A 48,666-nucleotide genomic window follows, 5' to 3' on the forward strand; every position below is an offset into this window, starting at 1 on the left:
ACGCTGCACCTCGTTTTCACTGTGCGCAACAATCGCCTCAGGTCACAAAATCGTCTCGTCGATAGCCTTGTAGAAAAAGCAGCGCCGTCAAGTCGCCGTGATTGATCCGGACATCGCATTTTTCCTGCACCGACGGCTTTGCATGCAGCGCAACGCCGGTGCCCGCGCGGCCAAGCATCCCCAGATCGTTGGCACCATCACCCACGGCTAGAACCTGCGCCTCGGTCAGCCTCAAGCGCTGGGTGATCTGCACCAATGCCTCGACCTTGGCCTGTTTGCCCAGGATCGGACGCGCCACCTTCCCAGTCAGCTTGCCGTCTGCCACGATAAGCGTATTCGCCCTGTTCTCATCAAAGCCGAGTGCCGCAGCGACGCGGCCAGTGAAGGCCGTGAACCCACCCGAGACAAGCGCCGCATAGGCGCCATGTGCCTTCATCGTGTTCACCAACTCGTAACCGCCGGGCATATAGGTGATCCGTTCATCAAGAACCCGTTCGACCACGGTTTCAGGCAGGTCCTTCAGAAGGCCGACACGTTCGATCAATGCGGCTTCAAAATCCAGCTCACCATTCATCGCACGGGCAGTGATGTCAGCGACATGTGCGCCGACGCCCGCCTCGGCGGCCAGTTCATCAATGCATTCCTGCCGGATCATGGTGCTGTCCATATCCGCGAGTAACATTTTTTTGCGCCGGTTTTCGGCAGGCTGCACAACCAGATCGACGCAGGCCTGCTGCAAGTCGGCCCACACATCCCATTGATTGTCAGGTGCTTGAGGAATGGCAAACTCTGCCGCCTCATCAATCGCGAGCCACCTGATATCACCACCGCCCCAGGCATTGCGCAGGCTTTCGACCAGCGCAGCATCCAGCGTGCGTTCTGTGGGCGTGGTTAAGAGGGTGACGATGAACATGCGCGGTTTCCTATTGGCGTCGCGGGTGTCGCAAAAATACTATCGCATGCCGGTCTAGTGACATTTTGCCGGTTGTGAAAGCCGAAAGCCGCCGCTATTCCCAACCGTGGGACACCCCTCCCCAACGAGGGGCGCATATCTGTGAGGATAGACATCAATGGCACTGACCAAACCGGCTGCGCGGCCGGCTAATCCGCGTTTTTCATCTGGCCCTTGCGCCAAACCCCCCGTATGGAAACTCGATGCATTGAGCGACGCCGCCCTCGGTCGGTCGCATCGCGCAGTTGTCGGTAAGGCAAAGCTGGCCGAGGCCATCGATCTGACCCGTGAGGTGCTGGGTGTGCCTGCGGATTATCGCATCGGGATCGTTCCGGCCTCTGACACCGGCGCATTTGAGATGGCGATGTGGTCGCTACTGGGCGAACGCCCCGCCGAGATGGTAGCCTGGGAAAGCTTTGGCGCGGGCTGGGTCACGGATGTGGTCAAGCAGCTCAAGATCGAGGCGACCGTGCATAATGCGGAATACGGCGAAATCGTCGATATGGCCGCGCTGAACTACGATAATGATGTCTGCTTTACGTGGAATGGGACGACATCTGGCGTACGCGTGCCTTCGGGCGACGTGATCTCTGCCGACCGCGCCGGGCTGACGCTCTGCGACGCGACATCGGCTGCCTTCGCCCAGGACTTGCCTTGGGACAAACTGGATGTAACGACCTTCTCCTGGCAAAAGGTGATGGGTGGAGAGGCGGCCCATGGCATGCTGATCCTGAGCCCCCGCGCCGTGGAGCGGCTGGAAAGCTACACGCCCGCCTGGCCTCTGCCCAAGATCTTCCGTCTGACCAAAGGCGGCAAACTGATCGAAGGGATATTCCAAGGCGCCACGATCAACACACCATCAATGCTGGCGGTCGAGGATTATCTGGTTGCCCTGAAATGGGGCCGATCGATTGGCGGGCTTGATGCGCTGATCCACCGGGCGGATGCCAATGCGCGGGCGATCTGGAACTTCTGCGCCGACAAGCCATGGATCGAGAACCTCGCCGTTGACAAGGCGACGCGGTCGAATACCTCGGTTTGCCTGAAGTTCACCGATGACCGGATCACCGATGGCGCCGCCTTCGCCAAAGCGGTTGCGAAACGGCTGGAGGCGGAAGAGATCGCGCTGGACATCGGCGCTTATCGCGATGCACCCGCAGGTCTGCGGATCTGGTGTGGCGCGACGGTCGAAACATCCGACATCGAAGCGATGCTGCCCTGGCTCGAATGGGCATTCGAGACCGAAATCGCAGCACTCTGACCTGAATTTTCCAGAAAATTCGGTCCGCAACAAATTTCTAGAAATTTGTTTCCCCCGGGCCAAACACAAAGGACATAAACGATATGGCTCCTAAAGTACTGATCTCTGACAAACTCTCGCCCGCCGCTGTCCAGATCTTCAAGGATCGCGGCGTTGAGGTGGATTTCGAACCCGATCTGGGCAAGGACAAGGACCGTCTGCTTGAGGTTATCGGCCAATATGACGGCCTTGCCATCCGCTCGGCCACCAAGGCCACGGAGAAGATAATCGCCGCCGCCGACAATCTGAAAGTGATCGGGCGCGCCGGGATCGGTGTTGACAATGTCGACATCCCTGCCGCATCCAAGAAGGGGATCATCGTGATGAACACACCGTTCGGTAACTCAATCACGACGGCTGAACACGCGATTTCCATGATGATGGCCGTTGCCCGACAAATCCCTGAGGCGAATGCCTCGACCCATGCCGGCAAATGGGAAAAGTCGCGCTTTATGGGTGTTGAGCTCACCAACAAGACGCTCGGCGTGATTGGCGCGGGCAATATCGGCTCCATCGTCATCGACCGGGCGCAAGGCTTGAAAATGAAGGTCGTAGCTTATGATCCATTCCTCTCTGAAGAGCGCGCGCTGGAAATCGGCGTCGAGAAGCTGGAACTGGACGAACTGCTGGCCCGCTCTGACTTCATCACCATGCATGTGCCACTGACCGATCAGACCAGGAATATCTTGTCGGCTGAGAACATCGCTAAACTGAAGAAAGGCGTGCGGATCGTGAACTGCGCGCGCGGCGGCCTCGTGGATGAAGAAGCACTCGCTGAAGCGCTCAAATCGGGCCATGTCGCCGGTGCCGCCTTTGACGTCTTCGCCGTTGAACCCGCTACCGAAAGCCCTCTATTCAATCTGCCAAACGTCGTCGTCACACCCCACCTTGGCGCCGCCACAACCGAGGCGCAGGAAAACGTGGCATTGCAAGTGGCCGAACAGATGTCGGATTACCTGCTCACGGGTGCTGTGCAGAACGCGCTCAACATGCCGTCAGTCACCGCTGAAGAGGCCAAGGTCATGGGCCCCTGGATCAAGCTGACCGGCCATCTTGGCAATTTCATCGGCCAAATGACGGATGAGCCGATCAAGGCGATCAACATCCTCTTTGATGGTGAAGCCTCCGAGATGAACCTCAAGGCCCTGACTGCGGCGACCATCGCTGGCATCATGACGAAGGCGAACCCCGACACGAACATGGTCAGCGCACCCGTCATCGCGAAAGAGCGCGGCATCAAGGTTTCAACAACCAAGCAGGACCAATCAGGTGCGTTCGAAGGCTACGTGAAAGTGACCGTCGTGACCGAAAAGCGTGAGCGTTCGATTGCAGGCACCGTCTTCAGCGATGGCAAGCCCCGTTTCATCCAGATCAAGGGCATCAACATCGATGCCGAAGTGGGCGCGCATATGCTTTATACGACCAACGAAGACGTGCCCGGCATTATTGGTGCACTGGGCACGACGATGGGGCAGAATGACGTGAACATAGCGAACTTTACCCTTGGCCGGTCGGCGGCTCATGGAGAAGCCATCGCGCTGCTTTACGTGGACGAACCGGTGCCCGCTCCGGCAATCGCGGCGCTGGAAGCAACGGGCCTGTTCCAGCAGGTCAAGCCGTTGACGTTCAACGTTTAAATGACCGAACCCGTCTACGCCATCGGTGATGTTCATGGTCAAAAGATCATGCTGGATCGAGCGCTCGCGCTGATCCACGCTGATGGCGGGGCGGATGCGCAGATTGTTTTTCTGGGCGACTACGTTGATCGCGGCCCCGAAAGTCAGGGTGTCATTGAAACACTGATCGCCGGACAGGATGCTGGCCGCCCGTGGACATACCTGATGGGCAATCATGACCGAATGTTTGCGCAATTTGTCCGCGACGGAACAGAGCATGACCCGCGCATCCGGTCGGGGATCAGCTGGCTCAACCGGCGCCTGGGCGGAGAGGCGACACTGCGTTCGTACCACATCTGCGGAGTTATGCATTTTGTTACAAAGAAGCGTGGTGGGGGCGAGCAACTCGCGCACTTTGAAGGTGATGCGGGTTGGATTGACCTCCACGAACTCGCAGCTTTGGCGCGCAAAGCAGTTCCTGCATCGCATCTTGATTTCATCGAAAACCTGCCACTCACGTACCAAACCGACGACCTGATCTTTGTCCATGCGGGTCTGCGCATGGAGCTGCCTTTGGAATGGCAGGACCCGGAGGATCTTTTGTGGATCAGGGACGGGTTTCTGGAAAGCCAGATCGATTACGGCAGGCTGATTGTGCATGGTCACACAGCTTTGGATCACCCACAGCATTACGGCAATCGGGTCAATCTTGACGGCGGTGCGGGATACGGAAACCCGTTGATCCCTGCAGTTTTCGAAGGGCGTGAATGCTGGCTTCTCACCGATCAAGGACGGATGCCGCTTACGCGGTGATCATAGGTGCAATCACGTACCTCTAGTCTCGGCGGATCACCCCTGTCACCGCAGCCGCCCCAATCGCCGTAACAATCCAGCCCAGCGCGATCAGCCACCAGCGCACCCACCAGAGGGTTTGCCCCCACGGCCCGCGTGTGGTTGAGGGGGCCCATGACGCCTCTTGTCCCAATGCAACGATAGGGACGACCAGATCGACCGCGTAAGAAAGCGCGTGAAATGTCTCATAATCCCGGCCCGGCGTCAGCACCGGCACACCTTCGGGCGCCAGCATGTATTTGTCTGACCAGACCTGCGCGGGGTTCTGGATACGCTCATCGGTAGCCAGCGCCTGCCACCCTTCCGACATCAGGACCGGACCCATCGTCGGCGCGAAGTCCCCTGCCTCCCAGGCGCGGTCCGCCAGAAACCAGCCGATGGCCACCAACACCAACAGCATGTAAAAGCTCCGCTCTGGCTTGTGCCCATAGCCAACAACCAAACCAAAGACCTTATCTGCCAACAGGCTGCCTGCGTTGCGCCACCAGACGCGGGTCTGGAACCAGCGCTGTTCATCACGAAACTGCTTCAATGCAAGGGCCAACGTCGTCGGCGCCAGATCGGGCGCGACTTTGGCCCGGTCCAGCAACTGAAGCCGCGCAAGGTTTTCGTCATTGGGCCTGCGCGCCTCAAGCGATGCCAGCGCCTCTGCCCGCGCATCAAGTGCCTCCAGGCTCGCCTGAAACAGCGAGGTGCGCCATTCCGCCTCGCGCCGCCACCGCGCGCGTGAGGCTTTGCGCTGTTCTTTTTCCTTTGCGACCATAATGGCGCGTGCATCGGACCTATGCCCGGTCTCGCGCAAGAGCTTGGCCAATTGCTCGTAAGGCTGCGGATAAAATTCGCGCCGCGAAATCGCGCCCTTTTTCAACCAGGCCAGTCTGTCGGGCACGTTGATGCTGCCATGCAGGACGTCATAGATGAACCCGCTGAGATAAAGCTTGTCACAATGCGCCCAGCTTTCCGGATCGTCCCAGAGATCACCCACATGAGCGGAAGTCAGGTCAACGCCGCCAGCCACCCCTTTGATGCGCCGCCAGATAAACCCCTCACGCACGATGAGGCGCTGCGCATTCAGCGCCTGCCCTTCCGGATTACGCATCGTGGCATGGGTGCAATCAAGCACGCCGCCAACTTCAGCGCCCAGAAAGCTGACCTCGCCCTCTGTCGTTGCATGACGCAGGAAAGCATCGCCGCGCACCTGAATGCTTTGCGCGTTCAACGCATGACCTTCGGGGTTGTGAAAACTCGACCCGATGCAGACCAACTGCCCGCCGATCCGAGAGCCAAGGAAACTGACCTGCCCCGTCGCGGTCGTCCCTTCCAAAAGGACGCTGCTTACAACGGTCAGACCCTGTGCTTTCAGTGACGAATGACCTTCATGGCGCAGGGTCGCCTGGGTGCAGGACAGGTGGCCTTTGATCTCGCCCCCCGAAAGCGAGATTTTCCCATCCACTCGGCTGCCATTCAGGGTGACATTCCCGCTGATCTGTAACCGCGCGGCATTCAACCCATCCATCAAGGTGCAGCCCACGATCGCGACGCCATCGGCCGACAATTGCACCATCTGCGGCTTTTCGGCGAGGTAACAATTGTAAAGATCGATTGGACCGCGTGCGGTGGTGAAGTTCAGATCAAGTGATCCACCAATCCACGCGCCGTTCACCGTGATCCCGGATGGCTGCGTGCGGAAATCCTTGCAACCGCCCAATATCAAATACCGCAAGAGCGCTGCACGGATCAGCACCGCCGGGGCCTTGAGATTGGGCACCGTGCGACTGATCTGCGCGGTCTCGCCGGTTTCAGCAGCGTCGAGGAGGATCAATTCCGCAGGCGTCAACAGCCCGTTGTCCCGCAATTGCACCACCTGGCTCCACTGAGTGATCAAATGCAGGTCGTCATAAGTCATGGCGACACGCTAGGGTGGTGACGACAAGGCCGCAATGGGCCTTACCGGGACAAATTCGATCTGTGGCGGCGATAACAACCTCTCGGCTGGTGCCGTGCAGGTTCAGCCTTCTTCAAGCCGCGCGAAAGTGTTGCCGCTGGGCACAAAGTCCAGACAATCGGACCCTTCGCAGATCATTCCCGCAATCGGTATTTCGACCAGATGACCATTGAGTTCGATGATATAGACGTCTTGTCGAAACCCGACGAAGGTCCCCGTCAAGCGCACGGTATTATCAAAGGAGGTCAACCGGATCTGATCAGCGCTAACAGCAGCAGGTATCAGAAGAACAGCTGCGCAAATCCCGTAGAATAACATCTTCAACATTCAAAATCCTCATAACTCTTGGGCTGAAAGAATACGCCCAAATTTCACACAACAGGGGATGCCTAGCACGTTGCCAAGCTGACGTCGCGGCAAAGCAGACGAAAACCTGTCATTTTGCGACAGATTTCCGACATGTGCGACACTTCGGTCTGCCGCTGCGCCAACGCCACCAAACCTTTGTGACAGTCGTTGATGGGGCTGGTATGAAACTTGTTTCAGCCTGCTAGCCCGCATATCCAGATGGCAATGCCGGCAAACTTCCCTACCCTTTCCAAGCTTCTGGCTCATGGATATGACGATGTGATCGACGTGCGCTCACCCGCTGAGTTTGCGGAAGATCATATCCCCGGCGCGATCAACCTGCCCGCGCTTGACAACGATCAACGGGCTGAGGTCGGCACGGTATACAAACAAGTCAGCCCGTTCGACGCCCGCAAAATCGGTGCTGGCATGGTGATCCGCAATGTGGCGAGCCATATCGAAGGTCCGCTCGCCGACAAGGATGGTGGTTGGCGCCCGCTGCTTTACTGCTGGCGAGGCGGACAACGCTCCGGCGTTTTTGGCTCGCTTCTCAAAGAGATCGGCTGGCGGGCCGAGACGATTGCCGGTGGGTATCAGAGCTTTCGGCGGCTTGTGCATCATACGCTTTACGATCATCCCTTGCCACAAAAGTTCGTACTCTTGGATGGATATACCGGCACAGCCAAGACCGCGTTATTGCCTTATCTCGCGGCGCGCGGCGTTCAGATCATTGATCTTGAAGAGCTGGCACAGCATCGCGGATCGCTTTTGGGGGCCATGCCCGGCGGACAACCTGCGCAAAAGGGCTTTGAGACGGCGCTGGCTGTGGCGCTTCACAGCCTTGACCCGGACGAGCAGGTCATCGTTGAGGCCGAGAGCAGCAAGATTGGCAAACTCGTCCTGCCGCCAAGCCTCTGGCAGGCGATGCAGGTCGCCCCGCGGATTGTCGTTGATGCCCCTCGCGCCGAAAGGGCTGCGTATCTTGCACAAGCCTATGCCGACGTTCTTGCGGATTCCGAAAGGCTCGCGCAACGGCTGGCACCGCTGCGCCGGGTGCGCGGCCATTCCGTCGTCGATCATTGGATCAAACTGTCGGCGGAAGGTGCGGTGGTCGATCTGTCGGCGGCGCTGATCACCGATCATTACGATCCGGCCTATGACAAGTCACGCCATCGTCCCCAGGACGGAACAACCGAGCGGATCATGTCGGATCACCTCGGCAACGATGGTCTGGAAAGAACCGCCGACGCAATCGTCAAAGCACTGAGACGCATCACTTTGCAATAAGGGTGTCGGCGGCCTGAATTCAGGCTTCCAGACCTGCTTCATAGCGTCTTTTTGACCCTAAAACCGCTTGACCTTTCGGGTCCTGACAGGTTGAACAGCCCCCAGACTTTTCGATGCGGCTATGGGCGGTTTCAGATGGACGACCAGAACAAGAATCTCATCCTCGCGACCTTGCTCAGCTTTATGGTGATCATGGCGTGGACGCTGTTGTTCCCGCCAGAGGAACTGCCGATCGATCCCGCTACCGAAGCCGCCGTCAGCGCCGAGGATCCAACGCTTCCTGCAGTTGATCCTGTCACCCCGACAGCGACGGCCCCAACCGAAACGACAGAGGCACCATCTGAGGCACCGCGCGTCGCGATTGAGACCGGTGAGTTCCAAGGGTCACTGTCCCTGCTCGGCGGGCGAATTGATGATCTGGCACTGACCCAATACCGCGAAACCATCGACGAGGACGCCGAAATCGTGCGGCTCTTGCGGCCCGTTGGTGAACCCGGTGCTTACTTCGCGTCCTTCGGCTGGACCGGGATTGAGGGGATCGATGCAAGTGCTGTCCCCGGCCCCGATACACTCTGGTCGCTCGAAAGCGGTCAGACTCTGACACCCGAAAGCCCTGTCACGCTGGTCTGGGACAATGGTGCAGGACAGATTTTCCGCAATGTCGTTTCGGTCGATGATGAGTTCATGTTCACCTTCGCACAAAGCGTTGAGAATACTGGTGCAACACCTGTCTCCGCCCGCCCATACGGCCTGCTGCGGCGGCACGGGCAGCCGGATGATCTGAAGAACTTCTTCATCCTGCACGAAGGCCTTGTGCGGATGACCGACGGGGAGTTGGAAGAAACCGGCTATGACAACATCACCGAATATGAGGTCGACCCGCGCGAACGCACACAGGCCGAGCGTCTGGATGTGCAGAATTCCGGCTGGATTGGCTACACCGACCACTATTGGATGACGACCCTGATCCCCGAGCAGAACGCGCCTTTCCGCTCGACGTCGAAGTATTTCGACAGTCGTGACCTGTTCCAGGCCGAGGCCGTGATGCCAGTTGAGACCATCGCCGCGGGCGCGACAGCCACCGTCACCACACGCCTTTTTGCCGGGGCGAAGGAATGGGAAGCGATCCGCAATTATCAAAACGACGGCGGCGTCGCGGGTTTCCTCGACAGCATCGACTGGGGCTGGTTCTTTTTCCTGACCAAGCCGATCTTTGCGCTACTGCACTACCTCAACATCGTGATCGGCAATATGGGCTGGTCGATCCTCGCGCTGACCGTGATCCTGAAGATCATCGTGCTGCCGCTGGCCTATAAGTCCTACGTCTCCATGGCGCGGATGAAAGAGCTGCAGCCAGAGATGGAGAAGCTGAAAGAGCGTGTGGGCGATGATCGTCAGGCGATGCAGCAGGGCATGATGAAGCTTTATCAGGAAAACAAGGTGAACCCTGCGGCGGGCTGTTTGCCGATCCTTCTGCAGATCCCGATCTTCTTTTCGCTCTACAAGGTGATCTTCGTCACCATCGAGTTGCGCCATGCGCCGTGGTTCGGCTGGATCAGAGACCTCAGCGCGCCTGACCCGTCATCCTTCATCAACCTCTTTGGCCTGTTGCCATGGGCCGCACCCACGCCGGGTTCCATTCTGGCGTTGCTTGCCATCGGTATCCTGCCGATCCTGCTGGGCGTTTCGATGTGGCTGCAGCAAAAGCTAAACCCGGCCCCAACCGACCCCACGCAAAAGGCGATCTTTGCGTGGATGCCATGGGTCTTCATGTTCATGCTGGGGTCTTTCGCGTCTGGCCTTGTCCTTTACTGGATTGCCAACAACATCATCACCTTCATCCAGCAATACGCGATCATGCGCAGCCATGGCGCCAAGCCCGATGTCTTCGGCAACATCAAGGAAGGCATGCGCCGCAAGAAACCTGTGGAAGCCGACAAGAAAGAGGGCGAGTAGATGATCACTGTCGCCGGTCTGTGGCGGCATCCGATCAAAAGCCACGGGCGTGAACAGATTGACAGCGTGACGCTGGTTGAGGGACAGACCATGCCTTGGGACAGGCATTGGGCGGTCAGCAATGATCGGTCAAAGTTCGATCCAACCAATCCGGCCTGGATCAGCTGCCGCAACTTCATGATCGGGGTGACGACGCCGGGTCTGGCGGGCATCTGGGCCAAGCTTGATGAAGCATCGGCCACGCTCACCCTGAGCCATGTCGATCTGGGCGAGATCACGTTTCACCCTGACAACCCAGCCGATGCAGCCCGCTTTCTGACCTGGGTAAAGCCGGTTTGTGATCCGGACGGTCTGCAACCTGCCAGCATCGCGCGCGTCCCCGGGCGCGGCATGACAGATACCGCCGAACCCACCGTCTCCATCATGACCCATGCAAGCCACAAGAGCGTCGCGGGGCGCTTGGGCCGCCCGCTTGAGATCGAACGCTGGCGCGGCAATATCTGGCTCGACGGCGCGGCCCCGTGGGAAGAATTCGAGTGGATCGGCAAGACTGTCGGTATCGGCGCGGCAGAACTGCAGGTCGTGGAACCGATCAAGCGCTGCAAGCATACGATGGCGAACCCCCAGACCGGTCATAGGGATACTGACACGCTCGGTGTCCTGCAGGACGGCTGGGGACATGAGAATTTCGGCGTCAATGCCATCGTGAGAAAGACGGGGCAGGTCACACTGCAAGACAGGGTCGAGGTGCTCTAAGGATGGAACTGCGCTTCCCCGAGGTCGAGACGCCGGATGATCATGCGCTGGAAAAAGGGCGTCTACTCTTTGCGGGTGAAACTGAGTTCCTCAAAGGCGTCGTCGCCATGGATGGCCTGCCTGCTCCTGACCGGGTCGAGATCTGCTTTGCCGGACGCTCCAATGTGGGCAAATCCTCTCTCATCAACGCGCTCACCGGGCGCAAGGGCCTCGCGCGCGCATCAAACACGCCTGGGCGCACGCAAGAGATCAACTTCTTCACCGCAGGGGACATCTATGTAGTCGACCTACCTGGCTACGGCTTTGCGAATGCGCCCGTTGCCGTGGTCGAGAAATGGCAGCGCCTCCTGAGGCAATATCTGCAAGGGCGGCAAACGCTGCGCAGGGTTTTCGTGCTGATTGACGCGCGTCACGGGGCAAAGGCCGTCGATGAAGAGATCATGACGCTCTTGGACAAATCCGCCGTGACGTTTCAGGTTGTCATGACCAAGATCGACAAGGTCAAAGGCAAAGCGCTCGACGAAGCGCTCAGCAAGACACGCGCGGCCCTAGCCAAACACCCTGCGGCCTTCCCCGAACTGATCCTGACATCTTCGGAAAATGGCGATGGGGTCGCGACCTTGCGCGCCGTGATCGCGGGGATCGGATGAAGAAAAGGACCGACGCCATGAACCGGGATTGGATCGCCACAGCGGCAACGCTCAGCCAGGCGCTGCCCTATATGCAGCGTTATGCGGGTGCGACGGTTGTCATCAAACTCGGCGGGCACGCCATGGGCAGCGATGAGGCCATGGCGAGCTTTGCCCGCGACATCGTGCTGATGCGGCAGGTCGGCTTGAACCCGGTGATCGTGCATGGCGGCGGCCCGATGATTAACGAGATGCTGGCGAAGCTTGAGATCAAATCGGACTTCGTGAACGGCAAGCGGGTCACCGACGCGGCGACCATGGATGTGGTTGAAATGGTCCTGTCGGGCAAGGTGAACAACCGCCTCGTGCAGGCGATCAGTGCGGAGGGCGGCAAGGCCGTGGGCCTCTCCGGCAAAGACGCCAACCTGATGATCTGCGAAGAAACCGACCCAGACCTGGGCTTTGTCGGCACGCCCGTTGCCGTCGACCCCACGATCATCCGCGACCTGCATGCGGCCCACGCGATCCCCGTGATCGCGCCTTTGGGCATGGGCCGCGCGGGTGAGACTTTCAACGTCAACGGCGATACGGCTGCGGGCGCCATCGCCGGGGCACTGAAGGCGGATCGCCTGCTTTTGCTGACGGATGTCGCGGGCGTGAAAGACAAGGACGGCAATGTCCTCACCGAAATCGCCCCCGGCAAAGTAACCGACCTCATTGCCGATGGCACGATTGCAGGCGGCATGATCCCCAAAACAGAAACCGCGCTTGCTGCTATGGCCGAGGGCGTGCGCGCCGTTGTTATTCTGGATGGCCGCGCACCCAATGCCTGCCTCTTAGAGCTTTTCACCGATCACGGGGCCGGGTCACTAATCCGCGAACCGCGCAACTGATTTTTCTGCGCCTCTTGCCTTGGTCGTGATAGGCTTTCGACATTCGGTTGAGGAGTTGGTCATGAAATCACTTTTGCATGCCGCCGTCGGCGTCACCTTTCTCGCCACATCCGCCCACGCCATCGACCCCTGCATGGTCGGCGTGTGGGAGGCGGATGGCGCGGACATCGCTGCCCTCATGGCCACCCAGATGGGCGGTAACGCGACCCATCTCGGCGGCAATGCCAGTCTTGAAATCACTGAAACCGGCGTCATGACCCTCCTGGTGAACGATCTGGTCATCGAGGTGCAGATGCCCGATGTGCCCGCCATTGCCGTTACCGTTTCGGGCTATTCCCAAGGTGCGATGAATGCCGATGACGGGGCAACTTACGTGGCAAATGCGCCGGAATACGACCTGATCGGGTCGGCGGATGTGATGGGCACGCGGATGGACGTCCCCGTTACATCCGATACGGGTCCTTGGGGCCAGTCGACCGGCACCTATGGCTGCAGCGACGATGGTTTGACCTTTGAGGCTGACATGCCCGGCTCAATTCCACCTTCCTGGACGCGGGTTCGCTAGGCTTTGGAGATGAACCTCGACGACGCATTGCGACTGCATGGGCTTCGTTGTTTGGGCGATTGCCCGGACGGGGCGGACACGATCACACTCATCGGCCCGGACGAGCCGCGATTTTGGGGGGTTTTTACCGAAAGCGCGGAGTATCAGGACGGTGCGCCAAATCCGCTTGACCGGTGGTCACGGCGGGTTTTGACCGGGGTCGCTGAAGAAATGGACGAGGAGCCGCTTTTTCCCTTTGGCGGTCCACCCTATGCGCCCTTCTTCACCTGGGCGGTGCAGTCAGGGCGCTTCTGGGCCTCGCCCATCGGATTTCTGGTCCATGACGAGGTGGGATTGTTTGTCAGCTTCCGCGGGGCGCTGCGGCATAGGGGCGTAGCGGCGCCGCCTTCCATCGAGAAACCATGTACGACATGCCCTCAACCCTGCGCCACCGCTTGCCCGGTTGGCGCGTTTGAAGATGGCTACGACGTGGCCGCGTGCAAGGCGCATGTGATGTCCGCGGCGGGTGTTGATTGCCGGACAGGTGGATGCCTCGCGCGGCGCGCCTGCCCGGTGGGCCAAGGCCTGCGCCTGCCCGCCCAAGCCGCGTTTCATATGGAGGCTTTCCTGTGACCAAACGCCTAACCCTGATCCGCCACGCGAAATCCAGCTGGAGCAACCCCTTTGCTGACGATCATGCCCGTGTGCTGAACAAGCGCGGTCGAGCCTCAGCCACCGCGATTGGCGGATGGCTCGCCGAGAAGGGATATCTGCCCGACATGATCCTATGCTCTGACGCGCAGCGCACGCGGGAAACGGCGGATCTGCTCATCCCGGAAATCGACCACGCGCCCAAACTGCGCCTCTCGAGCAGGCTCTATCACGCGAGCCCAGAGACCATTTTGGAGGTCATCCACCGTGAACCGTCGGAAAATGTTGCGGTCATCGGCCACAACCCCGGCATCGGCATGCTCGCCCATGCGCTCGTGACGACGCCGCCGGACCACCACCGGTTCAGCGACTATCCCACTTGCGCGACGACTGTAATCGACTTTGCCGATGACATCGCAAGGCGCAAAGGCACCTGCGTCGATTTCATCGTGCCACGTGACCTGATTGGGACCACGGGAAGCGACATCGATTAGAACAACAGTGAGGGCTGCGCTCGACCCTGGGCCGCAGGCCGTCTTGCAAAAGGTCCAGTGGAGCTTTTCAGGCCGGAGGGTGCGACAGCACAGGGTGCATCGCAGACGCGTCCTCCCGGCGGGAGGGTCGGGCGCAGCCCGGGCCCAGGGCCCGGTCCTTGGGTAGACAGACCCCTTAGTGCCCCAAAATCTGGCTCAGGAACAATTGCGTCCGGTCGGATTTCGGGTTGTTGAAGAACTCTTCCGGCTCATTCTGCTCCACGATCTGGCCTTGATCCATAAAGATCACGCGGTTCGCCACCTGACGGGCAAAGCCCATCTCGTGCGTGACGCAGAGCATGGTCATGCCCTCTGCCGCAAGCTCGATCATGGTGTCCAGCACTTCCTTGATCATCTCAGGATCGAGCGCCGATGTCGGTTCGTCAAAGAGCATGATGCGCGGACGCATGCACAAGCTGCGCGCAATCGCCACGCGCTGTTGCTGACCGCCCGACAACTGCCCGGGATATTTATGCGCCTGATCCGGGATCTTCACCTTTTCAAGGAAATGCATCGCGGTTTCCTCGGCCTCTTTCTTGGGCGTCTTGCGCACCCAGATCGGGGCCAGCGTGCAGTTTTCGAGGATCGACAAATGCGGGAACAGGTTGAAGTGTTGAAAACACATCCCAACCTCGGACCGGATCTTGTCGATGTTCTTCAGATCCGATGACAGGACAGTGCCGTCGACGGTGATCTTACCCTGCTGGTGTTCTTCCAGCGCGTTGATACAGCGGATCAATGTCGACTTACCAGACCCAGAGGGGCCACAAATGACGATCCGCTCACCACGATAGACGCTCAGGTCAATATCGCGCAGGACGTGGAAGGCACCGTACCATTTGTTCATGCCTTCGATAGTGATCGCCAGCTCGTCGGAGACTTTCATCTGCGAGGTGTCGACCTCTTGTTCAAGAATTGCTTCGGCCATGATCAGCCTCCCTTAGCGATGGTCGGTTGCGAGCCTGCGCTCCAACCATTGTGAGTATTGTGAAATGCCGTAGCAGACGACGAAGAACAGGACGGAGGCTGCCATGAAGAGCTCCCAATAGACGCCGTTCCAGTCAGTCGATGACAGGATCGGACCACGGATCATGCCGACCAGATCGAACATCGAAATGACCGAGACGAGTGTGGTGTCTTTGAAAAGGCCCACGGCCACGTTCACGATGCCGGGGATCGAGATCTTTAATGCCTGAGGCAGGATGATCAGCCGCATCGCTTGCGGGTAGTCCAGTCCAAGACTATCTGCAGCCTCGTATTGCCCCTTGGGCAAGGCGGCCAGACCGCCCCTGATGACCTCGGCGATGTAAGCGGCTGAGAACATCGTGATCATGATGATCACCCGCAGGATCAAGTCAAACGTCGTACCCGGCGGCAGGAAGTAAGCGAGAACCACGTTTGCCACGAACAGCAAGGTAATCAGCGGCACGCCCCGGATGAATTCAATGAATATCACGCAGATGAACTTGATGATCGGCATGTCCGACTGACGGCCTAACGCCAACACAATCCCGATGGGCAGCGATAGCGACACACAGGTCACGCCCAGGATCATGTTGAGCATAAAGCCCCCCATGTTGCGCGACTGAACAGCCTCAAGGAAGGGCTGCGCCGGAGCGATCGCTTCGGTGATGTACCCGCCAACAACCCATGTGATGATCGCGGCAACGACCCCGCCGAAAAAGCCCATGGCAAAACTGTCTTTGACGAAGCGCTCATAGACGAAGTAACCCACGATAAAGCCAGCCAGCGCAAAGAGTGGCGCAAAGATCGTCCCACCCCAGATCAGCCAGTAGGCGATAAATGGGTAGAGCCCGGTAAAGATCAAAAGCTTGCGGGGCAGATCAAAGAACATCACCGGAGCGGCTGCAAAGAAGAGCAGGATGAACGCAATCGTGGGACGCCAGTAATGCTCCACCGGGTAGCTGAAACCAAAGAGAAGCTGGTTCCAACGCTCTGACAAAACAGAGAAGCAAGCGCCAGTCGCCCCCTGCAACGCCTCGCGACATTCGGCGAGCGAGTTGGTGTTCCAGATGCCGTTGGCGATCCAGGGGAACACAAAGACGACCAGTTGATAGATGACGTAAAGCGATACCAGCGTCAGAATCCCGTTCGGCACGCTGGAAAACAGGTTCTCGCGCATCCATTTGACGATCCCCGCCTGACTGGCCGGTGGGGGTAGCTGCGGAAGGGTCTCGGTGCGGACAAAAGCGACTGTATCTTGTGGCATATCAGCGCTCCTTCAGCTTCACGGAATTGTTGTAGACGTTCATCACCGCTGAAATCAGGAGCGAAATCGTCAGATAGAACAACATCAGAAGCAGGATCGCCTCAATCGCGCGGCCGGTCTGGTTCAGGGTGATCCCGCCCAAAGTGGCCGTGACATCCATGTACCCAACCGCGATGGCCAGCGAGGAGTTCTTGGTAATGTTGAGGTATTGCGAGATCAGCGGCGGGATGATCACACGCAAGGCCTGCGGCAGGATCACGAGGTTCATGATCCGCCCCGGGCGCAGGCCGAGCGAAGCCGCGGCTTCAGTCTGCCCTTTCGAGATCGCCTGGATACCCGCCCGCACGTTTTCGGCGATGAAGGCCCCGGTATAGATCGCCAGCGCAAACCAGAGTGCGATCAGTGAACCGCGAAGCTGAATGCCGCCTTGGAAGTTGAAGCCTTGCAGCGAGGGATATTCCAGCGTGATCGGGCGCCCAAGGATGAAGTAGAACAGCAATGTCGGTACGAAGAACATCGCGACGGATGGCCAGAAGGTCGGTAGAAGCTGCCCGGTCGCGTAAAGCTTTTTGGTGGCATAGCGCCGATAGGCGAAGATGCCGATGATCGACAGGATGAACACGGCAACCACGATTAGACCGCCGCTGTCCAGAACCGGCTTTGGCACATAAACCCCGCGATTGGTGAACGCGAAGGCGTCAAACAGCATGGTCGCAGCCGGATCATCACCGCGGAACGCCCTTGGCGCGGGCATGCTGACGGTCATGATCGAGAAGATGATGATGATCCAGATCAGAACGGGCACGTTGCGGAACATCTCCACATACATCGCCATCAGTTTTGAGACGACCCAGTTGTTCGAGAGCCGCAGAACGCCCGCAATCACCCCAAAGATGGTCGCCGTCACACAGGCCAGAAACGCAACGATCAGCGTGTTCAGAACCCCGACGGTCGAAGCACGCAGATGCGATGACTGGCTATCGTATTCAATGGGGCGTTGATTGATATCATAGCCTGCCGGATCGCGCAGGAAATCAAACGATATATTCAACCCCGCCGCTTCCAGATTGCTTCTTAGGTTCGCGAACAGATACGCGATCGCAGCAATCAGCACAATGAGCGCGATAAACTGGAATGTGTAGGATCGATACCGCGTGTCGTTGATCAGCATCGACAGGCGGAACGCCCCCTGCGGCGGGTCGGTAATCGACGTCATATGTTATCCCCGTTAACCCGGTGTCACTTTTATCAGGCTGCTTTTGCGCAGCTCTCTTGCACCGATTTTTGGTCGTCTTTGGTGAAAGGGCGCGGTGTTGACCGCGCCCTTTGGTATTTCCGATTTCCTTAACGGAAAGGTGGAGAGTAGATCAGACCACCTTCGGTCCACTGCGCGTTCAGGCCGCGTGCCAGACCGATTGGTGTGTTCTCACCAATGTTCTTCTCAAAAAGCTCGCCATAGTTACCGCCAGCGGCGATGGCATTGGCGGCCCAGTCAGCTTCGAGACCCAGCATCGCGCCCAGTTCACCTTCAGTACCCAGAAGGCGGTTCACTTCGGGGTTGTCTGTTGGTGCAGCGGCCAGGTCGGCCACGTTGGCAGATGTCACACCCAGCTCTTCTGCCGTGATCAGCGCGTTCAGCGTCCAGCGCACCACATCACCCCAATCGTTGTCGCCGTGGCGCACAAGTGGGCCAAGCGGCTCTTTGGAGACGATTTCTGGCAGCAGGACGTGATCTGCAGGGTTTTCGAACGACGCACGTGTCGCAGCAAGACCAGAGGCGTCTGTCGTGTAGACGTCGCAAGCACCGGCAAGGTACTGTTGCTGTGCCTCAGCATTGGTTTCGATTGGCACTGGTTCATAGCTGATGTTGTTAGAGCGGAAGAAGTCCGCCAGGTTCAGCTCGGTCGTTGTACCGGTCTGGATGCAGACGGTTGCGCCATCAAGATCCTTGGCCGAAGATACGCCCAGATCACGTGGCACCATGAAGCCCTGACCGTCATAGTAGTTGATGCCGGTGAATTCGAATTTCAGATCAACGTCACGGCTGAATGTCCATGTGGTGTTACGTGCCAGCATGTCGATTTCACCCGAGGCAAGCGCAGTAAAGCGTGTCTTACCCGTTGTCGGAACGAATTCCACAGCTGTCGGATCACCAAAGACCGCCGCAGCAACAGCGCGGCACACACCAACGTCGAAGCCAGTCCATACACCGTTCGCATCCGGCGATGCGAAGCCGACAAGACCAGTAGTAACGCCGCAATTCAGCGAGCCACGAGCCTTGATATCATCAAGCGTTGCCGCTGAAGCCAGACTGGCAGCCATGCCAGCAACAGTCAGCGCGCCGAAGAATACGGTTGTTTTCATTTTTACCTCTTCCTGAGTTTCCATCTCAACATAAGATGGCCAATTTTTATCCCGTCCCGATAGACGTTCATGATGAATGAGACCGGTCCTCCCGCCTCAATGGACTAAAGTTTGGGCATATTGGAATAGAGGTCAAGGGCGAGTCGCGCAATTCTCTGTGCAAATGCCCTCGAAACAGGCGGTTTTGTCGCGGATTGCTGAGAAACGCACTGTTTCACTTACGCAAGCGAAAGCGCGTAGAAGCGGGCGGCATCAAAAAAGGCTGCGCGCTTGGTCGCCTCGGCCTTTGTGGCCTCCTCGTCCTCGCCCCATTGCGCGATCTGCCAATGCTCATCAATACGCGAAAGGGCCCATGCATCTTCAACCGAAACGGCGTTCTTTGTTACGGCGAGGGCGAGGATGAGAGAGCCGGAGAGGCTGACCAGATCGTGCGCCGCCCCCAGCGCGAAATCGTCGAAAGCGTCAAGTTCCGCGCGCAGCTTTGCCAGCGCATCAGAGGTCTGTGGCACATGCATGACCCCTTCGCCCACAAACAGTCGGGCGCCGAGTGTATTGGCGGCCCAATCCAGCATCGGATCCCACCCTTCCGCCTGTTTCTGGATCAACGCATCAGGCCCCGCAGCGCGGTAACACAAAAGGTCGCTATCGCCATACTCGGCCAAGAGTGCCGCCACCTCGGCCCGTTGCACACGCACCTTGTCGATGGCCGCATTGGCACCGCGTGTCACGGGCATTGTGCCAGGGTCCAACACCTCTTCCTGCGCGTCCCATTCCGCAGCAATCGCTCCGGCCATGGCCGGGGTGGGCACGATCAGATCAGCTTTGGCAGGTGTTTTGACCGATTTTGTATCGAGCAGCACGGTGTAGCCGCCTGCACATTCCGCGGCTTGCACCGTTTTCCAGAAGCGTTTCGGTTTCCAGTCGCTCATCCTTGGGGTCCTATCAGATCGTCAATGGCCTGCGGCAACGCCGCGAAAGCGTGGATCAATCGGTCAGCCTGCAAATGTTCGACCGGGTGATAACCCCAGCTCACCCCAATCGTCTTGATTCCCGCTGCGCGGGCCATATCCATGTCAAATGTCGTATCACCCACCATGACCGCCCGGTCAGGCGATACACCGGTTTCTGACAGGATCGTGTTGATCATCGATGGGCTCGGTTTTGAGGGGTGATCATCAGCCGTCTGGCGGCTGGCGAAATACCCCTCCAGCCCATGGCCTTCGGTCAGTTTATCCAGGCCGCGCGTGGATTTGCCGGTAGCCACCGCCATAAGCGTCCAGTCTTGCGCGCGAAGCTGATCCAGAACCTCCCGCGCGCCAGGGAAAAACGGCGAGTTTGCATTGCTGCCTTGCGTTTGGCGGATATGGAAATAGGCATCCCGGTAGCCTTGGGTAAGTGCTGCATGCGTGGCGGCATCGGCCTCGGGCGAGAGCTGCGGAAAGATCGTCTCAAGCGACATGCCCACATAGCTGAGCGCCGTCGCCCGTTCCGGCACCGGCAGGCCAACCTGCTTATAGGCATGCGTGAACGCCTCAAAGATCATCACCTGGCTGTCGACCAGCGTGCCATCGACATCGAAGATGACCAGCCGCAACTCACTCATCGGGCATGTTGAATGGATCGACGGGCGCGTGTTCGACCACCCAGCCGACAAAATCCCAGGTGTGCTGCATGTGATCTGGCAAAGGCGCGGTGAGATGCAGCGTCGCCTTGGTCACAGGATGCTCAATCGTCAGGCTGCGGGCGTGCAGATGCATCTTGCGCCCGATCTCTTCACCCATCCCGGCACCCCAGCCATCGCCGAGATTTTCTTGGCCTGAGCCGCCATATTTGCCATCACCGATGATCGGATGCCCGATCTCGGCCATATGCGCGCGCAACTGGTGCGTCCGACCCGTAATGGGGACCAGTGCGCACCACGCCGCGCGGCTGGCAAGCTGATCCATCACCGCATAATCACTGATCGCGCGCTTCGCACCCTCTACGCTGTCGATATCGCGCGGATGCACGCAGCGCATCTTTTCGTTCTCGCCACCGCGCCCGTGCCCCGGTGCCTTGACCAGCCCATATTTGATCGTACCCGCCTTCGGATGCGGCACACCTGCGACGGCGGCCCAGTAGATCTTGCGCGTCTCGCGGTGTTTGAGGTTCTCGATCAACTGCTTGGCCATAAGCCGCGTTCGGGCCAGCAGCAACACCCCAGACGTATCCTTGTCGAGCCGATGCACCAGCCGGGGCTTTTCATCATAGCCAAAGGTCAGCGCCTCCGCCATGCCATCGACATGACGTGTCGTCTTGGAGCCGCCTTGCGTCGCCAGCCCGGGCGGTTTGTTGATCGCGATCATATGATCGTCACGGTAGATCACGCAGGACTGGATCAGCTTTGCATCCGTCTTGCTGACCCCTTGGCGGGCCAAGGCGCGCGCCGCGTCAGCTTCCTCGACCGTTGGTAGCGGCGGGATGCGGACCTTCTGCCCCTCTTCCAACCTCGTGTTCGGTTTGACCCGGCCACCATCCACCCGCAACTCCCCCTTGCGGCACATCTTCTCGATGCGGCCTTGCGTCAGGTGCGGGAACAGGCGGCGTAGATACCGATCCACCCGCTGATCCCCGTCATCCGGGCCAACCATCCGTGTCTGCACGCCGCTCATGCCGCGCCCCCTTTGGCAATCCACAGGCCCGCGGCGCAGGCCAAGAGAGACAACAGAACCGAAGCGAGAACATAGGCGCCCGCCGCACTCATCCGCCCCGCCTCGACCAACCGCAACGTATCGAGCGAGAAGGCCGAAAACGTCGTGAACCCGCCAAGAACACCGGTCATCACAAAAGGTGACCATTGCTGCAGACCGCGCGCGGCGAATACAACCCAGACCACACCGATCAGGAAAGAGCCAACAACATTGACCGTCAAAGTGCCCACCGGAAAGGCCACGATGGCCCCGACGGCATAGCGCCCCACAGCGCCCAATGCGCCCCCAAGCGCCACGGAAATCACAGGTGTCATCATGCGCGTCCCTTGGCGGTTTGCGCGGGCGATGTCAATTCTTCGCCCGCTTGGCGCGCAGCCCCGCGAAATACTCGACCCGCTTTTTCAACTCACGCTCAAAGCCGCGATCAACCGGCGTGTAGTAAACCCCGCGTTTCATGCCTTTGGGGAAGTAGTTCTGACCCGAAAACGCATCCTCTGCATCATGGTCATAGGCGTAGCCCGCGCCGAAGCCCTGTTCTTTCATGAGGTTGGTTGGCGCGTTCAGGATATGGGCTGGCGGCGGCTCTGACCCGGTCTGCTTGGCAGCCTTCATCGCGCCTTTGTAGGCCACATAAGTCGCATTCGATTTGGGGGCGAGCGCGAGATAGACCAAGGCCTGCGCCAGCGCCAACTCTCCCTCGGGCGACCCCAAGCGCTCATAGGTCTCCCACGCCTGCAGACACACCGCCTGCGCCTGCGGATCGGCGAGACCGATATCCTCCACCGCCATGCGGGTTATGCGCCGGGCGAGGAACCGTGGGTCCTCACCACCCGCCAGCATTCGCGCGAACCAATAAAGTGCGGCATCCGGGTCTGATCCGCGCACCGATTTGTGCAGCGCGCTGATCAGGTTGTAGTGCTCATCGCCCGACTTGTCGTATTTGACCGCGCGCTTCATCAGCCGTCTGGTCAGATCATCAGTGGCCAGCTTTGCATCCACCTGCCACGCGCTGACCTGCTCAATCAGGTTCAAGAGCGCGCGGCCATCACCGTCTGCCATCTCAAGCAGCGCCTCACGCGCAGGTCCGTCGAGCGGTAATGCCTTGCCAAGCTCCTTTTCCGCCCGCTGCGCCAGCAATTCGAGGTCTTTCAGATCGAGCCGTTTGAGAACAAAGACCTGCGCCCGGCTGAGCACAGCGGCGTTCAACTCGAAACTCGGGTTCTCGGTCGTGGCCCCGACAAGCAGGATGGTTCCATCCTCCATATGGGGCAGAAACCCGTCCTGCTGCGCCTTGTTGAACCGATGGATTTCGTCAACGAACAGCAGCGTGCCCTTGCTATTCTGCCGCCGCAGCTTGGCCGCTTCGAACACTTTGCGCAGTTCCGGCACACCGGTAAAGATCGCACTGATCTGCACGAAATGCAGGTCGGTCTCATCCGCCAGAAGCCGGGCAATCGTCGTCTTGCCCACGCCTGGCGGGCCCCAGAAGACCAGCGAAGAGAGCGAACCCGAGGCCAGCATCATCCCCAAAGGCGCGTCCGGCCCCAGCACCTGATCCTGCCCGATCACATCCGACAGCTTCGTCGGGCGCAACCGGTCGGCCAAGGGGCGCGGTGCGTCATCGGTCACGGGTGCAGAGTCAAACAGATCAGCCATGGCAAAGCGCAGCTTGACCCAAGCCAGGTGATTTTGGAACCGGGCAAAGGAAGTCTGCTGAAAACAAGTGGTAAGGGATGCCGAGGATCACGCCGCATTAAACCAGTTGTTTAATTAACTCATATGTTTAATACTGACCCTATGACCAGCGACGAATCCCTTGATGCGGCCTTCTCGGCTCTCGCGCACCCGGCTCGCCGCGCCATCCTGCAGCGGCTCGCGCAGGGCACGGCGACGGTGAACACGCTCGCAGAGCCGTTTGAGATGTCGCTCCCAGCCGTATCAAAGCATATCCGCGTGCTGGAAAAGGCAGGGCTGATCAAACGTGAGAAAGACGCACAGTTTCGCCGCTGCACCTTGGATGTGGGCCCAATCGCGGCGATTGCCGATTGGACCGAAACCTACCGACCGATCTGGGACACCAGATTTGACACGATGAGCAAGTTGCTAACTGAATTGAAGGATCAATCATCATGAGTGACGAACAAAAGTGGGTGCGTATCGAACGCGAATTTGATGCACCAATCGATATGGTGTGGAAAATGTGGACCGATCCGGAGATGTTTCGCAAATGGTACGGGCCAAATGGCATGTCCGTCCCGACGGCCGAGATGGATGTGACCATTGGTGGCACACGCAAGGTTTCCATGTTGATGCAGGGCGCGGACCCCGCAAGATCAATGTGGTTCACCGGTGTCTATAAGGAGGTCAACGCGCCGCACCGGCTCGTTTACACCGAAAGCATGTGTGATGCGGACGGCAACATCATATCTCCGCAAGCGATGGGCATGCCCGATAGCTTTCCCGACATTACCGAGGTGATTGTGGAGTTACGCGACATGGGCGGACGGACCCAAATGACCATGGTCCACGTTGGCGTGCCTGAGGGATCACCCGGTGCAGGAGGCTGGACGCAAGCCTTCGACAAGCTCGCCGATTTGGCGGCGTCCGTGGCGCAAGCTGAAGATTAAAGAAGGTTGCTGCGCCGGTACTAGGGACCAGACAAAACAAAAGGGCTGCGCGTTGTCATGCGCAGCCCTTTGAATGAGATTTGGTGCGGATTATTCGTCTGCTTCTGCAGCCTCTTCAGCCTCAAGGCGTGCCTTGTCCGCGGCACCTTTGGCATCGACGTCGCGATCCACGAACTCGATGATCGCCATCGGAGCCATATCACCATAGCGGAAGCCCGCCTTCATGACACGAACATAGCCGCCCTGACGGTCGGCATAGCGTGGGCCAAGAACCTCGAATAGCTTGGCAACGTCCTTGTCTTGCTTCAGCTGTGCGGCAGCCTGACGGCGCGCGTGCAGATCGCCGCGCTTGCCCAGTGTAACCAGCTTTTCAACCACCCGGCGCAATTCCTTGGCCTTAGGCAATGTTGTTTTGATTTGCTCATGTTCGATGAGCGAGCCCGCCATGTTTGCAAAGAGCGCCTTGCGGTGCTCATGGGTGCGGTTCAGGCGGCGGTAGCCTCTTGCGTGACGCATTTTCGTTCTCCTAGATCTTTATGCTTTGTCTGGCAGGGGATGCGTGTCCCCCACTCTCCTTGGGGCAGGATTGCCCTATGTTCCCCACCTGATGTGGGCATTTGCGAACGGGCCCGAAGGCCCGCCCAGATTCTTAGAACTGATCTTCGAATTTCTTCGCCAGATCCTCGATATTGTCTGGCGGCCAATCCTCGACATCCATGCCAAGGTGAAGGCCCATGCCTGACAGCACTTCCTTGATCTCGTTCAAGGACTTGCGGCCAAAGTTCGGTGTGCGCAGCATTTCCGCTTCGGTCTTCTGGATCAGATCGCCAATATACACGATATTGTCGTTCTTCAGGCAGTTTGCAGACCGGACAGACAGTTCCAGCTCATCCACTTTCTTCAAGAGAAGCGGGTTGAACTCCAGACCGTCATCGTCAGCACCGGCAGTCGCACTTTCAGGCTCGTCGAAGTTGACGAAGATCGACAGCTGGTCCTGCAGGATACGGGCGGCATAAGCAACCGCATCATCAGGTGTCAGCGAGCCGTCGGTTTCGACTTTCATGGTCAGCTTGTCATAGTCGAGCACCTGACCTTCGCGGGTCGGCTGCACGTCGTAAGACACTTTCTTAACCGGCGAATAGATCGCGTCGATCGACATCATGCCAATTGGCGCATCTTCAGGCTTGTTCTTGTCGGCCGACACATAGCCCTTACCGGTATTCACGGTCAGTTCCATGTAAAGGTCAGCGCCATCATCAAGGTGGCACAGCACGTGATCCTTGTTGAGGATCTCGATGCCTGCGGTCTCAGAGATATCGGCAGCCGTCACAACGCCAGGGCCCTTCGCCTGAACGCTCAGGCGCTTGGGGCCTTCGACTTCCATGCGGATCGCGACGCCCTTGAGGTTCAGCACGATATCGGTGACGTCTTCACGCACACCGGAGACGCTGGAAAACTCGTGCAGCACGTTGTCGATCTGCACGGCAGTGATGGCCGCGCCCTGCAGCGACGACATCAGAATACGGCGCAGGGCATTGCCCAGCGTCAGACCAAAGCCACGCTCCAGCGGTTCGGCCACAACGGTTGCCTGCCGCATCGGGTCGTTGCCCGGCTTTACCTCTAGTTGAGTTGGTTTGATCAACTCTGCCCAGTTCTTGTGGATCATAGTCCCTCCATTCCTGTTTGCCTCATGATCAAAAGGCAAACGCCCGAGGTTAAAATGACGGTTTGGGGCCGCGCGCAATCACACGGGGCCCCAGCATGCTTTAATGATTAAACGCGGCGGCGCTTGGGTGGACGGCAGCCGTTATGGGCCATCGGGGTCACATCACGGATCGATGTGATGTTGAAGCCGACAGCAGCCAAAGCGCGCAGAGCGCTTTCACGGCCCGACCCTGGCCCCTGCACCTCAACCTCCAGCGTTTTCACGCCGTGATCCTGTGCTTTGCGTCCGGCATCCTCTGCCGCCATCTGGGCTGCATAAGGTGTGGATTTCCGCGAGCCTTTGAAACCCATGGTGCCAGCCGACGACCACGAGATCGCGTTGCCCTGCACGTCAGAGATCAGGATTTTGGTGTTGTTGAAAGAAGAGTTCACATGCGCCACGCCAGCGGCGATGTTTTTAGAGACCTTCTTTTTGGTGCGTTTGGTATCGCGTGCCATGGATCAGCCTCCTTATTTCTTCTTACCGGCAATGGCCTTTGCAGGGCCTTTGCGGGTGCGTGCGTTGGTGGATGTGCGCTGGCCACGGACCGGCAGGTTGCGGCGATGGCGCAAACCACGATAGCAGCCAAGGTCCATCAGGCGCTTGACGTTCATGGTGACTTCACGGCGCAGGTCACCTTCGACGGTGAGGTTCGCGTCGATATATTCACGGATCGACAGCACTTCGGCATCCGACAGGTCATTAACCCGGCGGGCAGTGTCGATTTTGGTTGCTTCGCAGATTTCGGCTGCCTTTGCAGGGCCGATACCGGTGATGTAGGTCAGGGCGATAGGTACCCGCTTGCCGCTGGGTATGTTTACGCCGGCGATACGTGCCACGTGTGCAATTCCTTTTCGTTGCGGGTCCGTAGTTCCAGACCCTTTTTTCACAACGGAAGCCCGGACCATTCGGCGCCGGGCTGCGTCATATCAGGTGGTCTGTGGAAGCGGGGCGCGACCCCTTGCCACAAAATGATTCTCTTTCGAGATGGCGTTACTTAGGAGCGTTGCTGCGGGGCGTCAAGTAGCATCATCCGCAGCCTGTATCATAACTGAATAGTTTCCAAAATGGCGCGCGCCTCATCCTCAATCTGAGGACTGAGCGACCGATCATTTGGCGCCCAGTCGCAAGCATTGTACATGTTGCCCAGCCATTTCGGATAGTCGCAACGCACCTCAATCCAACCAACCAGGTTAGAAATGTCGTCCGGTTCACCTACGCCTTCCAGATACTGTCGCAATGCTTCCAGCCAGATCTGCTTTGCATATTCGGCAACCTCCGCGCCTTCTGGACGATGGTCATGGTGTCGAATGCGCACCAGGCGCAGCAAAGGGTTATCGTGGCGGTACCTGACATCAGCCAAATCGTTCAGGTGCATCAAGTCACTGAGAAAGACCAATTCATCTTGTGCCTCGCAGTCAGCGAGCTGGGTCGCGGCCCAGTCATTCACATCACTCAGGTCGTAGGCACCGATTTCACAGCCAACCAATAGCTGCCATGCTGTGTCCGGTGCCCGATGTTTAAGCGAGCGCGTCCGCAATGCTCTTGGCCACGTCGTCCATGCTGGCCAGACCGTCCACGGATTTCAGATCACCCTTGGCGTAGTAGTACCCTACCAGAGGACTGGTCTGCTTGTAGTATGCCATCAAGCGCGTGCGCAGGCTTTCTTCGTTGTCGTCAGCACGCACGGGCTGCCCTGCCGCCTCGGCCTCTTTCGCGCGACCAACAATCCGTTCCACCAAGACGTCATCTTCGACCTGCAGTTCAATCACCGCATCGAGGTTTTCACCCATATCGACAAGCAAACGACCCAGCGCGTCAGCTTGGGCCAATGTGCGTGGAAAACCATCAAAGATGTAACCGCTGGCCCCATCGTCGGCCTCCAGCTTTTCGCGGATCAGGCCGATCACGATCTCATCGGTCACAAGGTCGCCACGGTCCATGACCTCGGCCACCATCTTGCCCATTTCGGTGCCGCTTGTGCGGGCGGCCCGCAGCATATCACCGGTGCTGAGCTGCACCATGTTCCGCTCAGCCACAAGCCTTTGTGCTTGGGTCCCCTTCCCCGCCCCTGGCGGGCCCAGCAGTATTATATTCATCGACGCGATGGCCCTTTACGTTTTCCATTACGCTTGCCACGCAATTGAGACTTCTCAATCAGGCCTTCGTATTGATGTGCCACCAGATGAGACTGGATTTGTTGGATCGTGTCCATACCCACTGACACAATAATCAGGATCGATGTACCGCCAAAGTAGAACGGAATGGCCAGTTCGGCGCGGATAATCTCGGGCAGAAGTGCCACCAAGGCGAGATATCCGGAGCCTAGAACCAGCACGCGGGTCACCACGTAATCCAGATATTCCTCGGTCTTCTTTCCGGGACGGATGCCGGGAATGAACCCGTTCTGGTTCTTGAGGTTCTCTGCCACATCCTCGGTCTTGAACGCCACTTCGCGGGTGTAGAAGTAGGTGAAAAAGATGATCATGCCGCCAAAGAAAATCAAATACAGCGGCTGGCCCGGACCGAAATAAGCCAAAAGGGCAGACATGACCGGGCTGGTCGAACCACCGCTGAATGTGCTCACTGTGGTGGGCAGCAGCAACAGCGCCGACGCAAAGATCGCCGGGATCACACCGGCCGGGTTCACCTTGATTGGCAGGTGGCTTGTCGAGCCGTCATAGACCTTCATGCCGCGCTGCTGGCGCGGATATTGAATGTGGATTTTCCGCAAGCTGCGCTCCATGAAGACCACAAAGGTCAGAACAACGGCGAGCATCACAATGATGCCGATGACCACTGCAGGGCTGATCGCACCCGAACGACCTTGGCTGAGGAATTGCGCCAAAGCGGCAGGGATTTCGGCGATGATGCCGACAAAGATGATCAGCGAGATACCGTTGCCAATGCCACGTGCGGTGATTTGCTCACCCAGCCACATCAGGAACATACAGCCGCCCACGATGGTGATGACAGTGGACGCCTGGAAGAAGAAACCGGGATCAGCCGCAAGCCCACCGGCCTCAAGACTGATCGCAAGGCCATAGGATTGCGCGGTGGCCAAGATCACCGTGCCGTAGCGCGTATATTGGTTCAGCTTGCGCCGCCCGGCTTCACCTTCTTTCTTCAGCGCCTTCAGCGGCTCCCACATGGATCCCATCAGCTGCATCACGATCGAGGCCGAGATGTAGGGCATGATCCCCAGCGTAAAGATCGCCATCCGGCTGAGCGCGCCGCCGGTGAACATCGACAGGATCCCGCCGATGCCCGCTTGCGCGTCTTCCATGAATTGCTGCAGGGCAACCCCATCGATACCGGGAACGGGAATGAAGGTTCCCAGACGGTAGATGATCAGAAGGCCGATGGTGAAGAGGATGCGCTGGCGCAATTCAGTTGCTTTGCCAAAGGCGCTCCAACTGACATTGGCGGCCATTTGCTCTGCTGCAGAAGCCATATGGGTCTCTTTTTACATGAAACGCCGCGGATCGGTTTCCCGGTCAGCGGCGTCTGGGAACACTTGGGTGGGTATGTAAGCGACAGGCCTGCCGCTCACAAGGTGTTACTCTGCCGCTGCCGGAGTTGTGACGGTGAGTGAACCGCCCGCTTTCGAAACAGCCTCGACAGCACCTTTGGAGGCGCCGGTGACGGTGATGTTAGCCTTGGCCGTGAAATCACCCTTGGCCAGCACGCGGATGCCGTCCTTTTTGCGGCGAACCAGACCGGAGGCGACCAGCGCGTCCTCAGTAATGTCAGCCTTGGCGTCGAGCTTGCCTTCGTCGATGAATTTCTGGATAAGTCCCAGATTTACAACGGCAAATGCCTTGCGGTTGGGCTTGTTGAACCCGCGCTTTGGCAGGCGTTGATAGAGCGGCATCTGACCGCCTTCATAGCCTTTGATCGCCACACCGGAACGTGATTTCTGACCTTTGATACCACGGCCACCGGTCTTACCTTTGCCGGAGCCCGGACCACGGCCGATGCGTTTCTTGCGCGTGGTGGCGCCTTCGTTATCGGATAGTTCGTGCAGTTTCATGTCGCTTCTCCTTATGCCGGAATTGGCCCCCAGCGACGGGAGCGGCCAAACACGGCGTTACAATATGAATCGGTTTTCGAACCGACCAGCGGCGTATAGACGGGCGGCGGGAACGGATCAAGGGGAGACTTTGGGGCAGGAAATCCGCGTACAGAACCCGTACAGAAGCTGTACATTTCTGTACGTAAACTTGTGCGGTGGCTTTGCGGAAGGTCCCGGATCGAGTCCGGGACCGCAGTGTACCAGAATGCTGAGCGGAGTGCTCAACCAGACGAGTTATCTTGGCTGGTTGATCTCAATGAGTGTTTCTTCAATTATCCGTCGCACTAGCCTGAACAAGATCATTCGTTAAGACCGAGTTTGTCACTTGCTCGAACTCTTGCCTCACGAGCACCTTCAGTTGTTCGACCACCGAGCGCATTTCTCTCAGCTTAATAATGTTTACATCAATCGCTTCCTCTTGGGATGACGCTTTGATGACTTCCCCCAGTTTTGCGAGAAGTTTTTCCGTAACCAATTTGTGACTTCGTTCTGTCAAGAGAAGTTGATTGTCAACGACACTGTGGAAGATGTCTTGCACCGTCGCTTCTATGTCTGCTTTTGCTGCTGGCAGCGCCTTCAAACCTTCTTCCACTTTGACGGCAAGACGCCCTTCCAGATCGGAGGACTGTCGAGAAAGCTTACTCAGCTTGCTTAGCAAAAGCTTTGTGAAGTCGTACTTGTCCAAGAAATAGCCGGTTGACTGAGTGATCAACACCTTTCTGTCATGGTCTAGCCTGTCCTTCTCAAGTCGATGCGAACGCCTACGGTCAATGAGGTTTGACACGGTCGTCAGTATAGCAATGAGTATCGCGACAAATGGTGCGACCAGTTGAATTAGAAGCTCGGACGACATCAACTCATTGATACTCCCCAAAACGGTCTTGGAACAGATCCTTGATAGCAGCGGCGAGCTCGTTGGCACCTGGGCCGGTCACCACGACATCCAATGTTGTACCGAGGCTTGCGCCCAACAATAGTGCTGACATCATGAAGTCTGAAACTTCGCCAAATACATGATCGGCGTATGCAGCGGAGTCGTCACCGTTCCCCGCTGGCGCGGCAATGTAAACAGCCTGCCCCGAAGAATGCATGTAGCTTTCGACCAGCCGGACCAGCTTTGCGGACGCGCGTGCGTGCAAACCCTTCTTGTTGCCGACCGTCACACCAAAGCTCACGTAGTTTTCCGAAACCGTTAGTAGGCGGCCCATTTGGCGAATTTCGTTCATTATGCTGAGTCCTCGGTGTTCCGTATCAACGGAAACACACGTCTGGTATGAATGGTACATCAACTGGCCGCAATAATGATCTTGCCAACCTCTCCCCATCCCCCTATACGGCCCACTTCTACACCCACTCCACCGGGAATCGGGTGACGCTACGCGCGGCCTGCCGGTGATGTTAAAAAAGGAGTCGTCCGATGGACGCCAATGAACTGCGGGCGAAGACGCCCGATCAGCTCCGTGAAGAGTTGGTCAATCTGAAGAAAGAAGCCTTTAACCTGCGTTTCCAGCAGGCCACAGGCCAGCTTGAGAATACTGCCGCGATGCGCGCTGCCCGCCGCAACGCTGCCAAGGTCAAAACCATTCTGAACGAAAAGGCCCGTGCGGCCGCTGAGGAGGCTTAATCTATGCCTAAGCGTATCCTGCAAGGGGTTGTCACAAGCAACCAGAACGCCCAGACCGTGACTGTTCAGGTCGAGCGTCGTTTCAAGCATCCTCTGCTTCAGAAGACCGTGCGTAAGTCGAAGAAGTACCGCGCACATGACGAGAATAACGCATTCAACGTTGGTGACACCGTCCGCATTCAGGAATGTGCGCCAAAGTCGAAGACCAAACGCTGGGAGGTCATCGCTTCTTAAGCGATAACCTCTCGGTTTAATCGAAACCCTGGGGACAAGGCACGCATCGCCCCCCAAAGGTCGGGAGAAACCAAATGATCCAGATGCAAACCAATCTGGATGTTGCTGACAATAGCGGCGCACGCCGTGTTCAGTGCATCAAGGTTCTGGGTGGGTCCCATCGTCGTTACGCGAGTGTCGGTGACATTATCGTCGTATCGGTGAAGGAAGCCATTCCACGTGGTCGTGTGAAAAAGGGTGACGTCCGCAAGGCCGTTGTCGTCCGCACCGCCAAGGAAGTCCGTCGTGAAGACGGCACCTCCATCCGTTTTGACAGCAACGCTGCTGTCATCCTCAACAACAATGGTGAACCGATCGGCACACGGATTTTTGGGCCCGTCGTTCGCGAACTGCGCGCCAAGAACTTCATGAAGATCATCTCACTCGCGCCGGAGGTGCTGTAATCATGGCTGCGAAACTCCGCAAAGGTGACAAGGTCATCGTGCTGGCCGGCAAAGACAAGGGCAAGACGGGCGAGATTTCGTCGGTCGATCCGAAAGCCGGCAAGGCTGTTGTTGACGGGATCAACATCGCCATCCGCCACCAGAAACAATCTGCCCAGTCCCAGGGTGGTCGCACGCCAAAGGCGATGCCGATCGACCTGTCGAACTTGGCCATTGTTGATGCAAACGGCAAAGCGTCCCGCGTCGGCTTCCGTATGGATGGCGACAACAAGGTGCGTTACGCCAAGACAACAGGGGATGCGATCTGATGCTTGATGCTGCAAACTACACCCCCCGCCTGAAGACGCAGTACGTGAACAAAATCCGTGCCGCGCTGAAGGAAGAGTTCGGTTATAAGAACGACATGCAGATCCCGAAGCTTGAGAAAATCGTTCTCAACATCGGTTGTGGTGCCGAAGCTGTCCGTGACAGCAAGAAAGCAAAATCGGCTCAGGAAGATCTGACAACCATCGCTGGTCAAAAGGCCATGACGACACGGGCCAAGAAATCCATCGCGGGTTTCCGGGTACGTGAAGACATGCCTTTGGGTGCGAAAGTGACCCTGCGCGGCGACCGGATGTATGAATTCCTCGACCGTCTGATCACCGTTGCGATGCCACGTATCCGCGACTTCCGCGGCGTGTCGGGCAAGTCTTTCGATGGCCGCGGCAACTATGCCACCGGCATCAAAGAGCATCTGGTGTTCCCCGAGATCAACTTTGACAAGATCGATGAGAACTGGGGCATGGACATCGTTATCTGCACAACAGCGAACACTGACGCTGAAGCCAAGAGCCTGTTGAAGCACTTCAACATGCCGTTCAACAGCTGAAGCGTGAGGGAGATTTAGATATGGCTAAGAAATCCATGATCGCGCGTGAAAAGAAGCGCGAAAAGCTGGTCGCCCAATACGCTGAGAAACGTGCAGCGCTGAAGGCAATCATCAACGACCGTGAAAAGCCCGTGGAAGAGCGGTTCAAGGCATCCCTTGAATTGGCAAAACTGCCCCGCAACTCTTCGGCGACACGTTTGCACAACCGTTGCCAGCTCACCGGGCGTCCACACGCCTATTACCGTAAACTGAAGATCAGCCGGATCGCGCTGCGGGACCTTGGGTCCAACGGCGAAATCCCCGGCATGGTCAAGTCGAGCTGGTAAGGAGATACGTTTATGAATGATCCTATCGGTGATATGCTCACACGTATCCGCAACGGCCAGATGCGCGGCAAGTCCTCGGTGGAAACACCGGCGTCGAAACTGCGTGGCTGGGTTCTGGATGTGCTTTCTGACGAAGGTTATATCCGCGGCTACCAGAAGAAGGACGGCAAAGACGGCCATCCTGCTTTCAACATTGAGCTGAAATACTACGAGGGCACCCCTGTCATTCGCGAAGTCAAGCGGGTTTCCAAGCCCGGCCGTCGCGTTTACCTGGGCGCACAGGACCTCCCATCTGTCCGTCAGGGCCTGGGTGTGTCGATTGTCTCCACCCCCAAGGGTGTGATGTCGGACGCGAATGCACGCGCTGCCAATGTGGGCGGTGAAGTGCTTTGCACCGTATTCTAAGGAGATCGCGATGTCTCGTATTGGGAAAAAACCGGTTGAGCTGCCATCGGGTGTGACCGCATCCGTGTCAGGTCAGACCATTGAAGTGAAGGGCCCCAAGGGCACCCGCAGCTTTACCGCGACCGACGACGTCACCATCACGGTTAACGGTGATGCGATCACGGTAGACCCGCGCGGCAAATCCAAGCGCGCGCGTCAGCAATGGGGCATGAGCCGCACGCAGGTGGCCAACCTTGTTGAGGGCGTCACCAACGGCTTCAAGAAAGAGCTGGAGCTGTCGGGTGTTGGTTACCGTGCGCAGATGCAGGGTAACGTGTTGAAACTGTCGCTGGGTTACAGCCACGACGTGAACTTCGAAGTGCCCGAGGGTGTGACTGTCACCGCCCCGAAGCCCACGGACGTGATCGTTGAAGGCATCGACCAGCAGCTTGTGGGCCAGGTCGCGGCGAATATCCGCGAGTGGCGCAAGCCCGAGCCCTATAAAGGCAAGGGTATCAAGTACAAAGGCGAATATATCTTCCGTAAGGAAGGTAAGAAGAAGTAAGGACCGGACAGATGGCAAACAGCAAGAGAGAATTGTTTCTCAAGCGCCGTATGCGCGTGCGGAACAAGCTTCGCAAAGTAACGGCAAACCAGGGGCGTGCGCGTCTTTCGGTGCACCGTTCCAACAAGAACATCAGCGCCCAGCTGATCGACGATGTGAACGGCGTGACAATCGCGTCGGCCTCATCGCTCGAAAAAGATCTGGGCGTGGTCGGCAAGAACAACATCGAAGCCGCTTCCAAGGTGGGCGCTGCAATTGCAGAGCGCGCGAAGAAAGCGGGTGTCGAGGTTGCCTATTTCGACCGTGGTGGCTTCCTCTTTCACGGTAAGATCAAGGCTTTGGCCGATGCGGCCCGTGAAGGTGGCTTGAAAATCTAAAGCGCGTAGGGTGCGCCTTTTGGCGCGCCCTCGATGATCCGGGACCATTTGGTCACCGCGATTGGACAACCGGGCGGGAGCCCAATGACAAAAGGATGCCATCAATGGCAGAACGTGAAAACCGCGGCCGTGGCCGCAACCGTGAAGAACAGGCCCCCGAATTTGCCGACCGTCTGGTCGCGATCAACCGGGTGTCCAAGACGACCAAAGGTGGTAAGAACTTCGGTTTCGCCGCACTGGTTGTTGTCGGCGATCAGAAAGGTCGCGTGGGTTTTGGCAAGGGTAAGGCCAAGGAAGTGCCCGAGGCGATCCGCAAGGCAACTGAGCAAGCCAAGCGCCAGATGATCCGTGTGCCTCTGCGCGACGGACGGACTCTGCACCACGATATGGAAGGCCGCCATGGCGCAGGTAAGGTTGTGATGCGCACTGCCCCTGAGGGTACCGGGATCATCGCCGGTGGTCCGATGCGTGCCGTGTTTGAGATGCTGGGCGTCAAGGACGTTGTGTCCAAGTCCATCGGCTCGCAGAACCCCTACAACATGATCCGCGCCACGATGAACGGTCTGCAGAAAGAGCAAAGCCCACGCAACGTGGCCCAGCGTCGTGGCAAGAAGGTCGCTGACATCCTGCCCAAGCGGGACGAGGCGCCTGTTGCCGAGGCCCCTGCTGAAGCAGCAGAAGCTTAAGGAGACGAAGAGATGGCTAAAACAATCGTCGTCAAGCAGATCGGCTCCCCGATCCGCCGCCCCGCCAAACAGCGTGCCACGCTGGTGGGCCTGGGCCTGAACAAGATGAACCGCACGCGTGAGCTGGAAGACACCCCATCCGTGCGCGGCATGGTCAACAGCATCCCCCACCTCGTCGAGATCGTCGAAGAAAAGGGATAAGGCTTCGGCAGGTTTGACCCTACCTAGAACTTGAAACGCCCTCGGTTTTCCGAGGGCGTTTTCTTTTGTCGATGTGGTCTGCGCGGCTATTGATCAAATAGACGATCTGCTCGTGCCAAGGTTTCGGCACTCACTTTCTGCCGTTTCCCAGCAAAAGAAAAACGCCTGCTCTTTCTCAAGAGCAGGCGTCTATCTGACAAGTCCGTGTCTTACTGGTTCAGCGCACGGAAGGCCGTCATATGCCGGCGAACGGTCGCGAACCACAGACCGGAATCCTTGATGTTGCTCAGACCGCTATTCACCGTCGCCAGGATCTCTTCGTTTTGTGGATGCGTTTTCGCGATCACGGCGTGAAGCACGTCAACGAATGTGAGCGCCTCGTGCATCTGCACCTGTGATGCCGCACCAAGCTCAGCGATCCGTCCGTCAGCCACATCAACGGCTACAAGGGCAACATCCGCCTTGTCTTCGAGGATAAAGTTGACGCAATCCGCAGCCGTCGGTGCACGCACGACGCTGATAGCAGGCTCGACGAGATCAACGCCTTCGAGCGGGGCGAGCGTGAACGCCTCGGCCCGGCAGATGCGCTGACCCTTCAGCTCTGCATGGTCCGCAAAGACCGGATCAGAGGCGAGACTGTAATAGCCCAGCACTTCCTCATACATCGGGTCGCTGAAGTCGAGATTGTTGCAGCGGAATTGCGATTCATCTTCCAGCTTGTCCATGATCTCACAATTCGGTTGGCTCCACCCGATACTGATGTCATAGGCATGGTCCACGATCAGCGGGTTCAGATGCGCGCCATCGTCGTTGATGAAGTCGATCTGGTATTCCGGATTGCCGTCAGCATTTTCCAACGCCAGGTTGATGATCTCGGTCAAAAGGCCGCCCTGTTCCTGATCTTCATCCATGAACGGCGCCCAGCCTGTGGCCGTCAGCACGCGGATCGGCTTGTCTTCCGCAGGGGCTGGCAGGCGTTCGGTCGTCTGCACATCACGGATCGCGGCGGCATTGGCCGCCGACTGTCCCAGATCGCCATCAATGCAAGGCACAAACAGGCGGTCGCCTACATTGATCAGCCCGGGATTTGGCCCGATTGCTTCGGCATTGGCGCTGTAGATGAGATTGAAGCTGCCTGTGCTGCCATAGGCCCGCTGCGCGATAGATGAGAGATAATCGCCAGGTTGGACGATGTAATCCTGGCCGCAAGTCACGGCCTGAGCAGAAGCTGCGGCAGCAGTAACACAAAGACCGGAGGTCAAAAGAAGAGATCGCATAAAGCGCATGGGCTTACCTTGTATTTGTTAACTTCGTGCCCGGCTTGCTACGCGTGTTCTGTGGCAGGAATTTGTTCCCAACCATGGTAAAGAGCGTGTAAATTCGTTTTGTCACCTGACTTTACGTAAGCCACTTGCGCCCGCCATCGGTTCTGACAAGAAGGCATCCATGTCACAGATTAGATCGCTCTTTGCGACCCGCCTTTATCACGCCAGGCTATCAGAACTCGGCGCACATGTTGACCAGGCAGAGCTGAAACGGTCCTGCTATGGCATTGCCGAGGATGACGAGGCCGGGCAGGTTTGGTGCGAAGAGAACGGGTATCCGGGCTATACGTCCTATGCCTCACTGACCGACCTGCCCTGGCGCTTTCCGATCTTCGCCGATGTGGTCAAGGCGTTGGATGCGCATGTGGCCGCCTTTGCCGCGGATCTGCAGTTCGACCTTGGCGAGAAGACGCTGCAGCTTGAGGACATCTGGATCAACATCCTGCCCCCCGGCGGCATCCACACCGGCCACATCCATCCCCATTCGGTCATAAGCGGGACGACCTACGTGGCGATGCCCGACGGCGCGAGCGCGCTGAAGCTGGAGGACCCGCGCCTGCCGATGATGATGGCAGCGCCACCGCGCGTGAAAGAGGCACGAGAGGAATTGCGGTCATTTATCTACATCAAGCCTGTAGCGGGCGATGTCCTGCTCTGGGAAAGCTGGCTACGGCACGAGGTGCCGATGAACATGGCCGAAGAGGATGAGCGGATATCGGTGAGTTTCAACTACAAATGGGACTGAGTGGCGAGAGCTTACACCGTATCATTTACGCCTAAGTCAGGGCCGGATACATACCTGACAATCGCACGTCAACAGTCGAGCAATTCCAGCAGCGGTTTGTCGTTCTTGACGTGGCGTTGGACCAGTTTTCGTTGCTGCCTTAGGGACATGCTCAGCTGCGCCGCACCATGGAACGGTGCCTGATCGAAGATATCAGGAAAGATGGCTGCGATTTCGGCGCGCCCTGAAGCGCTGAGTGCTTTCACTGCTTCAGGGCCAATGTAGAGGCTTTCTGCAGGTGCGCCCTCAGCCACCAACACCTCGTGATCGTCACAAAGAATATGATAATAGGTCAGTGTCGTCAGGCCCTCATCAACAGCAATGCCTGCCATTTCAGTCAATGCAATTGCCGGCACCCAAACACTGCTCTGACCAGCCATTCTTTGTGCAATCCTTGAGGTTACAAGGACGCGATGCTGGCGAGACACGACAAGGTCCCGATGCGGCAAGCCGCGCCCGAGTGCCCCGGCACTGATACGGACAGGGCGCAGTTTTGGAGACCGGGCGAGTTCTGAAGCACGGATATGACGCTGCCCGATCCACCGGATGGGCACCAGACGACCGCAGAGCAGTTTGACCTGCTGACCCACCCTGAGCGTATCGATAATCTGTGAGCCGTCCGGGGTTTCAATCAACGTGCCACCTGCGAAACAGACAATGCTTGGGACGTCAAAGTCAAAGCCGGTTCCACGCGGATTGCTGTTGCCGCCGCCATCAGCGGTCGTCCAGTTGTCAGTATCTAAGATTGATGCAATCAGGTCATCGCGGACCACAGGATCCGCCAATGCGCCATCAGCGGTCCACTCCATATAATCTTCATCACCATCAATGATTATGGCACCGTTTGAGGTCGTGAGACCTGTGCCGGAAAGGTTCGGGGTTTGGGTATTGCTGCCCTGCGCCTCGTTCGCAATGACAGCGACAAAGTCCGTCGGCGTGACTGTGTTGCCGGTGCGCGTGCCCTGAAACGCCCAGAACATCTCATTCCGGCCAGCAATGTTGTAGCCGCCGCGGAGATAATCAACATCCCCACCGCTATCAAAACTGATCGTGTCAGCACCGGGATCCATGTCGATAGTCACGACGGTACCAGCGGGCAGACCACCGACAGGGACCGTCCATTCGATCAGCTGCTCCGTACCGAGAAACGCGCTGCCGTCCCATTCATCATCGGTGAAATAAATGACCTCGCCCGCCGCAATGTCTGTTGTCGCGACAAACGAGATATCATCGTTGTCACTATCCCAACCAACAAACAGAAGATCGCCGGGGTCAAGTGGCATTGGAAATCCGGTCTTGTTTCTGGTTCGTCGACACTACCTCAGTTGCTTTAGCGGGTCACGGAGAGAATTGGTCGCGTTATCTTGGGGTGTATCGCGTGACGGGCAGATCAGATCCAAGCCAGCTCGCCTCCAAGCGCGTTAGATCCGACATGATAACGAAGCACTAGCCTTGGTCTATTCGGCGGCGACGTGCGTAGCTTCGTCCGGGAACTCGCTTCGTAACTCCTGCCGCACCTCCATCAGAACATTTCCTAAGAGGTTCTGACCCGGCCAGTACTCGGGTGCGATTTCGCGTGCCTTCACCTCATCCAAGCCGATACCCCAAATCGTATCCATCGGGCTTGCCTCGACCAAAACTTTATTTCCCGTCTGGAACAGCTTTCGCCTCAAGCCTTTGTTCTGGCTGAACTTTGCGTGATTTGCACGTTTGACGATGTCGACCTTGTGCAGGTCCCATGTACTTTCAACGAAATTGCGGACCTGCCTCCCCAACGCCTTTTGCGTGCCCGCATCGTGTGTAGCGAGAATCTTCTGAGCGGTCTCGTGGTCGCCAAAAAGAAGCGCCTTGTGATGCATCATGGCCTGTTCGGCCGTCACAAATTCAACGCCTTCAATTTCAAAGTTGCCCTTTTGCCATTGACTGAAGGGACCGCTCCAAAAGAAATGATATTTGTTTGGGTCGTATGTCATGACCGTCTGTTAGCTGGAATTGAATCTGCTGACGAGACGAAAGACAAGAACCCCTGTCGATTTCACGACCGGGGTTCTTTATTCTTAACCGGGTCGGGCCGCATTTGGCTGTGCCAAACGCTTACCCCTCTTCCGCCGATCCCAGAGGGATCTTCGGTTTACCAGTCTTCGCGCACCACCGTCCGTGTCTTGACGGGCAGTTTCATCGCTGCAAGGCGCAGGGCCTCGCGGGCGATGGTTTCTGACACACCGTCGATTTCGAACATGACGCGGCCAGGCTTGACCTTGCAGGCCCAGAAGTCGACCGAGCCCTTACCTTTACCCATCCGCACCTCGATTGGCTTCGAGGTCACAGGCAGGTCAGGGAAAATCCGGATCCAGACCCGGCCCTGACGCTTCATGTGGCGCGTCATGGCCCGGCGGGCGGCTTCGATCTGGCGGGCGGTGACCCGCTCGGGCTCAATGGCTTTCAGACCGTAAGTGCCGAAGTTCAGATCAGAACCGCCCTTGGCGAGGCCCTTGATCCGCCCTTTGTGCATCTTGCGGAATTTTGTACGCTTTGGCTGAAGCATTGTTCAGGTCTCCTTAGCGACGTGGGCCGCGAGGGACAGCGCCCTCTTGCAGCTCAGCATGTTTGCGGTCATGCGCCGACGGATCGTGCTCCATGATGTCACCTTTGTAGATGAACACCTTGATGCCGATGATGCCGTAAGGCGTGGACGCCTCGTAATGCGCATAGTCGATGTCAGCACGCAGGGTGTGAAGCGGCACGCGACCTTCACGGTACCATTCGGTCCGCGCAATCTCGGCACCGCCCAGACGACCGGCGAGGTTCACGCGGATGCCTAGGGCACCCATGCGCATGGCGTTCTGCACCGCACGCTTCATCGCGCGACGGAAAGACACACGACGCTCCAGCTGCTGACCGATGCTTTCGGCAACCAGCTGCGCGTCAAGCTCTGGCTTGCGGACCTCAACGATGTTCAGGTGCAGCTCTGACGTGGTCAGATTGGCCAGTTTCTTGCGCAGTGTTTCGATATCGGCACCCTTTTTGCCGATGATCACACCGGGGCGCGCTGCGTGGATCGTCACGCGGCACTTCTTGTGCGGACGTTCGATGATCACGCGGCTCACACCGGACTGGGCGCATTCCTTTTTGATGAAGTCCTTGATGGCAAGGTCTTCAAGCAAAAGATCGCCATAGTCCTTGGTGTCGGCGTACCAGCGGCTGTCCCAGGTGCGATTGACCTGCAGGCGCATACCGACGGGATTGACTTTGTTACCCATTATGCTTGCTCCTCAACCTGACGCACCTTGATGGTGATTTCCGAGAACGGCTTGATGATCTTGCCGAACCGGCCACGGGCGCGAGGGCGACCGCGTTTCATGATCAGGTTTTTGCCCACATAAGCCTCGGCGACGACAAGTTCATCGACGTCCAGGTTGTGGTTGTTTTCTGCGTTGGCGATGGCGGATTGAAGGCATTTCTTCACGTCACCGGCGATCCGCTTTTTCGAGAAAGTCAGATCATTCAGCGCCGTTTCAACCTTCTTGCCACGGATCATGCCAGCGACGAGGTTCAGTTTCTGCGGGGACGTGCGAAGCATGCGCAGTTTTGCCATTGCTTCATTGTCGGCCACGCGGCGGGGGTTCTTTTCCTTGCCCATGACTTACTTCCGCTTCGCTTTTTTGTCAGCGGCGTGACCGTAATAGGTGCGGGTTGGTGAGTATTCACCGAACTTCTGACCAATCATGTCTTCCGTGACGTTGACGGGTATATGCTTCTTGCCGTTGTAGACCCCGAAGGTCAGCCCAACGAACTGAGGCAGGATGGTAGAACGACGCGACCAGATCTTGATCACTTCGTTGCGGCCGCTTTCGCGCGCAGCTTCGGCCTTTTTCAAGACGTAAGCGTCGACGAATGGGCCTTTCCAGACGGAACGTGCCATATCTTAACGGCCTTTCTTCTTGGCGTGCCGCGAGCGGATGATCAGCTTCTGGCTTGCCTTGTTCTTGTTACGGGTGCGCTTACCCTTGGTGTCTTTCCCCCAAGGTGTCACAGGCGTCCGGCCACCGGATGTGCGGCCTTCACCACCACCATGCGGGTGATCGATCGGGTTCATCGCAACACCGCGGACGGATGGGCGGATGCCCTTGTGGCGGTTGCGACCGGCCTTACCGAAGTTCTGGTTGGAGTTGTCGGGGTTCGACACCGCACCAACCGTCGCCATGCATTCCTGACGAACGAGGCGCAATTCACCCGAAGACAGACGGATCTGGGCATAGCCACCGTCACGACCGACGAACTGGGCATAGGTCCCAGCAGCACGGGCGATCTGGCCGCCTTTTCCGGGCTTCAGTTCGATATTGTGCACGATTGTCCCGATAGGCATGCCTGAGAAAGGCATCGCGTTGCCGGGCTTGATGTCGGCCTTGGCCGAGGCGATCACCTTGTCACCAACAGCCAGACGCTGCGGGGCAAGGATGTAATTCTGGGTGCCGTCCTCGTACTGGATCAGTGCGATGAAGGCGGTCCGGTTCGGGTCATATTCGATGCGGGCGACAACAGCGGACATATCCATCTTGTTGCGCTTGAAATCGACGATCCGGTAGAGACGCTTTGCGCCCCCACCAATGCGACGCATGGTGATCCGTCCGGTATTGTTCCGACCGCCCGACTTGGTCAAACCCTCGGTGAGGGCCTTGACAGGGCGTCCTTTCCAAAGCTCCGAACGGTCGATCAGCACCAGCCCACGCTGGCCCGGCGTCGTCGGTTTGTACGACTTGAGTGCCATGTTAGCTTCTTCCGTTTGCTTGGCGGCCTCTCGAGAGGCCTATGTGGTGAAGGGCCCCGAAGGTCCCCAATGGTTCAAATCACAACACCCCGGACGAATCCGGGGTGACTGCGATGGGCGGCTTATAGTGGGGGTTGGGTGGGGTGGCAAGTGTTTTAGGACGCACCAAGTGAACGGCGAAAATGCTCAAAGTGTCAACCTAAGGAACATTAGCAAACAGGTAGCTAAGAGTATCGGATAGGTCTGATAGGCTACGTTCCGAAAATGCGGCCACTATCACGATGAACAAAGCCGAAATAATTATCGAAGTGGACGCGCCTGAGGCAATTGACCTAGCGGCAACCACAACACTTCTACGCAAGTCCATTGCTCGTTTCTCAGATTCTGCCACTAGAAAACTCCCTCATGGCAAGCGAGGTGGAGACCAGGCTGGCAAGACCGAGTACTCCTGGAATCACTATAGTGAACATCGGAGCACCAAGCCCTAATTTAGGAAAACCAAGAAAAAAACAAAGACAAAGTACAAACATTATTGCAGGTATAACACAGAGCACCACCAGTTTTCTACCTAAGTCTGCATCGTTAGCGCCTGATCTTCCAAACCCCCAGGCCAACGCACCGATGTAAGAAATTGAGATGAATTCAAGCCAAATACCGCGAATATGATTCTCCACCATGTGTTCGAAGGGCGGGAGTGTAACACTATCAACCAGCGCAACTTTAAGCATAACGCCCAAAAATACCGGCACCAAGGGCAGCACAATTGTAGCCGCACGATTGTCAATAAAGGATTGAAAATATTGTGATGCGCCATTTGAGATGCTTGGCTCAGGATTTTGATCACTCATTAAAACTGTTCCGTTGCAAATTTTCAAGTTACTCTGCTTTAAAGTGCATAGTCACGCAAGTATTTCCAACTTTGGTTGACCTTCGTTGACTGCTTGTTTGACCGATTGGCACAGATAGTTGACACTGGCGTACATCAAACGATCCTACTTCGTTCGCACAAACTTTGCCGATCTCCAACGTCCTGCCGAAACGAGTATGGAGTGCCGGGCTGGCGCTTTGGGTACTATGCGCTCCGCTGACTTGGGGGATGTACGCGGCTGCGATAGCGTGACTTTGCAAGACCGTTGCAACGCCATCCCACGGGCAGCCGCGCGCCCGGCTTGGGTTTGGGTAGATGGCGGTGGGTTGGCACCCACCCTACGGAAGGTCCCTCACCTTTTGATATTCTCGAACTTCTTCCCGCGCGCCAATTCGTCGATCAGTTTGTCGAGGTAGCGGATTTCTTGCATCAGTGGCTCCACGATCTCTTCCACCCGCACGCCGCAGACCACGCCTTTGATCAATTTGCGGTTCGGGTTCAGCGCGGGGGCGTGGGCGAAGAAGGCTTCGAAATCGCGCTCATCCGCAAGCGCCGCGTCCAGCCCCGTTGCATCATAGCCGGTCAGCCAGTGGATCAGCTCATCCACCTGCGCCTTGGTCCGTTCCTTCTTTTCCGCCTTGGCGACGTAATGCGGGTAAACGCTCGCAAAACTCATTTTATAGATCTTATGCGGCATCGGGGACCCTCCTCCACCCAGCTTATCGGGAACGCGACTCCGCACAAAGAAAAAGCCCCCGACCGTCGCCGAGGGCTTTGCCATTTGGTTGTTTTCGGATCAGCAATCCGTGCAGGTCTTAAACCCGAAGATGCGATAAAGCGGGCAGAAGTTCATGCCCGCCGTGGCCAGCAGGACCAGTCCGACCCACCCCCAAACACCGATTGTGCCCGTCAATGCGCCAAGCACCAGCAAGGCGCCCAGTATCAGTCGTCCAATACGGTCCCAAGATGCTAGATTACGTGTCATATGCCGCTCCTCTGTTGGATATGTCGACAGTCTAGCAATGCTAAAACATTTTAAAAATGAAATGTTATTGATCGAATGAAAGAAAATCCCGGCCGCGACGACGACCGGGGTTTTCAAGGATTGATGACCGATGGTCTTAAAGACCGGTGGATACGTCGATCGTGTTGCCCTCTTCGAGCGTCACATAGGCCTTTTTCACGTCGCTCCGCTTGCCCAACTGGCCGCGGAAGCGCTTGACCTTGCCTTTGGTGATCGTCGTGTTGACTGCTTTCACCTTCACACCAAACAGTGCCTCTACGGCTTGTTTGATCTGTGGCTTATTGCTGTCAATCGCTACCTCGAACACAACGGCCCCGTTTTCGGACGCCATTGTGGATTTCTCGGTAATAATCGGCTTGCGGATCACGTCGTAATGTTCTGCTTTCGCGCTCATGACAAACGAGCCTCCAGTGCTGCGACACCTGCTTTGGTCAGCACGAGCGTGTCGGACCGCAGGATGTCATAGACGTTGGCACCCTGGCTGGGCAGCACGTCCAAGGTTTTGATATTTTGGGCGGCTTTCTTGAAGTTCTCGTTCACTTCAGCCCCATCGATGACCAGCGCACGCTTCCAACCCAATGCACCGACCTGCTTGGCCAGAGCACCGGTTTTGGCGTCTTTCACATCGATGCTGTCCACGACAACCAGCTCACCGGCAGCCTGCTTGGCAGACAAAGCGTGCTTCAGACCCAGCTTGCGGAATTTCTTCGGCAGGTCATGGGCGTGGCTGCGGGGCGTCGGCCCCTTGTAGATACCACCCGAGCGGAAGATCGGCGCGCCGCGCGAGCCGTGGCGTGCGCCACCGGTGCCCTTTTGGCGATAGATCTTCTTGGTCGAATAGCTGACCTCGGACCGTGTCAGCACGTCATGCGTACCGGCCATGGCCTTGTTGCGCTGCCAGCGGACGACGCGGTGCAGGATGTCCTTGCGCGGCTCCAGACCGAAGATGTCGTCGTTCAGATCGACGGAACCAGCCTTGCCGCCGTCAAGTTTGATGGCATCAGCCTTCATTGTTCTCGCCTCCTTCGGCTTCGGCAGCTTCAAGCGCCGCCTGTTCTGCCTCGGCAGCCGCCTTTGCAGCCGCTTCCTCTTCCGCAGCTGCGGCAGCGGCGGCTTCTTCGGCCAGACGCTTGGCTTCTTCATCCATGGATTTCAGGCCAGCAGGGTAAATCACGTTCTCAGGGGTTGGCTTCTTGACCGCGTCCTTCAACGTCACCCAGCCACCTTTGGAACCAGGCACAGCGCCTTTGACCATGATCAAGCCACGGTCGGCATCAGTGCGCACAACCTGCAGGTTCTGGGTCGTGACTTTCGCCGCACCCATGTGACCCGCCATCTTCTTGCCTTTGAACACCTTGCCGGGGTCCTGACACTGGCCGGTCGAACCATGCGAGCGGTGGCTGATCGATACACCGTGCGAGGCGCGTAGACCACCGAAGTTGTGGCGCTTCATCGCACCGGCAAAACCTTTACCGATGGATGTGCCAGAGACGTCCACATACTGCCCTTCGAAATAGTGGTTCGCGGTCAGCGTCTCACCCACATTGATCATGTTCTCAGGGGCGACGCGGAATTCGGCAACCTTGCGCTTTGGCTCAACCTTGGCCGCAGCAAAATGGCCGCGCATCGCCTTCGATGTGCGCTTGGCCTTCGCCTCACCGGCGCCCAGCTGAACAGCGACATAGCCGTCCTTTTCAGCGGTGCGCTGTGCGACAACCTGCAGGTTTTCCAGCGACAGCACAGTCACAGGGATCTGCTTGCCGTCTTCCATGAACAGCCGGGTCATCCCGACTTTCTTTGCGATAAGTCCGGTACGGAGCATATGGTCTACTCCTTATACGGAAATCTGAACGTCGACACCGGCAGCCAGGTCGAGCTTCATCAGCGCGTCCACGGTCTGCGGTGTCGGGTCCACGATATCGAGAAGGCGCTTGTGCGTGCGGATCTCGAACTGATCGCGGGATTTCTTGTCCACGTGGGGGCCACGCAGAACGGTGAATTTTTCGATCTTGTTGGGAAGCGGGATCGGGCCGCGGACAGAAGCGCCGGTACGCTTGGCTGTTGAGACGATTTCCTGTGTGCTTGCATCAAGCACCCGGTAATCAAACGCCTTGAGGCGGATACGGATGTTCTGGCTTTGAATCGCCATGATGGAGCCCCTTAGATTGGGGTTCTAACGGATTGGACGATACCAGCTCATCCGGCACCCTCATCGCGTCTTGGTCCAATGGAGAAAGGGCGCGCATGGCGCACCCTTGTTGGATGAGCGGCGTATAGGGGGAGTCGGAGGTGGTGTAAAGGGGGTTGTCTTGAGAATTAATTGATCTCCCAAGGTCTAAGATGAACTACCAACCAAAGATCAAACGCATTCAGTTTGTCTTAATTCAGTATGAGTTCATCAATAGATCATTCGGCAATGAAGTCTTCGACGGACACTCGTTGCCCAGCTATGTGGGCCTCGGCAAGAGAAATCCCTTTCTCGAATTGGCTGCGAGACAGTACATCGTCTGTAATACGCATACCAGCCTCGTGATGAAACATAGTGCGAGCCAAGTTCCAAACGTTATCAGGAGAGGTCAAGCTGACTTCGTCATCAAGCCCAACATCTCGCAGAAAGTACTTGGGAGCATGGCTAGAATATCCAATGAAATAGTTTTGAACTGAGGCGCTACTAGGATCAGTACTACCCGCATAATTCATTGCTAGCTGCCGCAATGTAACACTGCCTTGCGGATCGTAGCCCTTGAATTCATTTCCTCGCTTCATCATCCAGTACCACCAGATGCCAGCACCCGACTCTTTTGTTGCGAAACCAGGAACGACGTAGCCGTTACCACCCTCATCGCGAATACTGCTGTCGATGATAACTCCGGGCCATTCTGCTATGTAACGAAATTTGGCGCTGTACTCCGCAGGCTCTACTTTGGGAGTCAAGGCGCCGAAATTATATGTGCAAAAAGAGATCGGCACACATTCTGTTCTGGAAGGAAGTGAAGTCCGAACGTCTCCGGCGTCAATGCATCCTGTCAAGGAAACCACAAATACAAGCGCTGTAAATCTCAACATACCAATCACCAAAAGTATTCTTCAACTAAAGGTTGATACTAGGTTCGCGCACTCGTCAAGAACAATTTGCATCGAAATCGGCTACGGATGCAGAGAGAAGGATAATGCGTTCAACTTGGCACCTAGTCAGGCTTCGGTCGGCGAAGCTTCCCAATCCTCTGCTCTTGAGAGTCATCCGATTGCAATGCCACATCCAAAGAAAAAGTCAGTCGCGAAACCATTTGATTAGTACTCTCCTTCCCACCATCAATTGACGCCTCTATCACCCAGATCTTAGCCTTTGCTCCAGCGGATGCCTCACCTTTTGTCGAGGCGCTTACTGCAATATCAAAGTTAAGCGTGGTTCGAGGCCTGACAAACTCATTGCTGCCTTGCCCGGTGGCTTGCAGCGTTCCAGGGTTCACCAGACCGCCAGATTGCTTGATGGTTGCATCAGCTTCAACGATAGCATCCGAGATGCTGCTTATGGCGGACACTACAAATTCTTTAAGTTCCAAAACAAGCGACTCCAATAGCTCCTCTGTTGTAAGGTTAGAGCATTGGATTTGGTGTGCAATCAACACAAACAAAGGCCGCCCCTAAAGCGGCCTTTGTTGTTCTTGGAGGTCCCGGATCGGGTCCGGGACGGCGTTGCGCCTTGGATGGCTACCGGGTGAGTTCTCGGCATTTGCGGTGCAAACGCCTGCCACTCACTGGGTGGTTTCGCTAATCGTCGATTACTCTACAATTTTGGAGACGACCCCAGCCCCCACGGTCCGGCCACCTTCGCGGATGGCGAAGCGCAGGCCGTCTTCCATGGCGATCGGCGCGATCAGCTCCACGTTGAACTTCAGGTTGTCGCCCGGCATCACCATTTCGGTGCCCGCGGGCAGCTCAACCGTGCCGGTCACGTCTGTCGTGCGGAAGTAGAACTGCGGACGGTAGTTCGCAAAGAACGGCGTGTGGCGCCCGCCCTCTTCCTTGGTCAGGATGTAAGCTTCGGCCTCGAACTTCGTGTGCGGCGTCACGGAGCCGGGTTTGCAGAGCACCTGACCACGCTCAACACCGTCACGGTCGATGCCGCGCAGGAGCGCACCGATGTTGTCGCCTGCTTCACCGCTGTCGAGCAGCTTGCGGAACATCTCAACACCCGTGCAGGTCGTCTTCTGCGTATCGCGGATGCCGACG

At 57.6% G+C, this 48,666-nt stretch carries 65 protein-coding genes; 25 read left to right on the forward strand and 40 right to left on the reverse strand.

The genetic code is table 11. From position 1 onward, the window contains the following. Positions 1-37 precede the first annotated feature (37 nt). The gene (serB, locus tag SLH49_RS19130; RefSeq protein ID WP_320270767.1) at positions 38-913 is read right to left on the reverse strand and encodes a phosphoserine phosphatase SerB; all 876 of its coding nucleotides are present in this window, start codon (positions 911-913) and stop codon (positions 38-40) included. A gap of 157 nt (positions 914-1,070) precedes the next feature. On the opposite strand from serB, the gene SLH49_RS19135 reads away from it, so the two are divergent. From SLH49_RS19135 to SLH49_RS19145, 3 genes are all read left to right on the forward strand, one after another. Beyond that, a complete protein-coding gene (locus tag SLH49_RS19135) occupies positions 1,071-2,213 on the forward strand; it encodes a phosphoserine transaminase (protein WP_320270768.1) in 1,143 nt (380 codons plus the stop codon). A gap of 83 nt (positions 2,214-2,296) precedes the next feature. After that, positions 2,297-3,889 carry a phosphoglycerate dehydrogenase gene (gene serA / locus SLH49_RS19140; RefSeq protein ID WP_320270769.1) on the forward strand — a complete coding sequence of 531 codons (1,593 nt, stop codon included), beginning with the start codon at positions 2,297-2,299 and terminating at the stop codon, positions 3,887-3,889. Next, positions 3,890-4,681 (forward strand): metallophosphoesterase, encoded by a 792-nt coding sequence (locus tag SLH49_RS19145; RefSeq protein WP_320270770.1) that lies wholly within the window; start codon positions 3,890-3,892, stop codon positions 4,679-4,681. Positions 4,682-4,703: 22 nt separating this feature from the next. On the opposite strand, the gene SLH49_RS19150 is transcribed toward SLH49_RS19145, so the two are convergent. Both SLH49_RS19150 and SLH49_RS19155 read right to left on the reverse strand, forming a co-directional pair. Beyond that, entirely contained in the window at positions 4,704-6,626 is a 1,923-nt protein-coding gene (locus tag SLH49_RS19150) for a hypothetical protein (protein WP_320270771.1), read from the reverse strand. 102 nt (positions 6,627-6,728) lie between these two features. Then, entirely contained in the window at positions 6,729-6,992 is a 264-nt protein-coding gene (locus SLH49_RS19155) for a hypothetical protein (RefSeq protein WP_320270772.1), read from the reverse strand. A 246-nt stretch (positions 6,993-7,238) separates the two neighbouring features. On the opposite strand from SLH49_RS19155, the gene mnmH reads away from it, so the two are divergent. From mnmH to SLH49_RS19195, 8 genes are all read left to right on the forward strand, one after another. Then, positions 7,239-8,300 (forward strand): tRNA 2-selenouridine(34) synthase MnmH, encoded by a 1,062-nt coding sequence (gene mnmH, locus SLH49_RS19160; protein ID WP_320270813.1) that lies wholly within the window; start codon positions 7,239-7,241, stop codon positions 8,298-8,300. A gap of 135 nt (positions 8,301-8,435) precedes the next feature. Further along, positions 8,436-10,256, forward strand: a complete 1,821-nt coding sequence (yidC, locus tag SLH49_RS19165) for a membrane protein insertase YidC (RefSeq protein WP_320270773.1) — start codon at positions 8,436-8,438, stop codon at positions 10,254-10,256. After that, positions 10,257-11,012 (forward strand): MOSC domain-containing protein, encoded by a 756-nt coding sequence (locus SLH49_RS19170; RefSeq protein WP_320270774.1) that lies wholly within the window; start codon positions 10,257-10,259, stop codon positions 11,010-11,012. It abuts the gene before it with no gap. A 2-nt stretch (positions 11,013-11,014) separates the two neighbouring features. Beyond that, positions 11,015-11,662, forward strand: coding sequence for a ribosome biogenesis GTP-binding protein YihA/YsxC (gene yihA / locus SLH49_RS19175; RefSeq protein WP_320270775.1), 648 nt, complete (start codon positions 11,015-11,017; stop codon positions 11,660-11,662). Between the two features lie 17 nt (positions 11,663-11,679). Continuing rightward, positions 11,680-12,534, forward strand: a complete 855-nt coding sequence (gene argB / locus SLH49_RS19180; protein WP_320270776.1) for an acetylglutamate kinase — start codon at positions 11,680-11,682, stop codon at positions 12,532-12,534. 61 nt (positions 12,535-12,595) lie between these two features. Then, complete coding sequence (locus tag SLH49_RS19185; RefSeq protein WP_320270777.1) at positions 12,596-13,099, forward strand: hypothetical protein; 504 nt, start codon at positions 12,596-12,598, stop codon at positions 13,097-13,099. Positions 13,100-13,108: 9 nt separating this feature from the next. Continuing rightward, complete coding sequence (locus tag SLH49_RS19190) at positions 13,109-13,711, forward strand: ferredoxin (RefSeq protein WP_320270778.1); 603 nt, start codon at positions 13,109-13,111, stop codon at positions 13,709-13,711. Continuing rightward, entirely contained in the window at positions 13,708-14,223 is a 516-nt protein-coding gene (locus SLH49_RS19195; RefSeq protein ID WP_320270779.1) for a SixA phosphatase family protein, read from the forward strand. Before SLH49_RS19190 ends, SLH49_RS19195 begins: the two co-directional genes overlap by 4 nt. Positions 14,224-14,398: 175 nt before the next feature. On the opposite strand, the gene SLH49_RS19200 is transcribed toward SLH49_RS19195, so the two are convergent. From SLH49_RS19200 to SLH49_RS19240, 9 genes are all read right to left on the reverse strand, one after another. Beyond that, entirely contained in the window at positions 14,399-15,190 is a 792-nt protein-coding gene (locus tag SLH49_RS19200) for an amino acid ABC transporter ATP-binding protein (RefSeq protein WP_320241283.1), read from the reverse strand. 12 nt (positions 15,191-15,202) lie between these two features. Beyond that, positions 15,203-16,492, reverse strand: a complete 1,290-nt coding sequence (locus tag SLH49_RS19205; RefSeq protein WP_320270780.1) for an amino acid ABC transporter permease — start codon at positions 16,490-16,492, stop codon at positions 15,203-15,205. Position 16,493: 1 nt separating this feature from the next. Next, entirely contained in the window at positions 16,494-17,708 is a 1,215-nt protein-coding gene (locus SLH49_RS19210) for an ABC transporter permease subunit (protein ID WP_320270781.1), read from the reverse strand. A 128-nt stretch (positions 17,709-17,836) separates the two neighbouring features. Further along, on the reverse strand, positions 17,837-18,856 hold the full coding sequence (locus SLH49_RS19215) for an amino acid ABC transporter substrate-binding protein (protein WP_320241279.1): 1,020 nt from the start codon (positions 18,854-18,856) through the stop codon (positions 17,837-17,839). A gap of 218 nt (positions 18,857-19,074) precedes the next feature. Next, positions 19,075-19,785 (reverse strand): ATP12 family chaperone protein, encoded by a 711-nt coding sequence (locus SLH49_RS19220; RefSeq protein ID WP_320270782.1) that lies wholly within the window; start codon positions 19,783-19,785, stop codon positions 19,075-19,077. Beyond that, a complete protein-coding gene (locus tag SLH49_RS19225; RefSeq protein WP_320270783.1) occupies positions 19,782-20,459 on the reverse strand; it encodes an HAD-IA family hydrolase in 678 nt (225 codons plus the stop codon). Before SLH49_RS19225 ends, SLH49_RS19220 begins: the two co-directional genes overlap by 4 nt. Next, positions 20,452-21,507: an RluA family pseudouridine synthase gene (locus SLH49_RS19230; RefSeq protein ID WP_320270784.1), complete on the reverse strand. Its 1,056-nt coding sequence runs from the start codon at positions 21,505-21,507 to the stop codon at positions 20,452-20,454. Before SLH49_RS19230 ends, SLH49_RS19225 begins: the two co-directional genes overlap by 8 nt. Continuing rightward, positions 21,504-21,863, reverse strand: a complete 360-nt coding sequence (gene crcB / locus SLH49_RS19235) for a fluoride efflux transporter CrcB (RefSeq protein ID WP_320270785.1) — start codon at positions 21,861-21,863, stop codon at positions 21,504-21,506. The genes SLH49_RS19230 and crcB overlap by 4 nt, the downstream gene beginning before the upstream one ends. 31 nt (positions 21,864-21,894) lie before the next feature. Next, a complete protein-coding gene (locus tag SLH49_RS19240) occupies positions 21,895-23,202 on the reverse strand; it encodes a replication-associated recombination protein A (protein WP_320270786.1) in 1,308 nt (435 codons plus the stop codon). Positions 23,203-23,343: 141 nt separating this feature from the next. Here SLH49_RS19240 and SLH49_RS19245 point away from each other — a divergent pair, with 141 nt between their 5' ends. Both SLH49_RS19245 and SLH49_RS19250 read left to right on the forward strand, forming a co-directional pair. After that, positions 23,344-23,679 (forward strand): metalloregulator ArsR/SmtB family transcription factor, encoded by a 336-nt coding sequence (locus SLH49_RS19245; RefSeq protein WP_320270787.1) that lies wholly within the window; start codon positions 23,344-23,346, stop codon positions 23,677-23,679. Beyond that, complete coding sequence (locus SLH49_RS19250) at positions 23,676-24,173, forward strand: SRPBCC domain-containing protein (protein ID WP_320270788.1); 498 nt, start codon at positions 23,676-23,678, stop codon at positions 24,171-24,173. Before SLH49_RS19245 ends, SLH49_RS19250 begins: the two co-directional genes overlap by 4 nt. Positions 24,174-24,263: 90 nt before the next feature. Here the strand turns inward: SLH49_RS19250 and rplQ are convergent, their stop codons facing one another. The 10 genes from rplQ to SLH49_RS19300 all read right to left on the reverse strand — a co-directional run bounded on the left by rplQ (position 24,264) and on the right by SLH49_RS19300 (position 31,179). Further along, a complete protein-coding gene (rplQ, locus tag SLH49_RS19255; protein WP_320270789.1) occupies positions 24,264-24,689 on the reverse strand; it encodes a 50S ribosomal protein L17 in 426 nt (141 codons plus the stop codon). Positions 24,690-24,822: 133 nt separating this feature from the next. Next, on the reverse strand, positions 24,823-25,839 hold the full coding sequence (locus SLH49_RS19260; protein WP_320241257.1) for a DNA-directed RNA polymerase subunit alpha: 1,017 nt from the start codon (positions 25,837-25,839) through the stop codon (positions 24,823-24,825). 107 nt (positions 25,840-25,946) lie between these two features. Then, positions 25,947-26,336: a 30S ribosomal protein S11 gene (gene rpsK, locus SLH49_RS19265; RefSeq protein WP_090202446.1), complete on the reverse strand. Its 390-nt coding sequence runs from the start codon at positions 26,334-26,336 to the stop codon at positions 25,947-25,949. A gap of 12 nt (positions 26,337-26,348) precedes the next feature. After that, positions 26,349-26,717, reverse strand: a complete 369-nt coding sequence (gene rpsM, locus SLH49_RS19270) for a 30S ribosomal protein S13 (protein ID WP_320241254.1) — start codon at positions 26,715-26,717, stop codon at positions 26,349-26,351. 206 nt (positions 26,718-26,923) lie between these two features. Further along, the gene (locus SLH49_RS19275; protein WP_320270790.1) at positions 26,924-27,367 is read right to left on the reverse strand and encodes a hypothetical protein; all 444 of its coding nucleotides are present in this window, start codon (positions 27,365-27,367) and stop codon (positions 26,924-26,926) included. Positions 27,368-27,398: 31 nt separating this feature from the next. Beyond that, on the reverse strand, positions 27,399-27,977 hold the full coding sequence (locus tag SLH49_RS19280; RefSeq protein WP_320241250.1) for an adenylate kinase: 579 nt from the start codon (positions 27,975-27,977) through the stop codon (positions 27,399-27,401). Further along, positions 27,974-29,332, reverse strand: a complete 1,359-nt coding sequence (gene secY, locus SLH49_RS19285; protein WP_320270791.1) for a preprotein translocase subunit SecY — start codon at positions 29,330-29,332, stop codon at positions 27,974-27,976. Before secY ends, SLH49_RS19280 begins: the two co-directional genes overlap by 4 nt. 105 nt (positions 29,333-29,437) lie before the next feature. Continuing rightward, positions 29,438-29,911 carry a 50S ribosomal protein L15 gene (gene rplO / locus SLH49_RS19290; protein ID WP_320270792.1) on the reverse strand — a complete coding sequence of 158 codons (474 nt, stop codon included), beginning with the start codon at positions 29,909-29,911 and terminating at the stop codon, positions 29,438-29,440. 310 nt (positions 29,912-30,221) lie between these two features. Beyond that, complete coding sequence (locus tag SLH49_RS19295; RefSeq protein ID WP_320270793.1) at positions 30,222-30,806, reverse strand: hypothetical protein; 585 nt, start codon at positions 30,804-30,806, stop codon at positions 30,222-30,224. Between the two features lie 4 nt (positions 30,807-30,810). Continuing rightward, positions 30,811-31,179, reverse strand: a complete 369-nt coding sequence (locus tag SLH49_RS19300; RefSeq protein WP_320270794.1) for an HPr family phosphocarrier protein — start codon at positions 31,177-31,179, stop codon at positions 30,811-30,813. Between the two features lie 191 nt (positions 31,180-31,370). Between SLH49_RS19300 and rpmC the strand changes: the two genes are divergently transcribed. The 11 genes from rpmC (at position 31,371) to rpmD (ending at position 35,664) form a co-directional block, all read left to right on the forward strand. After that, positions 31,371-31,577 (forward strand): 50S ribosomal protein L29, encoded by a 207-nt coding sequence (gene rpmC / locus SLH49_RS19305; RefSeq protein WP_320241242.1) that lies wholly within the window; start codon positions 31,371-31,373, stop codon positions 31,575-31,577. 3 nt (positions 31,578-31,580) lie between these two features. Further along, complete coding sequence (gene rpsQ, locus SLH49_RS19310; RefSeq protein ID WP_019953317.1) at positions 31,581-31,811, forward strand: 30S ribosomal protein S17; 231 nt, start codon at positions 31,581-31,583, stop codon at positions 31,809-31,811. A 74-nt stretch (positions 31,812-31,885) separates the two neighbouring features. Beyond that, a complete protein-coding gene (gene rplN / locus SLH49_RS19315) occupies positions 31,886-32,254 on the forward strand; it encodes a 50S ribosomal protein L14 (protein WP_320241237.1) in 369 nt (122 codons plus the stop codon). A 2-nt stretch (positions 32,255-32,256) separates the two neighbouring features. Then, positions 32,257-32,562, forward strand: a complete 306-nt coding sequence (gene rplX, locus SLH49_RS19320; protein ID WP_320270795.1) for a 50S ribosomal protein L24 — start codon at positions 32,257-32,259, stop codon at positions 32,560-32,562. Then, positions 32,562-33,125 (forward strand): 50S ribosomal protein L5, encoded by a 564-nt coding sequence (gene rplE, locus SLH49_RS19325; protein ID WP_320270796.1) that lies wholly within the window; start codon positions 32,562-32,564, stop codon positions 33,123-33,125. Before rplX ends, rplE begins: the two co-directional genes overlap by 1 nt. A gap of 20 nt (positions 33,126-33,145) precedes the next feature. Next, the gene (rpsN, locus tag SLH49_RS19330; protein WP_320241232.1) at positions 33,146-33,451 is read left to right on the forward strand and encodes a 30S ribosomal protein S14; all 306 of its coding nucleotides are present in this window, start codon (positions 33,146-33,148) and stop codon (positions 33,449-33,451) included. Between the two features lie 12 nt (positions 33,452-33,463). Beyond that, positions 33,464-33,856 carry a 30S ribosomal protein S8 gene (gene rpsH, locus SLH49_RS19335; protein ID WP_320241231.1) on the forward strand — a complete coding sequence of 131 codons (393 nt, stop codon included), beginning with the start codon at positions 33,464-33,466 and terminating at the stop codon, positions 33,854-33,856. Positions 33,857-33,866: 10 nt separating this feature from the next. Next, positions 33,867-34,400 (forward strand): 50S ribosomal protein L6, encoded by a 534-nt coding sequence (gene rplF, locus SLH49_RS19340; protein ID WP_320270797.1) that lies wholly within the window; start codon positions 33,867-33,869, stop codon positions 34,398-34,400. A gap of 11 nt (positions 34,401-34,411) precedes the next feature. Continuing rightward, positions 34,412-34,777, forward strand: a complete 366-nt coding sequence (rplR, locus tag SLH49_RS19345) for a 50S ribosomal protein L18 (protein WP_320270798.1) — start codon at positions 34,412-34,414, stop codon at positions 34,775-34,777. Between the two features lie 104 nt (positions 34,778-34,881). Continuing rightward, complete coding sequence (gene rpsE / locus SLH49_RS19350) at positions 34,882-35,463, forward strand: 30S ribosomal protein S5 (RefSeq protein ID WP_320241228.1); 582 nt, start codon at positions 34,882-34,884, stop codon at positions 35,461-35,463. A 12-nt stretch (positions 35,464-35,475) separates the two neighbouring features. Then, positions 35,476-35,664 (forward strand): 50S ribosomal protein L30, encoded by a 189-nt coding sequence (gene rpmD, locus SLH49_RS19355; protein WP_320241227.1) that lies wholly within the window; start codon positions 35,476-35,478, stop codon positions 35,662-35,664. Between the two features lie 209 nt (positions 35,665-35,873). Here the strand turns inward: rpmD and SLH49_RS19360 are convergent, their stop codons facing one another. Continuing rightward, positions 35,874-36,950, reverse strand: coding sequence for a LysM peptidoglycan-binding domain-containing protein (locus SLH49_RS19360; RefSeq protein WP_320270799.1), 1,077 nt, complete (start codon positions 36,948-36,950; stop codon positions 35,874-35,876). Positions 36,951-37,110: 160 nt separating this feature from the next. On the opposite strand from SLH49_RS19360, the gene SLH49_RS19365 reads away from it, so the two are divergent. Beyond that, positions 37,111-37,734, forward strand: a complete 624-nt coding sequence (locus SLH49_RS19365) for a TIGR02466 family protein (protein ID WP_320270800.1) — start codon at positions 37,111-37,113, stop codon at positions 37,732-37,734. A 68-nt stretch (positions 37,735-37,802) separates the two neighbouring features. On the opposite strand, the gene SLH49_RS19370 is transcribed toward SLH49_RS19365, so the two are convergent. The 17 genes from SLH49_RS19370 to SLH49_RS19450 form a co-directional block, all read right to left on the reverse strand. Beyond that, positions 37,803-39,056 carry a Hint domain-containing protein gene (locus SLH49_RS19370; RefSeq protein ID WP_320270801.1) on the reverse strand — a complete coding sequence of 418 codons (1,254 nt, stop codon included), beginning with the start codon at positions 39,054-39,056 and terminating at the stop codon, positions 37,803-37,805. Between the two features lie 174 nt (positions 39,057-39,230). Continuing rightward, positions 39,231-39,746, reverse strand: coding sequence for an NADAR family protein (locus SLH49_RS19375; protein ID WP_320270802.1), 516 nt, complete (start codon positions 39,744-39,746; stop codon positions 39,231-39,233). A 158-nt stretch (positions 39,747-39,904) separates the two neighbouring features. After that, positions 39,905-40,318, reverse strand: a complete 414-nt coding sequence (gene rplP, locus SLH49_RS19380; protein WP_320270803.1) for a 50S ribosomal protein L16 — start codon at positions 40,316-40,318, stop codon at positions 39,905-39,907. A gap of 13 nt (positions 40,319-40,331) precedes the next feature. Then, a complete protein-coding gene (rpsC, locus tag SLH49_RS19385; protein ID WP_320241218.1) occupies positions 40,332-41,033 on the reverse strand; it encodes a 30S ribosomal protein S3 in 702 nt (233 codons plus the stop codon). Beyond that, complete coding sequence (gene rplV, locus SLH49_RS19390) at positions 41,033-41,413, reverse strand: 50S ribosomal protein L22 (RefSeq protein WP_320270804.1); 381 nt, start codon at positions 41,411-41,413, stop codon at positions 41,033-41,035. The genes rpsC and rplV overlap by 1 nt, the downstream gene beginning before the upstream one ends. A 3-nt stretch (positions 41,414-41,416) precedes the next feature. Beyond that, positions 41,417-41,695, reverse strand: a complete 279-nt coding sequence (gene rpsS, locus SLH49_RS19395; RefSeq protein ID WP_045997910.1) for a 30S ribosomal protein S19 — start codon at positions 41,693-41,695, stop codon at positions 41,417-41,419. 3 nt (positions 41,696-41,698) lie between these two features. After that, a complete protein-coding gene (rplB, locus tag SLH49_RS19400; protein WP_320241212.1) occupies positions 41,699-42,541 on the reverse strand; it encodes a 50S ribosomal protein L2 in 843 nt (280 codons plus the stop codon). A gap of 377 nt (positions 42,542-42,918) precedes the next feature. Beyond that, on the reverse strand, positions 42,919-43,389 hold the full coding sequence (locus SLH49_RS19405; RefSeq protein ID WP_320270805.1) for a hypothetical protein: 471 nt from the start codon (positions 43,387-43,389) through the stop codon (positions 42,919-42,921). A gap of 372 nt (positions 43,390-43,761) precedes the next feature. Then, a complete protein-coding gene (locus tag SLH49_RS19410; RefSeq protein ID WP_320270806.1) occupies positions 43,762-44,106 on the reverse strand; it encodes a DUF2200 domain-containing protein in 345 nt (114 codons plus the stop codon). 99 nt (positions 44,107-44,205) lie between these two features. After that, positions 44,206-44,394, reverse strand: coding sequence for a DUF2892 domain-containing protein (locus SLH49_RS19415; RefSeq protein WP_320270807.1), 189 nt, complete (start codon positions 44,392-44,394; stop codon positions 44,206-44,208). 136 nt (positions 44,395-44,530) lie between these two features. Further along, positions 44,531-44,827, reverse strand: a complete 297-nt coding sequence (locus SLH49_RS19420) for a 50S ribosomal protein L23 (RefSeq protein ID WP_320241208.1) — start codon at positions 44,825-44,827, stop codon at positions 44,531-44,533. Beyond that, on the reverse strand, positions 44,824-45,444 hold the full coding sequence (gene rplD / locus SLH49_RS19425; RefSeq protein WP_320241205.1) for a 50S ribosomal protein L4: 621 nt from the start codon (positions 45,442-45,444) through the stop codon (positions 44,824-44,826). Before rplD ends, SLH49_RS19420 begins: the two co-directional genes overlap by 4 nt. After that, on the reverse strand, positions 45,434-46,255 hold the full coding sequence (gene rplC / locus SLH49_RS19430) for a 50S ribosomal protein L3 (protein ID WP_320270808.1): 822 nt from the start codon (positions 46,253-46,255) through the stop codon (positions 45,434-45,436). Before rplC ends, rplD begins: the two co-directional genes overlap by 11 nt. A 12-nt stretch (positions 46,256-46,267) precedes the next feature. After that, entirely contained in the window at positions 46,268-46,576 is a 309-nt protein-coding gene (gene rpsJ / locus SLH49_RS19435; protein WP_320241480.1) for a 30S ribosomal protein S10, read from the reverse strand. A 263-nt stretch (positions 46,577-46,839) separates the two neighbouring features. Next, positions 46,840-47,499 carry a hypothetical protein gene (locus SLH49_RS19440; protein ID WP_320270809.1) on the reverse strand — a complete coding sequence of 220 codons (660 nt, stop codon included), beginning with the start codon at positions 47,497-47,499 and terminating at the stop codon, positions 46,840-46,842. A 122-nt stretch (positions 47,500-47,621) separates the two neighbouring features. Beyond that, positions 47,622-48,068 (reverse strand): hypothetical protein, encoded by a 447-nt coding sequence (locus SLH49_RS19445; protein ID WP_320270810.1) that lies wholly within the window; start codon positions 48,066-48,068, stop codon positions 47,622-47,624. Between the two features lie 147 nt (positions 48,069-48,215). Next, the coding region (locus tag SLH49_RS19450) for an EF-Tu/IF-2/RF-3 family GTPase (protein ID WP_413785312.1) at positions 48,216-48,666 on the reverse strand (451 nt) is incomplete at its 5' end.

Source organism: Cognatiyoonia sp. IB215446 (genome assembly GCF_033963825.1).
GTDB lineage: Bacteria > Pseudomonadota > Alphaproteobacteria > Rhodobacterales > Rhodobacteraceae > Yoonia.

Coding starts and splice junctions, on each gene's coding strand:
- SLH49_RS19170 (WP_320270774.1), top strand. CDS start 10,257: ATGATCACTGTCGCCGGTCTGTGGCGGCATCCGATCAAAAGCCACGGG.
- serA (WP_320270769.1), top strand. CDS start 2,297: ATGGCTCCTAAAGTACTGATCTCTGACAAACTCTCGCCCGCCGCTGTC.
- rpsK (WP_090202446.1), bottom strand. CDS start 26,336: ATGGCACGCGATACCAAACGCACCAAAAAGAAGGTCTCTAAAAACATC.
- SLH49_RS19185 (WP_320270777.1), top strand. CDS start 12,596: ATGAAATCACTTTTGCATGCCGCCGTCGGCGTCACCTTTCTCGCCACA.
- rpmC (WP_320241242.1), top strand. CDS start 31,371: ATGGACGCCAATGAACTGCGGGCGAAGACGCCCGATCAGCTCCGTGAA.
- rplE (WP_320270796.1), top strand. CDS start 32,562: ATGCTTGATGCTGCAAACTACACCCCCCGCCTGAAGACGCAGTACGTG.
- SLH49_RS19200 (WP_320241283.1), bottom strand. CDS start 15,190: ATGGCCGAAGCAATTCTTGAACAAGAGGTCGACACCTCGCAGATGAAA.
- rplN (WP_320241237.1), top strand. CDS start 31,886: ATGATCCAGATGCAAACCAATCTGGATGTTGCTGACAATAGCGGCGCA.
- SLH49_RS19240 (WP_320270786.1), bottom strand. CDS start 23,202: ATGGCTGATCTGTTTGACTCTGCACCCGTGACCGATGACGCACCGCGC.
- SLH49_RS19245 (WP_320270787.1), top strand. CDS start 23,344: ATGACCAGCGACGAATCCCTTGATGCGGCCTTCTCGGCTCTCGCGCAC.
- SLH49_RS19155 (WP_320270772.1), bottom strand. CDS start 6,992: ATGTTGAAGATGTTATTCTACGGGATTTGCGCAGCTGTTCTTCTGATA.
- mnmH (WP_320270813.1), top strand. CDS start 7,239: ATGCCGGCAAACTTCCCTACCCTTTCCAAGCTTCTGGCTCATGGATAT.
- SLH49_RS19190 (WP_320270778.1), top strand. CDS start 13,109: ATGAACCTCGACGACGCATTGCGACTGCATGGGCTTCGTTGTTTGGGC.
- SLH49_RS19375 (WP_320270802.1), bottom strand. CDS start 39,746: ATGACATACGACCCAAACAAATATCATTTCTTTTGGAGCGGTCCCTTC.
- rplX (WP_320270795.1), top strand. CDS start 32,257: ATGGCTGCGAAACTCCGCAAAGGTGACAAGGTCATCGTGCTGGCCGGC.
- rpsS (WP_045997910.1), bottom strand. CDS start 41,695: ATGGCACGTTCCGTCTGGAAAGGCCCATTCGTCGACGCTTACGTCTTG.
- SLH49_RS19300 (WP_320270794.1), bottom strand. CDS start 31,179: ATGAACGAAATTCGCCAAATGGGCCGCCTACTAACGGTTTCGGAAAAC.
- SLH49_RS19220 (WP_320270782.1), bottom strand. CDS start 19,785: ATGAGCGACTGGAAACCGAAACGCTTCTGGAAAACGGTGCAAGCCGCG.
- SLH49_RS19280 (WP_320241250.1), bottom strand. CDS start 27,977: ATGAATATAATACTGCTGGGCCCGCCAGGGGCGGGGAAGGGGACCCAA.
- rplV (WP_320270804.1), bottom strand. CDS start 41,413: ATGGGCAAGGAAAAGAACCCCCGCCGCGTGGCCGACAATGAAGCAATG.
- SLH49_RS19145 (WP_320270770.1), top strand. CDS start 3,890: ATGACCGAACCCGTCTACGCCATCGGTGATGTTCATGGTCAAAAGATC.
- rplQ (WP_320270789.1), bottom strand. CDS start 24,689: ATGCGTCACGCAAGAGGCTACCGCCGCCTGAACCGCACCCATGAGCAC.
- SLH49_RS19210 (WP_320270781.1), bottom strand. CDS start 17,708: ATGACGTCGATTACCGACCCGCCGCAGGGGGCGTTCCGCCTGTCGATG.
- rplO (WP_320270792.1), bottom strand. CDS start 29,911: ATGAAACTGCACGAACTATCCGATAACGAAGGCGCCACCACGCGCAAG.
- rplP (WP_320270803.1), bottom strand. CDS start 40,318: ATGCTTCAGCCAAAGCGTACAAAATTCCGCAAGATGCACAAAGGGCGG.
- rplB (WP_320241212.1), bottom strand. CDS start 42,541: ATGGCACTCAAGTCGTACAAACCGACGACGCCGGGCCAGCGTGGGCTG.
- secY (WP_320270791.1), bottom strand. CDS start 29,332: ATGGCTTCTGCAGCAGAGCAAATGGCCGCCAATGTCAGTTGGAGCGCC.
- rplF (WP_320270797.1), top strand. CDS start 33,867: ATGTCTCGTATTGGGAAAAAACCGGTTGAGCTGCCATCGGGTGTGACC.
- SLH49_RS19135 (WP_320270768.1), top strand. CDS start 1,071: ATGGCACTGACCAAACCGGCTGCGCGGCCGGCTAATCCGCGTTTTTCA.
- rpsE (WP_320241228.1), top strand. CDS start 34,882: ATGGCAGAACGTGAAAACCGCGGCCGTGGCCGCAACCGTGAAGAACAG.
- rplD (WP_320241205.1), bottom strand. CDS start 45,444: ATGAAGGCTGATGCCATCAAACTTGACGGCGGCAAGGCTGGTTCCGTC.
- yihA (WP_320270775.1), top strand. CDS start 11,015: ATGGAACTGCGCTTCCCCGAGGTCGAGACGCCGGATGATCATGCGCTG.
- rpsN (WP_320241232.1), top strand. CDS start 33,146: ATGGCTAAGAAATCCATGATCGCGCGTGAAAAGAAGCGCGAAAAGCTG.
- SLH49_RS19150 (WP_320270771.1), bottom strand. CDS start 6,626: ATGACTTATGACGACCTGCATTTGATCACTCAGTGGAGCCAGGTGGTG.
- crcB (WP_320270785.1), bottom strand. CDS start 21,863: ATGATGACACCTGTGATTTCCGTGGCGCTTGGGGGCGCATTGGGCGCT.
- serB (WP_320270767.1), bottom strand. CDS start 913: ATGTTCATCGTCACCCTCTTAACCACGCCCACAGAACGCACGCTGGAT.
- rpsQ (WP_019953317.1), top strand. CDS start 31,581: ATGCCTAAGCGTATCCTGCAAGGGGTTGTCACAAGCAACCAGAACGCC.
- SLH49_RS19225 (WP_320270783.1), bottom strand. CDS start 20,459: ATGAGTGAGTTGCGGCTGGTCATCTTCGATGTCGATGGCACGCTGGTC.
- SLH49_RS19370 (WP_320270801.1), bottom strand. CDS start 39,056: ATGCCACTTGACCCCGGCGATCTTCTGTTTGTTGGTTGGGATAGTGAC.
- SLH49_RS19420 (WP_320241208.1), bottom strand. CDS start 44,827: ATGAGCGCGAAAGCAGAACATTACGACGTGATCCGCAAGCCGATTATT.
- rpsC (WP_320241218.1), bottom strand. CDS start 41,033: ATGGGTAACAAAGTCAATCCCGTCGGTATGCGCCTGCAGGTCAATCGC.
- SLH49_RS19250 (WP_320270788.1), top strand. CDS start 23,676: ATGAGTGACGAACAAAAGTGGGTGCGTATCGAACGCGAATTTGATGCA.
- SLH49_RS19405 (WP_320270805.1), bottom strand. CDS start 43,389: ATGAGTGATCAAAATCCTGAGCCAAGCATCTCAAATGGCGCATCACAA.
- SLH49_RS19365 (WP_320270800.1), top strand. CDS start 37,111: ATGTCACAGATTAGATCGCTCTTTGCGACCCGCCTTTATCACGCCAGG.
- rplR (WP_320270798.1), top strand. CDS start 34,412: ATGGCAAACAGCAAGAGAGAATTGTTTCTCAAGCGCCGTATGCGCGTG.
- SLH49_RS19230 (WP_320270784.1), bottom strand. CDS start 21,507: ATGAGCGGCGTGCAGACACGGATGGTTGGCCCGGATGACGGGGATCAG.
- argB (WP_320270776.1), top strand. CDS start 11,680: ATGAACCGGGATTGGATCGCCACAGCGGCAACGCTCAGCCAGGCGCTG.
- yidC (WP_320270773.1), top strand. CDS start 8,436: ATGGACGACCAGAACAAGAATCTCATCCTCGCGACCTTGCTCAGCTTT.
- SLH49_RS19260 (WP_320241257.1), bottom strand. CDS start 25,839: ATGATCCACAAGAACTGGGCAGAGTTGATCAAACCAACTCAACTAGAG.
- SLH49_RS19215 (WP_320241279.1), bottom strand. CDS start 18,856: ATGAAAACAACCGTATTCTTCGGCGCGCTGACTGTTGCTGGCATGGCT.
- rplC (WP_320270808.1), bottom strand. CDS start 46,255: ATGCTCCGTACCGGACTTATCGCAAAGAAAGTCGGGATGACCCGGCTG.
- rpmD (WP_320241227.1), top strand. CDS start 35,476: ATGGCTAAAACAATCGTCGTCAAGCAGATCGGCTCCCCGATCCGCCGC.
- SLH49_RS19410 (WP_320270806.1), bottom strand. CDS start 44,106: ATGCCGCATAAGATCTATAAAATGAGTTTTGCGAGCGTTTACCCGCAT.
- SLH49_RS19415 (WP_320270807.1), bottom strand. CDS start 44,394: ATGACACGTAATCTAGCATCTTGGGACCGTATTGGACGACTGATACTG.
- SLH49_RS19205 (WP_320270780.1), bottom strand. CDS start 16,492: ATGCCACAAGATACAGTCGCTTTTGTCCGCACCGAGACCCTTCCGCAG.
- rpsH (WP_320241231.1), top strand. CDS start 33,464: ATGAATGATCCTATCGGTGATATGCTCACACGTATCCGCAACGGCCAG.
- SLH49_RS19295 (WP_320270793.1), bottom strand. CDS start 30,806: ATGTCGTCCGAGCTTCTAATTCAACTGGTCGCACCATTTGTCGCGATA.
- SLH49_RS19440 (WP_320270809.1), bottom strand. CDS start 47,499: ATGTTGAGATTTACAGCGCTTGTATTTGTGGTTTCCTTGACAGGATGC.
- SLH49_RS19360 (WP_320270799.1), bottom strand. CDS start 36,950: ATGCGCTTTATGCGATCTCTTCTTTTGACCTCCGGTCTTTGTGTTACT.